The 57,671-nt window shown below is 53.5% G+C and carries 47 protein-coding genes and 1 riboswitch (1 of these 48 running past the window's edge); of the genes, 23 read left to right on the forward strand and 24 right to left on the reverse strand.

Annotated features, from left to right (window positions below):
* Both J2D75_RS07205 and J2D75_RS07210 read right to left on the reverse strand, forming a co-directional pair.
* Positions 1–696 (reverse strand): two-partner secretion domain-containing protein (locus tag J2D75_RS07205; RefSeq protein WP_207854104.1); only part of this gene is annotated, 696 nt, incomplete at its 3' end.
* A 373-nt stretch (positions 697–1,069) separates the two neighbouring features.
* Positions 1,070–1,900, reverse strand: a complete 831-nt coding sequence (locus J2D75_RS07210; protein ID WP_207854105.1) for an AraC family transcriptional regulator — start codon at positions 1,898–1,900, stop codon at positions 1,070–1,072.
* Positions 1,901–1,988: 88 nt separating this feature from the next.
* On the opposite strand from J2D75_RS07210, the gene J2D75_RS07215 reads away from it, so the two are divergent.
* From J2D75_RS07215 to J2D75_RS07230, 4 genes are all read left to right on the forward strand, one after another.
* Positions 1,989–2,765 (forward strand): class I SAM-dependent methyltransferase, encoded by a 777-nt coding sequence (locus J2D75_RS07215; protein ID WP_243428585.1) that lies wholly within the window; start codon positions 1,989–1,991, stop codon positions 2,763–2,765.
* 247 nt (positions 2,766–3,012) lie between these two features.
* Positions 3,013–3,795, forward strand: coding sequence for a class I SAM-dependent methyltransferase (locus J2D75_RS07220; RefSeq protein ID WP_207854106.1), 783 nt, complete (start codon positions 3,013–3,015; stop codon positions 3,793–3,795).
* A 19-nt stretch (positions 3,796–3,814) separates the two neighbouring features.
* Positions 3,815–4,561, forward strand: coding sequence for an SDR family oxidoreductase (locus J2D75_RS07225; protein ID WP_207854107.1), 747 nt, complete (start codon positions 3,815–3,817; stop codon positions 4,559–4,561).
* Between the two features lie 303 nt (positions 4,562–4,864).
* Positions 4,865–5,986, forward strand: coding sequence for an MFS transporter (locus J2D75_RS07230; protein ID WP_207854225.1), 1,122 nt, complete (start codon positions 4,865–4,867; stop codon positions 5,984–5,986).
* A 174-nt stretch (positions 5,987–6,160) separates the two neighbouring features.
* Here the strand turns inward: J2D75_RS07230 and J2D75_RS07235 are convergent, their stop codons facing one another.
* Entirely contained in the window at positions 6,161–7,000 is an 840-nt protein-coding gene (locus J2D75_RS07235; RefSeq protein WP_207854108.1) for a class II aldolase/adducin family protein, read from the reverse strand.
* 310 nt (positions 7,001–7,310) lie between these two features.
* On the opposite strand from J2D75_RS07235, the gene J2D75_RS07240 reads away from it, so the two are divergent.
* The 9 genes from J2D75_RS07240 to J2D75_RS07280 all read left to right on the forward strand — a co-directional run bounded on the left by J2D75_RS07240 (position 7,311) and on the right by J2D75_RS07280 (position 18,904).
* Positions 7,311–8,024, forward strand: a complete 714-nt coding sequence (locus J2D75_RS07240) for a peroxiredoxin-like family protein (protein ID WP_207854109.1) — start codon at positions 7,311–7,313, stop codon at positions 8,022–8,024.
* Positions 8,025–8,047: 23 nt separating this feature from the next.
* Positions 8,048–9,079, forward strand: a complete 1,032-nt coding sequence (locus J2D75_RS07245) for an ABC transporter substrate-binding protein (RefSeq protein WP_265782951.1) — start codon at positions 8,048–8,050, stop codon at positions 9,077–9,079.
* Entirely contained in the window at positions 9,076–10,065 is a 990-nt protein-coding gene (locus J2D75_RS07250; RefSeq protein WP_207854111.1) for an ABC transporter permease, read from the forward strand. The genes J2D75_RS07245 and J2D75_RS07250 overlap by 4 nt, the downstream gene beginning before the upstream one ends.
* On the forward strand, positions 10,059–10,841 hold the full coding sequence (locus J2D75_RS07255) for an ABC transporter ATP-binding protein (protein WP_207854112.1): 783 nt from the start codon (positions 10,059–10,061) through the stop codon (positions 10,839–10,841). The genes J2D75_RS07250 and J2D75_RS07255 overlap by 7 nt, the downstream gene beginning before the upstream one ends.
* Before the next feature lie 44 nt (positions 10,842–10,885).
* Complete coding sequence (locus tag J2D75_RS07260; protein ID WP_207854113.1) at positions 10,886–12,037, forward strand: acyl-CoA dehydrogenase family protein; 1,152 nt, start codon at positions 10,886–10,888, stop codon at positions 12,035–12,037.
* Positions 12,038–12,167: 130 nt separating this feature from the next.
* Positions 12,168–13,523: an NtaA/DmoA family FMN-dependent monooxygenase gene (locus tag J2D75_RS07265; RefSeq protein WP_207854114.1), complete on the forward strand. Its 1,356-nt coding sequence runs from the start codon at positions 12,168–12,170 to the stop codon at positions 13,521–13,523.
* A 152-nt stretch (positions 13,524–13,675) separates the two neighbouring features.
* Positions 13,676–15,919, forward strand: coding sequence for a TonB-dependent receptor family protein (locus J2D75_RS07270; protein WP_265782952.1), 2,244 nt, complete (start codon positions 13,676–13,678; stop codon positions 15,917–15,919).
* A 9-nt stretch (positions 15,920–15,928) separates the two neighbouring features.
* Complete coding sequence (gene dld / locus J2D75_RS07275) at positions 15,929–17,650, forward strand: D-lactate dehydrogenase (RefSeq protein WP_207854116.1); 1,722 nt, start codon at positions 15,929–15,931, stop codon at positions 17,648–17,650.
* A gap of 210 nt (positions 17,651–17,860) precedes the next feature.
* Positions 17,861–18,904 carry an isopenicillin N synthase family dioxygenase gene (locus J2D75_RS07280; RefSeq protein WP_265782953.1) on the forward strand — a complete coding sequence of 348 codons (1,044 nt, stop codon included), beginning with the start codon at positions 17,861–17,863 and terminating at the stop codon, positions 18,902–18,904.
* A 23-nt stretch (positions 18,905–18,927) separates the two neighbouring features.
* On the opposite strand, the gene J2D75_RS07285 is transcribed toward J2D75_RS07280, so the two are convergent.
* Complete coding sequence (locus J2D75_RS07285) at positions 18,928–19,398, reverse strand: YaiI/YqxD family protein (RefSeq protein WP_207854118.1); 471 nt, start codon at positions 19,396–19,398, stop codon at positions 18,928–18,930.
* Between the two features lie 171 nt (positions 19,399–19,569).
* Between J2D75_RS07285 and J2D75_RS07290 the strand changes: the two genes are divergently transcribed.
* A complete protein-coding gene (locus J2D75_RS07290) occupies positions 19,570–20,694 on the forward strand; it encodes a metallophosphoesterase (protein ID WP_207854119.1) in 1,125 nt (374 codons plus the stop codon).
* Positions 20,695–20,783: 89 nt separating this feature from the next.
* Here the strand turns inward: J2D75_RS07290 and J2D75_RS07295 are convergent, their stop codons facing one another.
* The 12 genes from J2D75_RS07295 to J2D75_RS07350 form a co-directional block, all read right to left on the reverse strand.
* Complete coding sequence (locus J2D75_RS07295) at positions 20,784–21,596, reverse strand: mechanosensitive ion channel family protein (protein ID WP_207854120.1); 813 nt, start codon at positions 21,594–21,596, stop codon at positions 20,784–20,786.
* Positions 21,597–21,750: 154 nt separating this feature from the next.
* Positions 21,751–22,293, reverse strand: coding sequence for a superoxide dismutase[Cu-Zn] (gene sodC / locus J2D75_RS07300; RefSeq protein WP_207854121.1), 543 nt, complete (start codon positions 22,291–22,293; stop codon positions 21,751–21,753).
* Between the two features lie 293 nt (positions 22,294–22,586).
* Complete coding sequence (gene aspT, locus J2D75_RS07305) at positions 22,587–24,275, reverse strand: aspartate-alanine antiporter (RefSeq protein ID WP_243428586.1); 1,689 nt, start codon at positions 24,273–24,275, stop codon at positions 22,587–22,589.
* Positions 24,276–24,400: 125 nt separating this feature from the next.
* On the reverse strand, positions 24,401–27,109 hold the full coding sequence (locus J2D75_RS07310; protein ID WP_207854122.1) for an aminotransferase class I/II-fold pyridoxal phosphate-dependent enzyme: 2,709 nt from the start codon (positions 27,107–27,109) through the stop codon (positions 24,401–24,403).
* A gap of 86 nt (positions 27,110–27,195) precedes the next feature.
* Positions 27,196–28,296: a hypothetical protein gene (locus tag J2D75_RS07315; RefSeq protein WP_207854123.1), complete on the reverse strand. Its 1,101-nt coding sequence runs from the start codon at positions 28,294–28,296 to the stop codon at positions 27,196–27,198.
* A gap of 179 nt (positions 28,297–28,475) precedes the next feature.
* Positions 28,476–29,906 carry a PepSY domain-containing protein gene (locus J2D75_RS07320; RefSeq protein WP_341534966.1) on the reverse strand — a complete coding sequence of 477 codons (1,431 nt, stop codon included), beginning with the start codon at positions 29,904–29,906 and terminating at the stop codon, positions 28,476–28,478.
* A 6-nt stretch (positions 29,907–29,912) separates the two neighbouring features.
* Positions 29,913–32,216: a TonB-dependent receptor gene (locus tag J2D75_RS07325; RefSeq protein ID WP_243428587.1), complete on the reverse strand. Its 2,304-nt coding sequence runs from the start codon at positions 32,214–32,216 to the stop codon at positions 29,913–29,915.
* A gap of 38 nt (positions 32,217–32,254) precedes the next feature.
* Positions 32,255–32,462: riboswitch (cobalamin riboswitch) on the reverse strand.
* A gap of 641 nt (positions 32,463–33,103) precedes the next feature.
* The gene (locus J2D75_RS07330) at positions 33,104–33,340 is read right to left on the reverse strand and encodes a type 2 periplasmic-binding domain-containing protein (RefSeq protein ID WP_207854125.1); all 237 of its coding nucleotides are present in this window, start codon (positions 33,338–33,340) and stop codon (positions 33,104–33,106) included.
* A gap of 262 nt (positions 33,341–33,602) precedes the next feature.
* The gene (locus tag J2D75_RS07335) at positions 33,603–33,818 is read right to left on the reverse strand and encodes a hypervirulence associated TUDOR domain-containing protein (protein ID WP_207854126.1); all 216 of its coding nucleotides are present in this window, start codon (positions 33,816–33,818) and stop codon (positions 33,603–33,605) included.
* Positions 33,819–33,875: 57 nt separating this feature from the next.
* The gene (locus tag J2D75_RS07340) at positions 33,876–34,541 is read right to left on the reverse strand and encodes an HPP family protein (RefSeq protein ID WP_207854127.1); all 666 of its coding nucleotides are present in this window, start codon (positions 34,539–34,541) and stop codon (positions 33,876–33,878) included.
* A 135-nt stretch (positions 34,542–34,676) separates the two neighbouring features.
* Positions 34,677–35,657, reverse strand: a complete 981-nt coding sequence (locus tag J2D75_RS07345; RefSeq protein ID WP_341534968.1) for an aldo/keto reductase — start codon at positions 35,655–35,657, stop codon at positions 34,677–34,679.
* 239 nt (positions 35,658–35,896) lie between these two features.
* On the reverse strand, positions 35,897–37,642 hold the full coding sequence (locus J2D75_RS07350; RefSeq protein ID WP_243428588.1) for a GGDEF domain-containing protein: 1,746 nt from the start codon (positions 37,640–37,642) through the stop codon (positions 35,897–35,899).
* 685 nt (positions 37,643–38,327) lie between these two features.
* On the opposite strand from J2D75_RS07350, the gene exbB reads away from it, so the two are divergent.
* The 5 genes from exbB to J2D75_RS07375 all read left to right on the forward strand — a co-directional run bounded on the left by exbB (position 38,328) and on the right by J2D75_RS07375 (position 41,620).
* Entirely contained in the window at positions 38,328–39,062 is a 735-nt protein-coding gene (gene exbB / locus J2D75_RS07355; RefSeq protein ID WP_207854129.1) for a tonB-system energizer ExbB, read from the forward strand.
* 5 nt (positions 39,063–39,067) lie between these two features.
* The gene (exbD, locus tag J2D75_RS07360) at positions 39,068–39,568 is read left to right on the forward strand and encodes a TonB system transport protein ExbD (protein ID WP_243428589.1); all 501 of its coding nucleotides are present in this window, start codon (positions 39,068–39,070) and stop codon (positions 39,566–39,568) included.
* Positions 39,569–39,582: 14 nt separating this feature from the next.
* Positions 39,583–40,431, forward strand: coding sequence for an energy transducer TonB family protein (locus tag J2D75_RS07365; protein WP_207854229.1), 849 nt, complete (start codon positions 39,583–39,585; stop codon positions 40,429–40,431).
* A 34-nt stretch (positions 40,432–40,465) separates the two neighbouring features.
* A complete protein-coding gene (locus tag J2D75_RS07370; protein ID WP_207854130.1) occupies positions 40,466–40,975 on the forward strand; it encodes a transcriptional repressor in 510 nt (169 codons plus the stop codon).
* 99 nt (positions 40,976–41,074) lie between these two features.
* Positions 41,075–41,620 (forward strand): flavin reductase family protein, encoded by a 546-nt coding sequence (locus J2D75_RS07375; RefSeq protein WP_207854131.1) that lies wholly within the window; start codon positions 41,075–41,077, stop codon positions 41,618–41,620.
* On the opposite strand, the gene J2D75_RS07380 is transcribed toward J2D75_RS07375, so the two are convergent.
* Positions 41,621–42,748, reverse strand: coding sequence for an L-dopachrome tautomerase-related protein (locus J2D75_RS07380; RefSeq protein ID WP_207854132.1), 1,128 nt, complete (start codon positions 42,746–42,748; stop codon positions 41,621–41,623).
* Between the two features lie 2 nt (positions 42,749–42,750).
* Positions 42,751–44,091 (reverse strand): amidohydrolase family protein, encoded by a 1,341-nt coding sequence (locus tag J2D75_RS07385; protein WP_207854133.1) that lies wholly within the window; start codon positions 44,089–44,091, stop codon positions 42,751–42,753.
* A gap of 234 nt (positions 44,092–44,325) precedes the next feature.
* On the opposite strand from J2D75_RS07385, the gene J2D75_RS07390 reads away from it, so the two are divergent.
* The gene (locus tag J2D75_RS07390; RefSeq protein WP_207854134.1) at positions 44,326–45,399 is read left to right on the forward strand and encodes an NAD(P)H-dependent flavin oxidoreductase; all 1,074 of its coding nucleotides are present in this window, start codon (positions 44,326–44,328) and stop codon (positions 45,397–45,399) included.
* Positions 45,400–45,440: 41 nt separating this feature from the next.
* Here J2D75_RS07390 and J2D75_RS07395 read toward each other — a convergent pair whose 3' ends face one another.
* From J2D75_RS07395 to J2D75_RS07405, 3 genes are all read right to left on the reverse strand, one after another.
* Positions 45,441–47,861 (reverse strand): membrane-bound PQQ-dependent dehydrogenase, glucose/quinate/shikimate family, encoded by a 2,421-nt coding sequence (locus J2D75_RS07395; RefSeq protein WP_207854135.1) that lies wholly within the window; start codon positions 47,859–47,861, stop codon positions 45,441–45,443.
* A gap of 424 nt (positions 47,862–48,285) precedes the next feature.
* A complete protein-coding gene (locus tag J2D75_RS07400; RefSeq protein WP_207854136.1) occupies positions 48,286–48,936 on the reverse strand; it encodes a response regulator transcription factor in 651 nt (216 codons plus the stop codon).
* The gene (locus J2D75_RS07405; RefSeq protein ID WP_207854137.1) at positions 48,933–49,976 is read right to left on the reverse strand and encodes a sensor histidine kinase; all 1,044 of its coding nucleotides are present in this window, start codon (positions 49,974–49,976) and stop codon (positions 48,933–48,935) included. The genes J2D75_RS07400 and J2D75_RS07405 overlap by 4 nt, the downstream gene beginning before the upstream one ends.
* 228 nt (positions 49,977–50,204) lie before the next feature.
* Here J2D75_RS07405 and J2D75_RS07410 point away from each other — a divergent pair, with 228 nt between their 5' ends.
* Complete coding sequence (locus J2D75_RS07410) at positions 50,205–52,649, forward strand: TonB-dependent receptor (protein WP_207854138.1); 2,445 nt, start codon at positions 50,205–50,207, stop codon at positions 52,647–52,649.
* 67 nt (positions 52,650–52,716) lie between these two features.
* Here the strand turns inward: J2D75_RS07410 and J2D75_RS07415 are convergent, their stop codons facing one another.
* Positions 52,717–52,974 carry a putative hemolysin gene (locus tag J2D75_RS07415; protein WP_207854139.1) on the reverse strand — a complete coding sequence of 86 codons (258 nt, stop codon included), beginning with the start codon at positions 52,972–52,974 and terminating at the stop codon, positions 52,717–52,719.
* Between the two features lie 565 nt (positions 52,975–53,539).
* On the opposite strand from J2D75_RS07415, the gene J2D75_RS07420 reads away from it, so the two are divergent.
* Positions 53,540–53,929 carry a hypothetical protein gene (locus tag J2D75_RS07420; protein ID WP_207854140.1) on the forward strand — a complete coding sequence of 130 codons (390 nt, stop codon included), beginning with the start codon at positions 53,540–53,542 and terminating at the stop codon, positions 53,927–53,929.
* Positions 53,930–54,001: 72 nt separating this feature from the next.
* Positions 54,002–56,314 (forward strand): TonB-dependent receptor family protein, encoded by a 2,313-nt coding sequence (locus tag J2D75_RS07425; protein WP_408736748.1) that lies wholly within the window; start codon positions 54,002–54,004, stop codon positions 56,312–56,314.
* A gap of 26 nt (positions 56,315–56,340) precedes the next feature.
* On the opposite strand, the gene J2D75_RS07430 is transcribed toward J2D75_RS07425, so the two are convergent.
* Both J2D75_RS07430 and J2D75_RS07435 read right to left on the reverse strand, forming a co-directional pair.
* Complete coding sequence (locus J2D75_RS07430; RefSeq protein WP_207854142.1) at positions 56,341–56,976, reverse strand: SCO family protein; 636 nt, start codon at positions 56,974–56,976, stop codon at positions 56,341–56,343.
* Positions 56,977–57,020: 44 nt separating this feature from the next.
* A protein-coding gene (locus tag J2D75_RS07435) for an amidase (protein ID WP_207854143.1) crosses the window boundary here: on the reverse strand, positions 57,021–57,671 show its final stretch. The gene runs 714 nt beyond the window's last position; the window shows 651 of its 1,365 coding nt (coding positions 715–1,365); its start codon lies beyond the right edge, outside the window; its stop codon occupies positions 57,021–57,023.

Raw genomic sequence — 57,671 nt, forward strand, 5'->3', positions numbered from 1 at the left:
CCCCCCGGCCGAGGCCAGCGTGGCGGCGGCGGCCTTGATCCGACCGGTATTGGTGACATTGCCCTTGGCCTTGCTGTCGGCCACCACATAGATGCCCGCCGGGCCATCGGCCTCGCTCAGCACCACCTGATTACCCGCCACCAGTGCCGCCGTGCCGCCAGCGGCACTGATTGTGCCGCTGTTGCTGACAGCGGCACCCACCAGCACCACATTACCGTTGGTGCTGGTGATCTTGCCCGCATTGGCCACCGTACCCGCAGACGTGCCGGACAGGGTGACGTTGCCCCCCTTCATGAAGGCACTGTTGGGCGTATCGCGGGTTGAGGCCACAAAGCTGCCGCCTGTTACCACCGTGCCGCCGGGGCCGACCACCACCCCATTGGGGTTGATGAGGAACACCGTGCCGGTAGCCCCCAGATGCCCCTGCAGGGAGGAGAGCTGATCACCCGTAACGCGGTTGAGGGTAGCCCCGCTGCCATTGTTGAACTGAACCGCACCACCTGCGCCGATGGAGAAGCCCTGCCAGTTGATCACCCCGCGTGCGGAGGACTGGTCGATGGTGGTGGTGGCCCCCGCCGTATTGATGCTGCCCGACCCGGCTACATAGCCTCCTCCCGTGGGCAGGGCTTGCGCCCAGGCAAAACTGGGGGTGAGAGCGGTTACGCCAAGGAGAAGCATGCGGGGGGTCAGGGTCATCGCTCTGCCATCAATCATTAGAGTGGAATATTCTGGATGACGCTAGCGATAACTTATGAATTAAAAGTAACTTGTCGTGGTTTAAGATTTTAATATTAACATTATTAATATCGATTACTATTAATATAATATGTTTATATTTTATTTATATATAGTTTTTATATTTTTAAAATCGGTGTTATTTTTATCGACTAAAAAATATAGCAAAAGAAGGCAGGAAAAACCGACATAGATTTATGCTTAAAACCATCTTCTACCGCTGTGGTGAAAAGGGTGGTTTTTCTTGGGTTTTAATTAGTTTTTTTTGCTTATTCCATGTGGATGCGAGCTGACTTCAGGAGGCTGATCTAGCACTGTTTTCATATGATTTGTTTTATGTGGTCAGAGGGCAGGGCTCTGTCTGTAATTTTTTGTAGTTTGTCGGAGATACGCCCATTTGCTGCGTAAAGGCTTTTGCGAATGCACTCAGTGACGCATACCCGGATTCGTTGGCAACATCGGTTACACGTAGTCCTCCCGCGAGCAGGCTTGCTGCATGAAACAGGCGTGCCTGAGTAATCCATTGTTGCCACGTCATCTGGGTTTCATCATGAAAGTGACGCCGGAAACTGCGCTCGGACATGCCAGCCAGTTCTAATGCCAGCGGCAGACTAGCGCGACCCGGATCAGTCAGCGCAGCATCCATCGCCCGTATGATCGAAGGATGTGTTGCTCTTGGGAGTGTAAAAATCTGTTCTGTTTTTACCTGCATCTGTTCCACGCACAATAATCCAAGAGTATGGAAAAAACTCCTGGCGATGGAAGACTGCTCGGCAGAGCCTGCTGGCCAGTGCAGGGTATGAAACAGCATTTCCCTTATCATGACAGGCACAGGAAATGTTTGAATGTGCGATGTCCATTGTGTGGGGAAATTAGCCGGATCAAAGTAAACCGATACGCTATCCAGATTGCGGATCATAGTGCGGTGGCGCGTTTCCGCTGGAATCCATAAAGCATGGGCTGTTGGTAGTAAATGCCAGCCATCCGGCCCCTCAATCTGTGTTGTTCCACATTTTGCATAAGTAATCTGATGGCAGGGGTGATCGTGCCAATCGTAAAAAACGGGCGCGGATGGGTTGCGAAATGCGAAACCGGGCTTTCCGCGCTCATCAAGCCCGTTTCTAATCAGAATAGTCTGCGTCTCGCTGGCAGTGAGGGTTTTCATTGGCCGTTATCCGCTCATTTATGGCCGGAATGCGTTAGCTGGTCAGTTTTTTCGTCTTTATCCTGACCAGACATGGAAAGGAATAACGATGACACAGCCACACAGCGATCATGACGAACGGATTGTCGCACAATTTACCCGTTGGGCTAAACCGTTTGCGGAGCTACCCATTCATGCGGAGGCGGAAAGTATGGCGCAGATACTTCATGCCTGCTCCGTTACTGCAGGCATGAAGGTGCTCGATATTGCCTGTGGCCCGGGCATTGTTACGTGTGCATTGGCCCAGACTGGGGCTCAGGTCGTAGGTATTGATCTGACACCCGCCATGATTGAGCAGGCCCGGCTGCGTGCTGACAGCATGGAAGTGAGGGCCGAGTATTATATCGGCAATGCAATGCACCTGCCTTTTGCAGCAGCTTCGTTCGATCGGGTTGTCACGCGTTACAGCTTTCACCATATGCTGACGCCGGAAAAAGTGCTGGCTGAAATGGTGCGTGTCTGTCGCCCCGGTGGCCATATCGTTGTTGTGGATGCAACGCCTGCTCCCTCCTGTCAGCAGGCTTATGATCGAGCCGAAACATTGCGCGATCCCTCTCATACCTGTGCGCTGACTGTGCAGCAGCTACTTTTACTGGGGGCAGAAGCAGGACTGCAGCCCACGTTAATACAACATTATCGGCTGGAGGCCCGCCTGCAGGATCAGGTCTCGCCAGAGGACTGGCCTGCTTTAAAGGCAATGTTTGAGGAAGATATTTCGGGTGGACAAGATCATTTGGGAATGGGGGCATGGACAGCCAGTGACGGTATCCGTTTTTATTTTCCTGTTTCTATCGTGGTTTGGGTGAAGCCGGGCGCAACCCTTTAATAAGCTTCTGACAGTCAATGGCTGCGGTCTGGTATTGCGCACAGATGTGTTGCTCGGTTGCCGTAGCGTGATCAGGTTTATTGTTACAGCATAGCATACGGGTCAGAGCCATTTGCCCTGCGCATTTTCATATTCATGAACACAATCGAAGACTGTATGCAACTGAGAGGGGCTAATCGCATGAGCGATGACGCCCTACATAAGAAAACGCCGGCAACTGGGGCGTAGGGACAGACGCAGAGATACCATGAAAACAATTTATCCCATCGTATGTATGTTTGCCATGACCGTGACAGGGCAGGCGCAGGCAGCGCCAACACTGGAGCAGGCTGTCCATTCTCCCACGCGGGAGGCCCGGTTTGTTGCACGCGACCCAATCCGGCATCCTTTAGAGGAATTACAGTTTTTTGGCCTGCGTCCCGATGCCAGTGTTGTCGAAATCTGGCCCGGTGGTGGATACTGGACGCAAATCCTTGGCCCCTATCTGCATGACAGGGGCACTTATACGCTCGCCCTAGGGCCGGAGGATGGTGCAGGGTCGGCTTTCAGCAAAATGCTGCTTACACACCCGGAACTTAAAGAAACATTCAGAACAACGCAGTTTGACGACAAAAATCTTGCCTTTGCTCCGGCTGATAGCGCGGATTTTGTTCTGACATTTCGCAACCTCCATAACTGGATGGAAGCCGGGACGACACAGCAGATGCTCGCGGCCATCCATCGGGTGCTGAAGCCGGGTGGCATATTTGGCGTTGAAGACCATCGTGGTCATACAGATGCCAGGCAAGACCCGCGTGCAGAGGATGGATATGTTCGCCAGTTTTATGCGATCGCCCTGATTGAAAAGGCTGGGTTTAAGCTGGTTGGTTCGTCAGAAATCAATGCTAATCCGCGTGATACAGCCAACTGGCCAAAGGGTGTATGGACACTGCCGCCCACCTTTGCCTTGGGGGACAAGAACCACGCCAAGTATGTCGCGATTGGCGAAGGGGATAATTTTGTCCTTAAATTCGAGAAAATCGGTCACTGAGTAAAGAAGGAGCCAGATTATGACGAACACCATTGGGAACAAGATTATTGTCATCACCGGGGCAAGTAGCGGTCTGGGTGCGGAAGCTGCACGATACCTTGCGGAGTTGGGGGCAACAGTAGTGCTGGGTGCACGACGCACAGAGCGTATCAAAGCTCTTGCAGAAGGTATTGAGGCCAAAGGGGGCAAGGCGCTGGCGGTTGAAACCGATGTGACTGATCGTGCTTCGGTGCAGAACCTTGTTGACACCGCAGTTAAAACCTATGGCCGGATTGACGTTCTGCTCAATAATGCAGGTGTCATGCCATTGTCACCGCTTGAAAAACTGCGCGTTGATGAATGGGATCTTATGATCGACGTCAATATCAAAGGCGTTTTGTACGGTATTGCGGCTGCCCTGCCTCACATGAAAGCACGGAAAAGTGGTCACATTATTAATGTGTCCTCTGTTGCGGGCCATCGTGTGTTGGAAAACAGTGCCGTTTACTCGGCCACAAAATTTGCTGTGCGCGCCCTTTCTGAGGGACTGCGGGCTGAAGTGAAACCCTATAATTTGCGCACAACAGTTATTTCACCGGGCGCCGTCCAGTCAGAACTGCTCGACGGTATTCATGATGAGGCGACCGCAGAACAACTCCGCAGCTTTGTGCCCGGTATTGCAATTAGTGCGGATTCATTCGCCCGATGTGTGGCGTTTGCCATTAACCAGCCTGAAGAGGTGGATATTAACGAAATCCTCTTTCGCCCAACCAAACAGCCGGTCTGAAATGCCTGCGGGCTATGCAGTTAAGCATACACGCATAGCCCACCATACAACAGGCATAGGGGCTGTCCGGCGTGCTGGCAGTCCCTTATGTCCTAGACCCTGCCAGCCTGCGCGTGAGAATTGACCATCCCTTAACACAGTTCAGCGGAGAGGGTGGCTACCTGCGCCTTTGGCGGCCTGCTCCACGCACCTGAGCATGAAATATCGTAAAACCGAGGTGGAATGGATACGCTCTCTCACGCAGTTTCTGAAATGACCCAAAACCCGGATAAAAAAGCGGGATCATGGGGGGCTGTGCTCGCCATGTCTCTGGGCGCCTTTGCGCTCGTTGCATCGGAATTCATGCCCGTTAGCCTGCTGACACCGATTGCTGCTGATCTGCATATCAGCGAAGGACAGGCGGGGCAGGCCATTTCGGTTTCTGGCGCGTTCGCCGTAATGACAAGCCTGTTTATTGCCTCTGTGGCCAAGGGAGTAAATCGCAAATCGCTCCTGTTGGCACTCATTGCAATGATGATTGTGTCAGGCACCGTTGTTTCTCTCGCGCCGAACTATCTTGTTTTTATGGTCGGTCGGGCAATGATTGGTGTTGTGATTGGCGGTTTCTGGTCCATGTCCGCCGCAACCGCAATGCGTCTTGTAGAAGAGCATCATGTGCCGCGGGCGCTAGCTATCTTAAATGGTGGTAATGCTCTGGCAACGGTTATTGCCGCACCTGCGGGCAGTTTTCTTGGTGGTCTGATAGGCTGGCGAGGGGCGTTTTTCTGCGTGGTGCCTGTGGCGGTTGTTGTATTTTTCTGGCAGCTTTTCAGCCTTCCATCTATGGCTAGCGAACGTCACAGACAATCGGCCAGCGTGTTCGCTTTGTTGACACGACCGATTGTGAGGATGGGGATGATCGCCGTCAGCCTCTTCTTTATGGGGCAGTTTACTCTGTTTACCTATGTAAGACCTTTTCTCGAAGCAGTCGCTCACGTTGATGTAGCCACTCTGTCGCTGGTTCTGCTGTCCATGGGGGTTGCAGGCTTTATTGGCACGGCACTGATTGGCGGTGCTTTAAAAAACAGCGTTTACCCAACGCTGATTGTCATTCCGGTTTTAATGGCTTTTCTGGCCGTTGGCCTGTTGATTTGGGGAAAATGGATTATCGTCTCGGCGATGATACTGACCGCATGGGGCTTGTTCGCAACATCCGCACCGGTGGGGTGGTGGACTTGGCTGGCCCGAACCCTACCGCAGGATGCCGAGGCAGGCGGCGGCCTTATGGTTGCAGTCGTGCAGCTTGCGATCACGCTAGGTGCGACGTGTGGTGGCGTTCTTTTTGACAGGATTGGTTATCAGGCTACTTTTTCTGCCAGCGCCGTTGCACTGATTATGGCTGCTTTTCTGGCGTTCAGGACAAGGCAGCTGGTTCGTTCGTTATGATGATCGCCACCATTCGTCGCAGGAAAGGAATCTGGCCAGAGAGGGCGTATTTCGCGCCAACTCAGCTGATACGCATAAAATAAAGCCATGTTCCTCACAATTTTGCCTGGCTTGCTCAAGTAGTGAGGAACGCAACATATGGCCGGGTTATCAGTTAAGAAGCACTGTATTGTGTCAGTCGAGCAGATCTGGCTCTTGCGATACGATCCAGTCCCACAAGGGTTGAAAAGAGAAATAACCACCTTGTTCAGTTCCCACCTGTCTGGCGGTTTTACGCGCTGTTTCAGGAGCAATAGGGCGCACTGTGCCTGCGGCTTGTGCGAGAAGCTGAGCGTGGGCGGCGTTATCCATACTGATAAACCACCATGCTGCGGCTTCAATTGAAGTGCCAACCGTCAGCAAGCCGTGATTTTGCAGGATGAGCGCCTTACGTGGCCCCAGTGTATCGGCCAGCCGGACTCCTTCCTGTTCATCCAGCACGACGCCGGTAAACGGATCAAAAATCGCATGATCTTCATAAAACGCACAGGCATCCTGCGTAATGGGAAGCAGCGGCTCACCTAATGCGGAAAATGCCTTGCCATAAGTCGAATGGGTGTGGGCGGCTGCGATAACATCGGGGCGGGCCTTATGCAGTGCGGAGTGAATGGTGAACCCTGCCATGTTGATGGGACGTTCACCAAACAGGATGGTGCCATCATGGTCGACCAGTTGCAGGTCTGACACCCGGATACGTGAAAAATGTACCCCCAATGGGTTGATCCAATACTGCTCGGGAAACTCCGGGTCTCGCACTGTTACATGGCCCGCCAGTCCTTGGTCGAACCCGTAACGGCCAAATAGCCGAAACGTGGCGGCAAGGCGTTGCTTGCGGTGCAAACGTTCTGCCGCAGCGTTTGCGGAGACAGCATGAGGGGACAGGCTGCGCGTGCGGATATCAGACGATGCTCCTCCCGGTGAATGGCTTTGCGCCGTGTTTTTGGGGGGGAGTGTCTGGTAGGAAGAAACAGTCATGGCGGTCCTGTCTGTAAAACGGGCGGCAGGAATCCACTGCTTTTGTCATGCCACAAAGAGTAAGGGATGCTCTGAATGGGCTGGCAGATTCCATATGCACTATAAATAAACGTTATATGATAAAATTTACCTTAATGAAATCTCCATAAAGAGTGAAATATTGAAATGTAACGCATTTAACGTGCTTATAATGCGTGCCATTGTGGCTCATTGAGCTGCGCTCAAGCGAGGAATGAAAAGAACTTTCTATAAAATACCATAAAAAATACGTAGAATTTAATCTCATCCTTACAGTTTCAGAGAACTCTGCATGACGCTGTCAGTATTGCTCCCGCCGCTTCGCGCCAGATTCCGTGCTTTGGAAGAGGAGCGCGAACGCAAATGGCCCCCTGAAGCTCTGGCTCTGGGTGTTAATCAGCGCGCCACACTGGTGCGTGAACAGGCTCGTGCGGGTGACACCGTGCGCCGTGGCGATGTCCTGCCTCCCGCCGTATTGGTAGATGTGCAGGGCCGCACATATTCCCTTGATACGCTCCTGGCGTCTGGCCCGATCGTATTGATTGTTTTCCGGTTTGGTGAATGCCCCGCCTGTAATATTGCCCTGAATCATTACAGGGATACACTCTGGCCTGCGCTCAAGGCGGCTGGTGTGCCGCTGGTTGCCATTTCCGGGCAACCAGCTCCGGCCCTGCAGGCCTTCAGAGAGCGGCTGGCGCTTGAATTTCCGGTTCTGACAGATAACGGTTTAACGCTGCTGCGTGCACTTGGATTGACCTATACGTACGATGAAGCCTCCCGCAAGGCAGCAATAGCGCGTGGCGATGACAGTGCTCCCCTGAACGGCTTGCCGGATACGTGGGAACTGCCCAAGCCTGCGGTTTTGATTTTAGAACCCGGTCGCATTGTAGATTTTGTCGATATTTCTCCAGACTGGCTGGATCGGACAGAAACCGAGCAGGTTCTGGATGCCCTGGGGTTGGGCAATAACGGCACGGAAAAATATACAAAACGAGGAAGTCTGTAATGCAAAGAGGAATTTTCCCGTCTGTGACTGTTCCCCGGCGTCGATTTTTGACCGGGCTGGGCGGGGGCATTGCGGCGGGTGTGCTGGCTCCCCATCTGGTGCAGGCGCAGTCTGTCGAGTGTGGAGGTTCCTTTACTGCGCCGATCAAGCCGCTACCCAATCCACGCAAACTTACGATTGCATGGAATGAGACCGCCGTATGCGTGGCGGCTGTGCCAGTGGCTAGAGAAAAAGGCTTTTTTGCCAGACATAATCTTGATGTTGATTACGTCAATTTTGGTGGCGCGACTGATCAGCTTCTTGAAGCCATTTCCACAGGCAAAGCCGATGCGGCGCCGGGTATGGTTCTGCGTTGGCTCAAACCCTTGCAGCAGGGTTTTGATGTCAAACTGGTTGCAGGGCTGCACGCAGGGTGCATGTATCTGATGGTGCCTGAACAGAGCCCCATCCGCACGCTGGCTGACTTAAAAGGCAAGACGGTAGGTGTGACTGATATTGGTGGGCCGGACCGGAATTTCTTTTCCATTCGCGTTAAAGAAGCCGGTCTGGATCCTGAAAGTGACGTGTCTTGGCGGGCTTTTCCTGCGGATCTTCTACCGTTGGCCTTACAGCGAGGTGACGTGCAGGCTATTTCAGACAGCGACCCCCTTAGTCTTGGGCAGCGCAAACAGTTTGGTTTGCGCGATATTGATAATAATATGTCGGGAGAGTGGGCGCATACCGCGTGCTGTGTTATTGGCCTGCGGGGCAGTCTTGTGCGGGATGAACCTGACGTCGCACGGGCTGTCACGCGTGCCATTCTGGATGCCGGTGCATGGCTTGCCTGCAACCCTGATGAAGCCGCACGGATTTTCCAGCCGTATGCCCCCCGCGTTTCCGCCAGCGCCCTTGCGGACATGATCCGTATGGAAGGGCATCATCATCAGACGCTGGCCGATCCTCTGCGTACGGAAATAACCCGTTATGCTGAAGCTTTGAAAGACGTGGGAGTTTTTCGCCCATCTTTCGATACCAAGCGCTATGCAGCGCGTGTCACACAGGATCTGTTCGCATGAGTGATACGGGAGCGGAAACTCTCGTGCTGTCAGTCAAAAGCCGCACGAGAGAAATAACAGCACGCCCATCACGCACACTGGCGGCGTGGCTGGCCGGGCCGGTTTGGCTGGCTGGGGCTGCGCTGACATGGCTTTGGGCTGATGCAGACGACTTTCCCGCCACGACCGAGCTGGCTGTTTTTATGGCGGCTATCGGCCTTGTGTTGCTGGTCGCCGCAGCAACCCGCCGTTTGCAGGCTCGTGCTCCGTGGGCGATTGCTCTGGGTGCCGGGCTTGGTGTGTGGGAAATTGTGCAGGCCAAGCTTTTACTACTGCCTCGGCCATTTTTCGGCACACCGCAGGATTTGCTTGATGTTTTTCTGACGGACTGGCCCAAGCTCGGTAATTCCCTTCTGCATTCTCTGTCCGTGCTGGCGGTGGGTTATACGGTTGGCTCCGTACTGGGGATTGCTGTTGGAATAGGTCTTGGTCGTTCAGCCCGTTTTCGCTATTGGGTCCACCCTGTTATGAGAATGCTGGGACCGTTGCCACCGGTAGCGCTTTTGCCGCTAGCATTCGTGCTTATTCCGTCCAGTTGGGTGGCGGGAGAGGCCTTGATGGTTCTGGCTGCCCTGTTTCCCGTGGCCGTGTTGACATGGTCGGGTATCGCCGCCGTTGATCCCGCTTTGCATGACGTCGCGCGCACAATGGGGGCAGGGGAGCGCTTTCTTGTGTTCCGGGTGGCCTTGCCAGCGGCCATGCCGCAGATTTTTGTGGGGCTGTTCATGGGGCTTGTCGGTTCATTCGCCATGCTGGTGGTTGCCGAAATGCTGGGTGTTAAGGCAGGGCTTGGGTTCTATCTCCAATGGGCACAGGGCTGGGCCGCTTATCCTAATATGTACGCCGCTCTGCTTGTGATGTCTGTGATGTGCACAGGCCTCCTTACTCTCCTGTTCCTGCTCCGTGACAAGGTGCTGGTCTGGCAGAAGGATAGGCTCAAATGGTAAGCACACAGAATAATCACGCGGGTGGTGGCCTGACAGTACATCTGGACACCATACATCACGGCTACAGGTTGGATGGTGCTTTTCGTCCCGTTCTTGACGCGTTGGATCTGCGGATTGAAGCGGGTGAATTCGTAGCGCTTCTGGGGCCATCAGGGTGCGGTAAATCCACGCTCCTACGTTTGATTGCAGGGCTGGAAGAGCCCGTATCGGGCTGGATCAGGGCAGATGGGCACCCTGTACGTGGGCCGGGGCCAGATCGTATTCTGATGTTCCAAGACCCGACATTATATCCTTGGCGCACGGTGTTTCAGAATGTCGCTCTGGCACAGGATATTACTGGCAAGCATGATGCGGCGGCAGTTGATGCAGCTATACGGCTGGTTGGGTTGGATGGCTTTCGGGATGCCTGGCCTCACCAGCTTTCGGGGGGTATGGCCCAGCGTGTGGCGCTGGCGCGAGCACTCATTAACCAGCCACGTCTTTTGCTTCTGGATGAACCGCTTGGCAAGCTGGATGCCCTGACACGGCTGACACTTCAAACCGAATTGATGAATCTATGGAAAAAGCGCGGCTTTACGGCCGTCATGGTTACGCATGACGTGGATGAAGCGCTGTTTCTGGCAACCCGTGTCATCACTCTAGGGGGGGCTGGGTCATCCGTTGTATTATCTGACATAGCCATTGATGAAAAACAGCCGAGAGATCGTGATAGTCCACGCATGATTGATCTGCGTCGCCGTATTCTGGAACAACTGGGCTTCCCGCCGCTCACCTGAAGGGAGCAGGTTGGAAAAGCCTTCGATCTAAGGCAGATTTTATCATGGATGGTGCATATTCTCTCCCTCATTATGCAGGGGCGGATCAGGCGGATGCTCTTGCCAGACATTTTGCGCAGCATGCGGCGGAACACGACCGTAATGGCGAGATCAGTTTTAATAATCTGGCATCGTTGCGTGCTGCCGGGCTTTTGGGGCTGGCTATTCCGCAAGAGCAGGGTGGGCTGGGGGCTGATCTACGCCGTGTCGCCGATATCGTCGCACGTATTGCGCGAGGAGATCCCTCAACCGCCCTGATTTTTGCCATGCAGTGCATTCATAGCGTGGGCGTTGCAGGGTCGCCTCTGTGGCCGCAGGATGTGCGTGCGGAAGTCCTGCGCTCGGTTTTGCAGGATGGTGCGCTGATCAATGCCCTGCGCGTAGAGCCCGATCTGGGCACGCCCGCACGGGGGGGTGTACCAGCCACACGGGTGCGCTACAGTCAGGGGCGCTGGCTTCTTTCGGGGAGAAAGATTTTTTCTACCGGTTCCTCTGCCTTGTCATGGGGTATTGTCTGGGGTGCCACTCAGGAAGACACACCACGGATTGGCCAAGTGCTCGTTCCGCTTACAAGCCCCGGTGTGCGGATTGAAAAAAGCTGGCACCAGTTAGGTATGCGCGCCAGTGGGAGCGATACCGTGATTTTTGAGGATGTGGAAATACCCGAACGCTACCTGATCGGTTTTGATGCCCCACCGGGGGTAGAGCGCGAAACATCTGCTCTGGCATTATGGCATGCCATCATTGTCCCGGCACTTTATAACGCTATTGCTGTCTCTGCCCGGGACTGGCTCGTTAGTTTTTTGAAAAACCGCGTGCCGAGTGGATTGGGTAAACCATTATCCAGCCTGCCGCGCTTTCATGCTGTTATGGGCGAAATTGATGGCTGGCTTTTAAGTAATGAAGTACTCCTTGCCCACGGCGTTGAACTAGGCGGGAACGAAAGCGATCTGGCTAAAGGGCGTCAGATCAAAAGACTGGTAACGGAAAACGCGATAGCTGCAGTCGCACGAGCGGTTGAAGTAACGGGCAATCCGGGCTTAAGCCAGAATAACCCCTTGGAACGGCACTACCGTGACGTGCTGTGCGGTCGCATTCATACACCTCAGGCAGATGTCGTGCTTGAGCAAGTAGGGCGGCGCGCCTTTGAGGCGTGACTGGGCATTGGTTTAGGGTAGTGCTTGCCCTTTCATGATTGATCGCAATCAATCACTTTTCCCTTATTTTATTTTCCGTAAAAACAAAGTGTTTTAGAAAAAATACTGTTTTTTATGGGAAATAGAATCAATGACATTCCATGACCGAAAACCGCGCCCGCATCTTGTGCTGGGCGCGTATCTCAGTGGCGCGGCGACTAATGGTGACGCATGGCGACAGCCAGAGGATGATATTGACGCAGACACCGATTTTTCTCGTTACGCTCACTACGTCAAAATTCTCGAAGAAGGAAAATTCGATAGTCTGTTCCTGTATGACAATGTCATTCCTGTAGCTGATACGACAACGCTTGAATACAACACAGGGTTCCCCCGCTGGGATACATTTACGCTTCTTGCCGGTCTTGCCGTAGCATCGCGCCATATTGGTCTGATCGGTACGGCTAGCACAACGTTTAACGAACCTTACAATATTGCCCGTAAGGTCTTGTCGCTTCACCATCTCAGCGGCGGTCGTGCAGGCTGGAATGTGGTGACAGCAACAGGCGGCGGTGAAAATTTTAACCTGCCCAGCCATATGAACCATGCAGAACGCTACAGTCGAGCTCAGGAGTTTTATGATGTTGTTGCAGGGCTGTGGAGAACAGTTTCCCCTGAAGCCCTTGTAAGGGACAAGCAGAGTGGGCAATGGGCTGACCCTTCGCGTATTACGCCACTTAATCACAAAGGTCGTTATTTTTCCGTCAAAGGACCGCTGAACACGCCTCCGCCTACCCGTACGGCAGGTTTTCCGGTTATTGCTCAGGCAGGTTCATCTGAAGATGGACGCGATCTGGCCGCACGGATTGGTGAAGTAATTTTTACGGCTGAATATGATCTGAAAGAGGCTATTGCTTTCCGCCAGGACATTCTGGCCCGTGCTGCGTATTACGAGCGCGGAGCTGATCATATTCGTATTCTTCCCGGGCTTGCTCCTATTGTGGGTCGCACATCAGAGGAAGCACAGGAAAAGCTCGGCCGTTATCTGTCTTATCTTGACCAAGAGGAAACCCTGCGAGCTTTCGCAAATTATGCCAGTCTGGGAATAGATCTGGCATCATGGCCACGCGGGCAAGCCATTATCCTGCCTGATACGTTGGCGCAAACCAATAGTCATAAAAGCCGCCAAAGCCTGATTGCCCGCTGGATAAGGGAGCAGGCTCCGACACCGGATGATGTGCTGCGCTTTTTCAATCGTGGTGGTCACAGACTGCTGGCGGGTACGCCGACAGATATAGCGGATCATGTTCAGGAATGGTTCGAAGCCGGAGCGGTGGACGGATTTAATATCATGTTCACATCGGCTCCAACAGGGATCGAGGATTTCGTTCGCCTTGTCGTTCCTGAGTTACAGAAACGTGGTGTTTTCAAAAAAGATTATCTGGGATCTGGTCTTCGTAAAAATCTTGGACTGCCCAACGCTCTCAACATTCAGAACAATTCCTGACGCGTGCGCTTTGTGTGCAGGATTTAAATAAAGGATAGGTTATGGCACGCTCAGCTTGGCGTTTCTCTGAAAAACCGGCCCCTGTTTACTGGCTACCCCTATTTTTTTCACTTGGTTGCACAACCGCTTTGCATGGTGTGGCATCGGCTGCGGTGTCCGCTGATGAAACCCACGAGCATGCCGAGCATGAACATGTAAGCCACGAGCATATCGGGCATGAACATGTGGCCTCTGAACCGGCGACACACCATCATGCAGCCCATACGGCAGGGCATGGCACGGCGCAACCAGCAGGGCATGGCGCGGAGCACGACAGTTCAGCCCATGCAGGCCATACACCGCCGGGTGATATAAATGCCAGAGAGCAGGAAGATATTCTGGTACATCACCATCGCTCCAGTAAGGTTGAAGCCGCATGGAAGGTGCTGCGTACGATCCCTGGCGCGACCAACATTATTGATTCGAAAGATACTGCAAAACGCAGCAATGCAACCAATGCAGATATTTTCAAATTTCAGCCCGGCCTTTATGCGCAGGCAGCTTGCGGTGGGGATGATCTACGTATTTCATCGCGCGGCTCTGGCGTGCAGGATGGGGTTTCCGCTACCCGTTGGGGGATCATGTTCTTTTTTGATGGCCTGCCGATTACCACGGTTGCAGGTGCGGTCAATGAACTGATGGAGCCGCTGGGCATTCAGTACACGGAAGTTCTGCGTGGCGGCAGCGCTCTCGATATGGGGGGAACACAGCAGGGCGGAGCGATCAATTTCATTACCAAAACCGGGTATGATGCGGATCGCTATCAAGCGCGTGTTGAAGCGGGTAGCTTTGGTTATGTCAAAGAGCAGCTCAGCTCTGGCGGTGTTTATGGTAAGAACGATTATTATATCAGTGTGACCAATTCTTATCGGGGTGGATATCAGAACAATACGCAGGCCGATAGTTTTGGGATTAACGCCAATTACGGCTTTAAATTTAATGATTCTGTTGATACACGCTTCTTCTTTCGGTATCGGCAGACGCGGGAAGGATATCCGGGCTATCTTACCCGCGATCAGATTGCGCAGGATCCGCGTCAATATCAGAAGGGTTACAGCTACTCGCATACTCTTGAGCCCGGTAGCTATTTTATCGGTAACAAGACAACCGTGCGTTTTGATGATGCGTCAAAGCTGACTGTCGGCTTTGATTACCAGAATACGCCCATGGATCACCGTTGGCCTGCATATCAGCTTGTTTACGGTCTGCAGAACGCATCAACCATGATAGATTATACCCGTGAGGATACGTTGTTTTCACGGCATGATACAACGCATGTTGGTGTTTATACGACGAGTATTCTGGATCTGTATGAAGATATCAAGGTCGCGGGAAATGCCGCCGGTGTCGCTGCATATGGCAAATATGGTTTGAGAACTGGTGATAATATTGCCCATTACAACTGGGGTGGAAGCACAACCACATTTCATATCAGTAATGAATATGAGCTCTTCCATAATTTCTTTGTTACGGCAGCTGGCGCGCTAACCTATGCACCACGCGATATATCCATTTCCTATCCTACGACATCTAGCTTGAGCACATCGTCCCTTTATTTTCAGCCGCGTGCGGCATTTCGTTATCTTATAAACAAGGATTTTCAGTTTTATGGCAGCGTAACCAGAGGGGCAGAACCGCAGTCGAACTGGCGTTATCAGTCAGGCTCCGTGTTTACCTCTGGTGCGGCCACTGGACTGGTCTCCGGGTTTACCGACGTCAAACCCACGACGGCCACGACATTTGAGGTTGGTATGGAAGGTAAATGGCTTTCTACTGATTGGAGCCTGACTTACTACCATGCGGCCATACGGAATGAACTCCTGACTGTCATTACGCCTGAATCACAGGCAACCAATACGACGATTACGGCCAACGCAACGCCCACGACACATCAGGGGGTGGAACTTTCGACTCATTCAGTACTGTACAACTGGTCTGGTGGGGTACTATCGTTAAGGCAGGCTTATACGTATCAGGATAATCGGTTTAATAATGATCCCCGTTTTGGTCAGAACAGGCTTCCTGGTATTCCTGAGCATTTTTATCAGGGTCAGGTACATCTGGATCTGAAAAGCGGGCCGTATTTTGCCTTCGATACGCAGGTTTCCTCGGCGGTTGAGGCATCGTATGATAATAATTACAAATCTGCGGCGTATCATATCTTTAATGCTCAGCTTGGTTATCAGTGGCCGGGCAAGCATCGGATGGTCTATTTAGATCTACATAATCTTGCCAATACACACTATGCAACTGCTGTTATTCCGACTTATACGGTTAAGCCGGGTACACAGGCTGCAACTATGCTGCCCGGCGATGGGTTTGGCATATTTGCCGGAATAGACATTGGTTTTAATTGAGAAGTGTAAATGAATAACGTCAGCCTCTCCTCGAATAGTTATCAGATCAAACTTTTACTAACGCAGTTGCGCACTGTGGTTGGAGAGCGGGATGTTCTGAGTGCTGAACGCGATATGGCCTTTTATACTAGGGGCATGCGTTTTGGCCGGGGAGAGGCGCAGGCGGTTGTGCTGCCGCGCACGCTGCTTACCCTGTGGCGGGTATTGCAGAGCTGTGTTGAGCATGATGTCATTGTGCTGATGCAGGCCGCCAAAACTGGCGTGACAGGGGGCTCTACCCCCTATGGGTCTGATTATGACAGGCCGGTTGTGGTTGTCAGTACCCGGCATCTGGCGGGTGTGCAGGTTATTGATGAGGCTCGTCAGGTTATTGCTTTTCCCGGCTCCACACTGACAGAACTGGAAAATGCGCTCAGGCCGCTGGGTAAGGAGCCGCATTCGGTTATTGGCTCGTCCTGTATCGGGGCTTCGGTTGTAGGGGGAATTTGCAATAATTCTGGAGGCTCTTTGGTGCGACGTGGCCCGGCCTTTACGGAAAAATCGCTTTTCGCACAGATCGACGCCGATGGTCAGTTGAAGCTGATTAATAATCTGGGTATTGCTTTGGGCGACTCTCCTGAAGAAATCCTGAGCAATCTTGTTGCCGGTACCTATACAGCAGGCCATGCGCCAGATTGGAACGGGCGGATATGGGCAAGCGATTATGCAGATAAGCTGCGTGATGTTTCAGCCGATAGTCCCGCGCGCTATAATGGCGACCCTGACTATTTATGCGAAAGCGCGGGTTGTGCTGGAAAACTGGCGGTTTTTGCCGTGCGGTTGCCGACATTTGACGCATCACCCAAAACTACCACATTTTATATTGGCTCCAATAGTGAGGCGGATCTGGTTGCTTTGCGCCGATCGCTACTGCAAAAACTGTCACGCCTGCCCATTCAAGCTGAATATATTCATCGTAATGCTTTTGATCTGACATTGCGTTACGCCAAGCATGTTTATAAAGCGATCCGCCGTTTTGGCCCCGAGCGCCTGCCTGATCTGATTATGCGTAAAGCACAGATTGAAAAATATATCAGGGCAACCCGTATCCTTCCCGCCAATACGCTTGATATTGTGATACAACTACGCAACAGGTTGACGCCCCATGGCTTACCCAAGCGGCTAGCTGCCTACCGGACGCGCTTTGAACATCACCTGATGATCAAAACGGATAAGGAAGACGCCACGGAAATACACGCCCTGTTGCAAGAACACCTTAACCAGGACAGCAGTGCTTTTTTTGAATGCACTCAAGATGAGGCGCGTGACGCTTTTCTGCTACGGTTTAGCGTGGGCGCATGTACGCTAAATTACTGCGAAGCTCACGGCATTGATACCGATGAAAGGCTTGTCGCTTTCGATGTGGCTTTGCGTAGAAACGACCCACACTGGCGGTTGACACTGCCAGAGGCTTTGCGTGAACAGGTTTTGCTGGAATCCTGTTGCGGTCATTTTTTCTGCTTCGTCAATCATCAGGATTATATTCTTAAACCCGGTTACGATCCCGCCGAATTTAAATGTCAGGTTATGGTATATCTAAACGAGCGGGGGGCTCGTTACCCGGCAGAACATAATGTGGGGCATCTGTATCAGGCCGCGCCTGACTATGTTCAGCAGATGAAGGCGCTTGATCCAACAAACAGCTTTAACCCTGGAATAGGTAAGACAAGCCGTAAAAAATTCTGGGCTTAATGCCGCTTAAAAACTTGAGCCTTCCTCATCGCTGGTTTTGATCTTTCTGCTTTGACCATTGCTGCATGAGGAAGGAAAATCCCTGATCTGAAACAGCTCAGGACAGAAGCCGTAAAACTGGTAGAAACGGAACATATTCCGTGCGGGAATCATTTTCGGCTTACCCAACCAGTTCCGGTGCATGTTTGTTTGTTGGGGATTACGTCTGCCGTGCCTGATAGTTCGTTTGTTCTGCCGGTTCTTGATCTTGCGCACTTTACGCAAGGGGGCGATCTTAAAAACCGTTTTCTTGATGACCTGCGTAACGCTGCGCATAAGGCTGGTTTTTTCTATCTGATTGGGCATGGTGTGCCTGAAAGCCTGAACAGAGAAATTTTACAGCAATCAGCACGCTTTTTTGCCTTGCCGGAAGAAGCCAAGAATCAGGTCGCCATGATTAGGTCTCCGCATTTTCGTGGTTATAATCGCGAAGGGCTGGAATATACCCGTGGCCAACGAGACTGGCGTGAACAGATGGATATTGGGGCGGAGCGCCCGGCACTCCTACACGACCGGCAGGGGCCAATCTGGCAGCGTTTGCAAGGCCCTAATCAATGGCCTGAAGCCCTGCCGGATTTCCGAGAGATTGTACTACACTGGCAAGAGCGTATTACCACTGTCTTGACCCGTATTCTGCAAGCGCTGGCGCTTGCACTCGGACAGGATGAGCGGGTGTTCAGCCCGGTTTGTGATGAGGTGCCACATCAGCTTCTGAAGCTGATCCGTTATCCGGCCCGCCATCATTCTCAGGGCCAGCAGGGTGTTGGTGCTCACAAGGATAGCGGGTTACTGAGCCTTATTTTGCAGGATGAGCAAAGTGGGCTGGAAGTTGAAACCGCCCCCGGGATATGGACAGCGGCCCCCCCGCGTAAGGGTGCCTTTGTCGTCAATATTGCCGAATTGCTGGAAGTCGCAACGGGCGGTTATCTGCGGGCCAGCGTGCATAGGGTTGTCAGTCCACGACCGGGACTTGAGCGTTTGTCGGTGGCATTTTTTCTTGGGGCCAGACTGGATGCCCAGATGCCAGTCCTAAATTTGCCACCTGCGTTGGTAGCGGAGACGCGGGGCGTTACGGTTGATCCAGATAATCCACTGTTTTCTCAGGTTGGCCTGAACGCCCTTAAGGGGCGGCTGCGCTCACACCCTGATGTTGCCGCACGGTATCATGCTGATCTGGTAGGCAGAGGCTTGTTGGATGTCGTTGCAGAGCAGTAGAGGCCTCTGATGAGATTATTCCTTCAGGCTGGCCGGATTGCAGGGGGAATTTTCTGTAATTTTACCACCAGCGTATCAAGTGCGGACAAAAAGCGCGAACGATCGGCCTTGCCAAAGGCAGAGCCATGCGGAGTTATGATACCAGCCGAGCGCAGGTCGGTCATAAGGTTCCGGGTGGCAAGAGCCATCCCAATTGCATCGGCATCCAACCGGCGTCCTTTGGGTTCGAGTACCACAGCACCCTTTTCTATGCACCGTGCGGCCAGCGGAATATCTGAGGTAATCACGATATCCCGTTCCACGGCTCTTTCAGCTATCCAGTCATCCGCAACATCAGGCCCGGCATCGACAACAACGCGTTCGATTAATGGTGAGTGTGGTACAGCAATCATTCTGTTTGAAACAACATAAGCATGCAGGCTATACCGGCCTGCAACCCGATATACTTCGTCTTTTACCGGGCAGGCATCTGAATCAATAAATATCCGTGTCATGGGATAAGAATGCCGGAATTTTTATTCCAGAGCAAATGTTCCACACGATTGTTGGATTTCGTTCACGGAAGCGAAGGCTATCTGTTTGGCAGGGTTTGCTTGATGGGGGCGATATGACCAGATAGGGGAGTAAGGTGTCTTTCCTATCTTTTATGCAAGGATATTGATCCCGTGCATCGTTTGGTTTTTGGCGTTCCCATACTGGTTGTCATCCTTAACTGGTTATGGCCGCTACCTTTGCCAGTTGCGGTGAAGATATGTGGGGCGCTGCTGGTGATTGTGGCAGGGTTTTATTATGACTGGTGCCGACTGTCTTCGGGTTCCATGTTCGCACCTGAATTCCCTCGCCCCCTTATTATCCTGTTCAACTGGGCGTTTGGCACCATTGCGTTACTCACGATCTTCCAGATCGCACTTGATCTTGGGGCCTTGATAGTGGCGTTAGCAACATGGCAGCCTGTGTCTATCCCTACCAATGCGCGGGTGTTTGCAGGAGGTATGGCGGCTCTGCTTGCCGCTATCGGGGTAGCCAATGCGCTTCGCATACCATCAGTCAGGAATGTGAGTGTAACAATCCGCGGTCTGCCACCGGCATTCGATGGCTATCGGTTGGTGCAATTGACCGACCTGCATATCAGTCGGCTTTTTTCGACCAGATGGGCGCAATCCGTTGTGGAACGGGTTAATGCCGTGGGTGCGGATGTCATTGTCGTTACGGGTGATTTTATTGATGGTTCCGTTGCGATGCGACGGGCTGATGTTGCGCCCTTTGCCCAGTTGCACGCCCCTGATGGTGTGCTGGCCATTCCGGGCAATCATGAATATTTCTTTGATTATGATGCGTGGATGAAACACCTTTCAGCATTGGGGTTCAGGCTGCTGCTGAATAGTCATATCATCATGACGCGCGGGACAGATACTTTGGTTTTTGCTGGTGTTACGGATCGCTCTGCCCCTCGATATGGGCAGGCTGGCCCGGATATGGATGCAGCACTGCGCGATTGTGCCGATGGGGCATGTGTCGTGCTGCTTGATCACCAGCCCGGAGATGCACGAACCGCAGCCGCACGCGGTATTGCATTGCAACTGTCAGGCCATACTCATGGTGGAATGCTCCCCGGCCTCGACAGGCTTGTGGCACGCGGGAATAATGGTTTTGTGTCTGGCCGTTATACCGTTGGTGGTATGGTGCTTTATGTCAGCAATGGAACAGGTCTGTGGCCGGGTTTTGCGCTCCGGTTGGGCATTCCATCAGAGATTACCCTCTTCCATCTGAAAACCGACAGGGCAGGGTAATCTCATGTTGGCCCGAGCGTATGAGAATGCTCAGGCCCGCTTGGAATAGGGGGCTGTTTGGTCAGCCCCACTACCGTGAGCAGATGGGTTTATGCTGCGGCGCGTGTGCTGACACCAAGGCGAAAACCTGCCTGTTTCAGTGTCTTGATCGAGGCTTCAGCGTATTTTCCTGTCAGGGGCGTGACATTGGAAGGTGCGCACCAGAAGCTGAGAGAGACCTGAATATTGGCGGGCTGCGGCAGGAACGAAACGCTGGGTACAGGGCTGTTTAGAACCAGCGGTTCATTTTGCACCAGCTCAAGAAGCAGGGCGCGCGCTTTGTCGGTATCGTCGTTATAATCAATCAGCAGGCTGACAGAAGCCAGGCGTTTGTCTTCCTGCGATGTGTTGACGACGATATTGTTGGAAAGATTGCCGTTTGGCACATAAATAATTTCGTTTGTGGCGCCACGCAGCACCGTGCGGAACATCTCGATGGACTCTACCGTGCCTGTGCTGCCGCCCGAGGTAATGGAATCCCCAACCTTGAAGGGGCGAAAAAGCAGGATGAGAACTCCTCCTGCAAAATTGGCGAGGCTACCTTGCAAGGCCATGCCAACAGCCAGACCAGCAGCACCCAGCACGGCAACAAACGACGTGGTGGCAATACCGACCATGGAGGCAACGCTGATCAGCAGCAGGGCCTTAAGAAAAAGCCCGACGACACTGAGCAGAAAGCCTCGAAGCGTGGGCTCGATATGGCTGGCCGCCATCATCTGCCCTAGACCGCGACTGACCATGTTGATAATGGCCCAGCCCACCAGCAGCACAATAATGGCAAGCACAAGCTGGCTGGCATAGCTCATGATGGCGGGTAGCCAGCCGTTCAGCTGTGTCCAGAGTGAATTAACCTGATGTTCCATGAATATCCCTAAGCGTTAATGAGGCTGTAACCTCATGCACCATATTCAAAAATGTATGGTATTTATCGGGCAGCCGGAATGTCGGATCTAGCCCGTGGCTCTGGCCTCATTCCACAACGGGTATGAGGCCAGGCAAACGGATGGGGACGAAGCGTTATTTACCCACAACCGCACAGGCAACGCGATCTCCCGCACCACCGATTGGCTGCGTCTGGTAGTCATCAGGTTTGGCGTGAATGACGACAGATGAACCATCCGCATCCAGTAGGGCAGGGCGTCCGCCATTGCCGTTAAAGGAAACCAGCGGCGAGAACAGCTCAACCGTAACGCTGCCATCTGTCGCTACGTAGATGTTGGGCAGGTCGCCTGCATCGTTAGCGTCGGCGTTTAGCAGGCCGTGTACAGGTTTGGTTACGCCATGCGGGTGAATATGGCCGCCAGCGCTCTTGAATGCGGGTGGGGTGCAGTCGCCTTTTTCATGAAAATGCACACCGTGCCAGCCGGGGGTGAGGCCAGTTGCGGCAATACGCAGGATAACCCCTTTGGGGGCCTCTGTAATCTCGACCGTGCCGTGAGCTGCACCGTCGCTGCTCTTTATGTCTCCGGTCAGCTTATCCGCGGCAAAAGCGGAGACGGGAAGGGCCAGCAGGCCGATGCTCAGCGCCGCGAGCCGGTTTTTCCACGAATGGATTGGCATATGTCTCTCCTTCAATGCGGAGCAGGATGGCTGAAGCGGCCATGCCCCGCGTTTTTTAAATGCGATCAAGCTGCATGGGGTAACTGCGGGCTTAACATTTTCTCCGCCCGGATGTTCCCAAGGCAAGGAATATTATGAGGAGCAGCTTATGCAGGGCGTCAAGGCCATGCCGCAGTAAGGGGAGCAGGCAAAGGAAGCATGAGACGGATTGTAACTGAAAGGGCCATTCCTATGGCTGGAATGGCCCTTCACTCAGTGCAAATTTTTAAGTGATCTAAGGCCCGCGAGCGCGCTCAGGAGAGCAGGAGAACAATCACCAGCCCCCACATGGTCAGCAGCGTGTTGCTGACGGCATAGGGCACGGTATAGCCCAGCATTGGTACATTGCTTTTTGCCACATCGGCTATCATGGCGACAGAGGCCGTGCTTGTTCGAGCGCCCCCGCAACAGCCGAGGTTAATCGCAGGGTCGAAGCGGAAAATATATTTGCCGATAAAAGGGGCGAGTGTCATGGGAATTGCGCTGGCAAAAATGCCCCAGAAAAAAATGTTAACGCCCGCTTCCTGTAGCCCTTTGATAAAGGTAGGCCCGGCTGAAATACCCACCACGGCAATAAAAATATTTAACCCCACCGTATTCATAAACCAGACGGACGCCGCTGGAATACTACCCAGACGCGGCGTTACTCCCCTAAGCCAGCCAAGGATCAACCCTGCTATCAGTGCGCCACCGGAAGAAGACAGCGTAATGGGGATGCCCGCCACAGGCAGAACAAGGGAGCCAAGCAGGCCACCAACAAAGATACCAGCCCCCACCAGCACCATACTGGTTACATTGGTCGGTCGGTCAGCATAACCAGCGGCGTTGACAACACGTTCGACATTCCGCCGACTTCCCGTAATGCTGATGATGTCTCCACGATTGATGGCGGTTTCGGACAGAACGGGAATTTCAACATTCATTGAACCGCGGCGAATGCTGTTAATGTAAATGCCCTCGGCATAAGGCGCGGTTGAGAGTTCCCGGAGTTTGCGCCCGTCCAGAGCTTTACTGGTAATGACGACATCAACCGTTTCGATGGGAATGTCGATCAGTTCACGATCTGAAATTTCTTCCGCGTGATTCGACCAGTAAACCAGGGCATCATGCGGGCCGGAAACTGCAACAATATCTCCTTCCCGCAATACAGTTGTATTATCGAAAGGTATGATTTTTCCATTGCGGCGTAGATTTTCAAGGAAAATACGGGATTGTGTGGCGCATTCTGCTTCCTCCACGGTTTTCCCGGCAATCAGTCCAGCCGTTTTCAGTTTGTACGCCCGAACAATATATTCATGCCACGCGGTTTCAGCATTTTCATTCACGGGTTTGATGTTCATCTCGCGTTCGTAGCGCTGGCATTCCTGTTCAAGGTTAATGCCAAGCAGCTTGGGGCCGAGAAACGCCAGTATCCAGCCAGTTCCCACCGTGCCGAACAGGTATGTGACAGCATAAGCCACAGGTATTGCATTCAGCTCTGACTGGATACGCTCTGGTGACAGAGAACTGCGGTTGATCGCGTCTGTTGCCAGACCGATTGAGGCGGAAATGGTCTGTGATCCGGCAAGTAGGCCCTCGGCCATGCCGGGGCCATAACCAGAAATACGGGCTGCCGTATAAATACACCCCAGACATAAAAAAGAGATGATCACCGCAAAAAGAGCCTGTGGCAGACCATCATTTGCAATGCCACGGACAAACTGCGGCCCGACACCAAAGCCGACAGCAAAGAGGAACATAATAAAAAAGACGGACTTAACCTGCGGCGAAATCGTAATGCCGACCTGCCCCACAAGTACGCCCACCAGCAGCGTTCCCGTAACGGCACCAAGGCTGAAACTGCCGAATCTTAAGGCGCCAATCCAGAAACCGATCGCCAGTGTCAGAAAAATGGCCAGTTCCGGCGAGGCACGGAGTGTCTCTGCGATCCAATGCAAGATCATCTGTAAGCCCTTTACACATGGGGTGGCCCGAGACCGGGAGCCAGTCCTGCAATACGCCTCCACCGGAATTGCTCCTGTGGAGGCGTCATTAAGTGGGAAATAGAATGAACGGCGGTGCCGCAGGCTTAACGTTTAAGCAGCTTAAGCCCCAGAGCTTTGTTAAAGCCGTGAATTTCCTTCACATCCAGTTTACGCATGAAATCCACAATTTCCTGCGTAATGACCTGTCCCGGCACCATGATGGGAAAGCCCGGAGGGTAGGGAATGACAAAATTGGCAGAGACAAGCGTTGGGCCAGACTGTAGGCGCGTGTCGAGTTCCTGACTGTCCAGCGGCAGATATTCGCATTCTGCTTCGTTGTAGGCATCATAGAAGGCACGCCGGATATCGCCATGCAATGTGTCGCCGGTTGTATCTTCCCGGTAGCGATCATCAAAACAGCTAAAGTTGGGGAGTTTGGGCAGATCATCAACCAGTTCACGCACCTGATGAGCAAAAGCCTTGCGATAACCTTCACCATTTTCAAGAATCTTAGCTTCCAGATCCATTGCAATATCAACTAAAACACGAATCAGCAGGGCAATATCGCTGCGGGTATTATTGATGTTGGACTGCAGCAGGATGCTGTTGCGTGAGGTTTTGTTAAGCTGGATATTGAATTTTTCGGCCAGAATATTCTTGAATGTTGTGCCGTCAAAACCAGCATGACCGCAAGACAATGTCATACGGGTGGGGTCGAGAAGAAACTCGTCATCCTTGATGGACTGGATTGCCTTCCCCCAGCTTATATCCGGGTCATTATAATCATCCAGACCGGACTGGCGGAATGCTTCAGGGATCATTTCAGCATTGCTGAGCACCTTGAAGTATTTTGAGATAATAGGGTGGCTGTTAACCTGTTTACGGATTTCCAGAGAAATCTGCAAAGCGTTGGCGACTAGGCCATACCCTTCAAGCTGCATCTGCCTGCGTGCCACATCCAAAGAAGCAATGATCTGCTGGTTTGGGCTGGTTGAGGCATGTGTAAACACGGCTTCGTGGAACTGGGATTCTACATGCTCAAAGTCCACATCCTTTACCAGAACGATCGACCCCTGACGCAAAGCCGACATGGATTTATGCACTGAATTGGTCTGATAAATGCGCAGCCGAACCGCGCGAGGATCAGGCACAAGACGCGTCGAGAGCAGAGTATCCTCAGACGGATTCTCTCCTAGTGCTTTCTGTTGATCTTCCCACGCAGCAATAGCCTCAGGTTTTGCGAGCTCTTCAGTCATTACGGCTGCGGCACCCATGGCTGTGCGCTGCCGTAGCAGCGGAGACCAATGTGCGAAGCCAAACCATGCCTCATCCCATAGGAAAATAAGATCGGGCTTAATGGCCAGACATTCTTCCATCACGCGGCGGGTATCATATACATGGCCATCGAATGTGCAGTTGGTCAGATCGACCATTTTCACACGATCCAGCTCCCCCTGTGCTTTCAGCTTTAACAAGGCCTGCTTGATCGTTTTTAGCGGTACGCCACCGTACATCGAGTATTCGATAAGCGGGAAAGCTTCGACATAGTAAGGCTGCGCACCCGCCAGAACGCATCCGTAGTGGTGCGATTTGTGGCAGTTGCGGTCAAGGATGACGATGTCGCCGGGGGCGAGCAGCGCCTGCAATACCATTTTGTTACTGGTGGATGTGCCATTCGTGACAAAAAAAGCATGGTCCGCGCCAAAAGCGCGCGCGGCCATGTCCTGCGCCTCCTTAATGGTACCGGTAGGTTCAAGCAGGCTATCCAATCCCCCAGTGGTGGCAGAGCTTTCCGCCAAGAAAAGGTTGGGGCCGTAAAACTCGCCCATATCGCTAATCCAGTTTGACGTAAAAACGGACTTACCGCGGGCGATAGGCAGCGCATGAAAGGTTGCGATCGGGCGTTGGGCGTAGCGTTTGAGATTATCAAAAAAGGGCGTTTTATAGCGTTTGCGTATGCCTTCCAGAATGGACAGATGCAGCTCTAGCGGTTCTTCCATCTGGTAGAAAATTCGGTTGATGATACGGATCTCGGGGCGACCGGCCAGAGTTTCGATATTACGGTCGCTCAAAAGATAAATATCGAGTTCAGGACGGATTTTCCGAATGGCCTGCGCCAGCTGAATAATCTGCACTTCATCATCTCCAGTGGGGGAGATGTCGATGAGACTGCGAAAAACATCCAGCAGCGGATTAGCTTCACCGCCTTCCGATGCAAACCCTTCGTAAAGAACAACTGCGCCAATATCAGGATTGAGCAGGATAGCCGTCAGTGCATCGGGGGCATTACCCACGATCACGGCCTGATAAACGAAATCATCCTCAGGCCTGCGGACACCTGCCACTTCTTCCTGAATCAAACGCCAGCGTGCCGGGCTATGCGGGACAACGCTCAATACTTCAAAATATGGTCGGCTCTTGAGGTGTGTAATGGCCTGGGGCAAGCGGTTGAGGGGCTCATCTTCGAGTTCCTCAACATTCCATGCCGTGACATCACGATGATATTTTTTTGAGATGATCGTGGTGGAAATGCGCTGGGCAAGCCGCAGAAAGGCTTTGGCATCGTCATCCTCCAGCCAGCTATTCAGGCGTTCAAGCAGTAGGGTGCCCGGATAAGCAAAAAAGCGCTCTACAGCTTTGAGGTCTGTCAGAGCCGCCACAAGTGCGGTTTTGGTCGTATCTTTATGGGAATCTGCCCATGCGCGGGCAAGAGAGAGAACGGAAAGCCAGCGATCCGCGCGGAGTGCGGGCGTGGCTAAAGCGGTGCTGATCAGGGAATGCGGCGTCTCTTTGGATGATACGGGGTAAATCATGGCACGTTTCCTCTTTCCAAGGCGAAATCAGGAGCTGGCGCGTAGGCAGTCTTCAGCTCTTGTGTTTTTTGGTGGGGGAGGCTGTTTTACTTGCTGACAGGGATTGTCACGAGCGCACCGGGCGTTTGTGAGGTTTTCGAGAGTTCGAAAAGCATTTGCGTGATGGTGAAAGCCAGCTTGCTTTCAAAATCCCTTTTGTCGATCCAGTAGTAATAGTTGTCATAATAAACCGAGACAAAAGCCTGTTTCGGGTCATCATGACTGGAGTGAACGGTAATCAGAGAGCGGTCTTCATGATGGACGGGAACATCAACATGCGAGGTTGTGCTGCCAGATGTCACCTCGTCATCAGGAACCTGAATTTGGTAGGCAACCTGACCCAAAATACTGAGCATGCTGCGGCTGAGTATTTTTATCTCTCCGGGGCGAGGCTCTCCTACGCCGTAAACAACTTCCATCCGATCATATTTCGGAGAAAAATTCAGAAGTTCTCTAGTTTTTTTGACAACGCCCAGAAGGGTTGGGTCAGTGGTTGACGCAATGCTCAGATAGACATGATTTGTCGGCAATGATTTGCCTGACGGATCAGAGGTTTGCTGCAACTGGATACCAAGAAGGCCAGCAGCCTGCAGTTGGCGAAGGTCATAGATAAGTTCGAAAAAATTATCGATATTGGGGTCAATATGATCGTCTATATCGCCTTTATTGCGCGAAAATGGTCTATTATTACTCATCATATTGATAGATTGGATCGAAAGCCGCAACAGAACATCAATAGGCAACCCACCCATTGCTAATGGCAGCAGCGTGGCGGGGGGTAACGGACGCAGGAAGCTATGAGCATAGGCATCGCCTGTGACAGGCTGAAAAGTAAAGGTGGGGCTTTCCTGCAACTGGGCGGCCAGGCCACCATTAGGCCTGATTGGAAAAGTGTCCGATGCAACACCCACAAAAGCACTACGCTGTAGCTGATAGCCCGAAATTAACTGTGTGGTGTCAAGCAGGCCCGGTGTATCCGCGTATCGTAGGCGGATCAGGTTCATTAAGGTCTGTTTTTTGTTCGATTCAATGATGGATGTTGAATACTGATCCTGATCTTTTCCTAACCGATAGTTTCCCAAGCTGTAGCAGCCGGTTAAAAAAGGTAAGAATGAGAAAGACAATATCCTAAGAGCTAAACGCCTCATTTTTTGCCTTCCACTCAACTCAGAATTTTCATACTTTTTGAATGTAATCGGAAATAGCTAATTTTTCTTAAACAGGATCAGCACTCTCCATTATGGGGAGTGCTGATCACGCAAACATTATGGGAGTGGGTTCAATATCCATTGGTTGGGTGAACCGGGCTGACAGGCTGGAACGCTGATTATGAGTGAGTGCGCGTTTTACGCCAGAGCAGAAAAGCGCGCCGCACCCCTATGATCATGCCAGATAGAAACAGCATAGAAACACCGCATAGCAGCGGGAATATGCCCCACAGGCGAGCGGCAGGCGTTCTCAGCCACGGCAGAAAATTCATATCATGCAGACCATAAACAAACCAACGGGACTGTCTGGCAGCTCTGTCAAAAGCTGCCAGTTCCTCGCCTGTCTGGGCGTCTATATAAAACAGCACGCCGTTGTCATGGCTTAATCGGATTACCGGGAAGTGGCGGAGGTGTGTTGTACGGTTAAAATAATATGAATCAGGTGTTGTTAAAAACCGTGCCGAATGCCCGAGCATGGACGGGTGCAAGGGCAGGGGGGTGAGGTCTTTGTCTAGGCGGTCACGATGTCCGTCCTGTGCCGTCGTGGCTAGAAAAATATGTCCAGACAGGAACGCGCCGCGTACATCAGTCCAATCGTTGGTGTTGCATGCAGTCATGCGTTGAAGAACGGCTAGAATATCCAAGCCACTCACGCTACCTGTTACCTGCACGGGGTTAAGAGCAGCTTTGCTGCTTTCAAACAGGCCAGCAGGTGTCATGGTCAGGAAACCGGTGGTTATCCAGACAAGTGCGAGCATACCAAAAAGCATGCCGAAGAGATGGTGGAATAGGTGCCAGCGTCGATAGGCAGAAAATGGCCAGCGACGGCGCAGGCACAAAAAGCCGACCAATAGGCCGGTTCCGGTCAGGAAAACACCTGTGCCGGAGAGAATAATCACGACTGTTTTCCACACAGGCGGATGTCTGCGCAGAACGGCCGGGTAAAGCCAGTGGGGAATGGCTCCCACCCATGCCCAGCCGCGAGAGGTTCTGTCTGTGGCCTGCACAATGTCTCCTGTAACAGGAGAGACATACACGACAAGCTGTTCCGGGCCAGAAAAGCGAAAGCGCTGGAAGCCCTCAAGCCGAGCCGGGGTATCTAGAACCCATTGATCGTCTGTAGTTATGCCGTCAAAAACCGGGGGGCTATGCACGCCTGTTATGGTGGCATAGGCCTGCGCACGCTTGCTGGTATCCTGCGTGGCAATATTGCCCCTAACGCCTGTGCGCAGATCAACGGCAAATGGCACACCATTGATTGGGAAGAGGGTTAAGGTCGGTTCAGCCCCCACCATGCTAAGCCGAAAGGACTGGAACCGCTCAGGCCCCGTCAGTGCATTAATACCCGGCAGGGTAGAGGGAAGACGGAGCGGCCGATGTCCCGCCTGCGCGGCCTCGGGTGCTGGAGATGGCCATGGCCGCCATAACATGACCATGCCGGACAGGCACCATGAGAGCATCAGCACACCCATGCTCACTCCAAGCCACCGATGGCTCAGATAGAGCGCGCGCAAGCATTTTTTTCGCCAGACCATACCTTGCCGTGGCATTGCGTATTAAAAACCGGCCTGAACGCTGATGGAGAAAGAACGTGGAGCACCGAGCAATACCTGATTGGAGTAGCTCGTATCTGCCCACTGGATGAAGTATTTGTTTCCGATATTATCGATGCGCCCGTAAACGGTAATACCTTTATAGGCATGCCATGCCGCAAAAACATTAACCGTTGCGTATTGCTTGAGCGTGAGTGTGTTCGCGTAATCTCCCTTGCGGGCCGAAACGTATCGAACTCCGGCTCCAAGATCGAGCGGCAAATTCTGAACGCGCGACCAAATGGCCCAGGCATTGGCCGTAATCGCGGGAACATTGGGTACTTGATTACCAGAAGCATCAACCGAAGCGCTTGGACGAAACGCGCCATAGCGAGAATAAGTATAAGCCACGTTGCCCGAAAAGCTCCAGTGCCGGTTGAGTGTGAGATCCCCCTGCCACTCAAGCCCGCGTGAGGTCTGAACGCCGGCCGTTGCCACGGTATCTGGCCCGGTGGCGACCAGCATGCGGGTACGGCGAATATCGTACAAAGCCAGCGTTGTGGTTATGCGCCCACCCCATGCACTGGCCTTGACGCCAATTTCACCTTGCCGGGAATGGCTCAGGCGCGTGAACTGGCCCTTATTAACCAGAAAAATGTTGGAACCGGGCGGGTCTTCGCCTGTCGTGTAAACGCCATACACGCTGATATTTTTGGTTATGTCAAAAACTGGGCCGATCCGAAAATTGCTGGGGTTGTAAGTGCCGCTGAAACTGGTGGCTGCATTGTAACTGCCATTCTGGTTATAGTTCTGGCGGTTAAGTGACAGCCAGTCATAACGAAAACCCCCGACAAGACGCAGGTTGTCCCGAATGTTCAGCACATCTTCCAAAAACAGTCCGGCCTGCACCATTGTGGTGGGTGATTTTCTGTAAGGGTATTCGCCTGCGAACTCTCCCAAAGGCGTAGTGTTGGGGTTGGAGAGAGAAACGCTGTCTGCGTAATCCGCGTCGGGAAAACCACGGTTGCGGATGAAGCGCAGATAATAGGCATCTCCCCCCAGTGTGAAGCGATTTTTCATGCCAAAAATGGTGGAATCGAACCGGGCATACAGGCTATCCCCCACCTGATGCTGGTTCTGGAACACGTAAAACCTGTCACGGGCAATCTGGCCGGGAGCAATGGCGTGGCCATTGGCATCCACACTGCCAGAGTGACTGATGTAGCTCAGGCTTTCAGCATTATTCCACAAGCGTTTGGAGTAAATGAAGTAGCTACTGTTATGGATCAGTAGGGAGGGTGTTACCTGCCATTGCAAGTGCAGCGTGGGTGTTGCGTTGACGGAGCTCGCCTGTGCATTGCCAACGTTATAGTACTGCCACATGGATGATTTGGTGATGCCAAGCCCTTTTGTGGAGCTTAATAGCCCACTGACACCGCCACCGGTTTGGGAAAGATCAACCAGCGGCGTGCCGTAATATGTTGACAATCGGTCGGTTAGATAATCCATGCTCAGGCGTGCGCTGAATTTTTCATTCGGTTTCCACAGAATGGTGGTCGTAAAGTCATTAGAGTGTGGGTCGGCGCCTTTTACATAGCCATCTGACGATGTGCGGCTGAAATCCGTTCGGATAGCGAGTGTTTTCGTAATGGGAATGGAACCGCCTATTCCGGCGTTCCATGTATTGAAACTACCGTAAGAAACCAGCGCATTGGCATGGGCCATATCAAATGCGGGGTCACGCGTGCGCATATCTACTGTGCCGCCTACAGCGCCTTGGCCATACAGCACGGATGAGGGGCCTTTTAAAATCTGTACGCTTTCGAGGTTGAAGGTGTTTTGGGGGCGGTTCACCATCGTGGTTGGGCCAAAGTAAATTCCATCACGCAGTACCAGTATCTGGTTGCCAGTGAAGCCGCGCATCATGAACTGACTTGGACTGCCTGGTGAGCCTCCTGAGGTCACACCGGGGGCGCTGTCTGCCGCATCTTCCACCTGAGCATAGCCACGCTGCATCATCAGGTCATGGGAAATGACATTGATTGTTGCGGGTGAGTGTTGAATGGACAGGCCCAGCTTGCCGCCAATGGCCGGAACGCTCTTGAGTATGGGCGTTTTACCGTAAGTTGTGACTTCCTCAGGGGCACCCAGCCCCAAGGCGGTCGTTTTTTTATGGGTAGATGGTTTGGTTTTTGGCTCTTGTGCGGAAGCCGCACAGGAGGGCGCGGAATAACCGATGCCAATCAGGATCAGGCCAAGAACAGAGGAGAGGGCACGCACTACAGGTTGCTCCGACAGAACGTCACCACGATGGAAACGATGGAGCATCGCCTCGCCCCCGACACACCCCGTTCGGCAGCTTCGTCCGTGACTTTCACGCCATGGCAGGTCTCCTGGCTTGCCGGTCTTCAGCGCACCGGAGCCTTCCCGTGCTCTTTGCAGAGGCAGCAGTGGCGTTTGTTCCGGTGGCCTCGCGGCTTACAGTTGCGGGGGCAGCACCGGCCTGTAACCGGTTTCCCTCTTAGCTTTCTGTATGATTGCCATACAAAAAGAACCATGACTGATAAGTGCTAAACAGGAAAAGATTGCATGCTGTCAATAAAAATGATGTGATCATGCAACTTTTCTCTATGGGCAAGCTAAAAGGCTATCCTGTTTTCTATTATGTTTTGAGCAGGCTGTTACACGCCGCAATGAGATGCTCGATCTTGAAACTGCGGATATTCAGGTGATCCAGAGTGACGGAGCGACCTGATGTGAACTCGGTAAATACACTGTCTGGACTGTCTGGCCGCGTAAGAGGTAGCGAGAGCAATATACAGGATCACGCTCCCTTAAATGTAGTCCAAATAGAGTGTTTGATTTAACTGGGAGATATCGCGTGTCAAAACAGGACAGCACCACGCGGTCTCGGCTGCTGGCATAGCTGGCCCTTCCGCCAAGGGTCTGGTCGCGGAAGGGCCTGTCGATGCACCTAATGACCGCACTATCGTACGAGGCAGAATTTTTCCAAAACTTGAATAAGATCACCATTCTGAATATGGGGCGATGTAACAATTTTGGGAATATAGGCAAGGCCTATGGCATCAAGGTAAGCATCGCGCGTGGTAAAAACTGTATTGCAGATACACTGTCCGGCAGACTGAAACTTGATGTTTTTTCAATTCTGCCTGAAGCGCTAGCTATAAATTTTTCTACGCGTGGGCAGGCGCATATTAATAATTGTGCTTTTCCAGAGCCTCTAGATTTTTAGGGATGAGGTTGGCTGCAAAATAAGCTGGGATATCAATAACCATAAAGTCTATATCAATAAAGATCAGCGCAGAGACAATATTTTTCGTAACCATTTCTCCCAGTCTTACCCCCGCACAAAAAGATTCGTCAACAACGTCGGTTAAGCGGAGATCCGTTGAAACTTCCATCGTGATTTCAGGAGATTTTTTCAGGAACACAGATAGTTTCGGTGGCAGGAGGCACGATCAGTATTCTTAGGGAGCAGTCAGCCGTAATATGCCTCTGGTCATTGACGGAACATATCCCGACTGGATAGACGGTCTTCAATTTTATCAAGCAGAGGGCGAATATTCTGGACAAAATATTCGCCCGTAATGGCGTGCAGCGGCCCATGTAAAACTCTGTTCCTGAGCGATAGCCAGAAAAAACCGTAGTTCGTTGAAATTCTCCTGCGACCTGCAGAAGTTTACCCACTTGTCGTTAAGAAATCAGAGTCAATGCAGCGCCTTTGTGGAATGCAATATGGTCTGTTTTCAGGCTTTTAATTTCGTATTGAGGGTTTTCTGGGGAGGCATGGTGCTGGTAGCCATTCACCAGAAAAGGCTCGGTATGTATTTTTCTGATCTGGCCACTGACATAACCGGCCTCAGAGTTCCATGAAACGGTATCGCCTATTGCGAGAGTTTTCGGTGGCATAGCAATTCCCATTTTTATACATAAAAAATTGGCAACAGGTTGTGTTCGAGCGGAGTGCTACGGGCTGGTAGCCGCTTTGCCCTCAGTGGAGGTGAGCCTGACTGTTGCAGCCTGTTCGGCAAGATTGATGAGTGTTTCAATGTCGGGCTCTTCAACATCGAGCGCATCTGGCATTTGCCTGAGTGCCGCGTGAATATCTGCGCGGGTGAAGTGCCCTTTAGGCACTGCTGGTAAGCCTGTGGGGCCGGGGATATGTGGATAACGGTGGCCTGTTGCCCGATGATAGAAGATTGCCGCCAGCGTTAATACAATCGAATTCAGCGCGACAGGCATAAGAGGGAAAAGGAGGCCTATAGTCAGCCCATGTGCCGCAGGATGCAGCAAGGTTGCTGTCAGTGCCGAAGCGCCACCCGGCGGGTGCAGGGAGCGTGTCATGGACATAACGACAATGGCCAAACAGACAGACAGCCCACAGGCCAGAAAAAGCGGCAAACCGGGCAAGAGAGAGACCCCCACCCCAACCACGGCGGAAAGCGTGTTGCCAAGAATGATGGCCCGTGGTGTGGCCAGCGGACTGGCTGGCACTGCGAAGGCCAGCACGGCAGACGCCCCCATGGGCGCAACAAGGGCAATGCCATCGAAATCTAAAACCGTGGCACCGAGGAGATAGGCCACGGCAATGCCGAATAACGCGCCAATGCCTGCGCGGAAAGACAACGTCATTAGCAGAACCCCCTATTATGGCGATAGCAGGTTTCTGTATCACGAAAAGTCGGGGGTAGGCGATGCCGTTTGCGGCTGGAAAGAGCATTGACCCTTTCCAGCTTATCCGCTGGTATCGCCAAGGGTTATGCGTGGTTAGCGGTTGGGTGGCGCCATAAATTCCGGGCCGACAGGGTCGGGAATGGTATTTTTCAGGATACGGTCGATTTTTGCCCGGTCATTATCAGACAGGTGCCAGCCGAATACGCCCGAAACCCCTTCGATTTGAGCGGGTTTTCTCGCTCCCCACAGAGCGATGAAAGGGCCTTGATCCAGCACCCAGCGGATGGCCAGCACCATAACTGATTTGCCGTGTTTTTCAGCCAGAGTGCGGAGTTGAGCCACAGCGTCGAGGTAATGCTGGAAGCGGGGCGCTTGAAATTTTGGATCAGCGCTCCGTAGATCGGTGGAGGGGAAGGTGGTCTGCGGGGTCATTTTGCCTGCAAGCAGCCCCCGACATAGCGGGCCGTATCCCAGTCCAACCAGATTGTGCTTGACCATATAGGGCAGAATGTCGTGTTCGATACCACGTTCGAACAGATTGTATGGCGGCTGCACAACCGAGAGCGGCGCATGCTGACGGAAGGCTTCCATCTGCGCCACGGAGTAGTTTGATACGCCGAGCGTTCTGACCTTGCCTTCCTTTACCAATTCAGCAAGCGCGACGGCTGTTTCAGCAATGGGGGTTTCATCATCAGGCCAATGCACCTGATAGATGTCGAGATAATCGGTTTTAAGCCGACGAAGGGAGTCTTCAACTTCCTGACGGATACGCGCAGGCCGACTGTCACGGAAAGGCTTTTCACCCTTCCAGTTCAGGCCGACTTTGGTGGCGATCAGCACTTTGTCGCGCCGTCCTTCCAGCGCGCGGCCGATGACCTCTTCTGAATGGCCAAAGCCATATACTGGGGCGGTGTCTATAAGGTTTACGCCCTCGTCCAGAGCGCGATGGATAGTGCGTACCGCGTTGTCGTCATCCGGTCCGCCCCACATCCAGCCGCCGATCGCCCATGTTCCGAGTGCCACGCGTGATGCTGGCAAATCCAGCCCCGGAATGGTGATGGTGTTCTGTGAGATCATGGAAGTCTCCTTACGCAGTTCAGATCGCGTTTTCTTGGTATAAACTGGCGGTTATGCCTTTGTGGGCAACGCCATGTTCTGGCTCTGCATACCCTGCCTCCATCATTGTTATGGAGGGGTGCAACGGAGTAACCGCCGCTGATGGCCAGAACGGATCACGCCATGTGGCGTGCGGGCAGTATAAGACCTGCTCGAGTGTTGGCAACACTCTGTGCGGGTATTGCCCACAGGCCAGATTACGAAAGGGAGGGGGGCTGTCCTCCCGGCATGTCCTGTTGTGCAACGCGCACGCAGTTTCTGCCTGCCTGTTTGGCGTCGTAAAGAGCCACATCAGCTTTTGCCATGAACTGGCGCCATGTCAGATGCTTGTTGGCTGCGACACCGAAGCTGGATGTTACGGATATTTTCTCGCCCTCGGCGGTCTGCATGAAAATATCTTCAACGCCTTTGCGGAGCCGGTGCGCCAGAGCCACCGCTGTTTCCTGATCCTGAGCGCGAATCAGAACGGCAAATTCTTCGCCCCCGATGCGGCCCACCAGATCATCGGAACGGACATGGGCCAGCAGGGCAGTTGCAACCATAACCAGAACCTGATCGCCCGTAGCGTGGCCATAGCGGTCGTTGATGGATTTGAAGTGATCAATATCCAGCAGGATCAGAAAGGCGTTTCGGTCTGATCCTGCGCTCTCCAGCCACGGCTCTCCCAGCATCTGGAAAGCCCTGCGATTGAGCAGGCTGGTGAGTTCATCGGTTTCTGCTTGATGCTTCAGGCGTTGGGTATCAGCATCCCATTCCCGTAGCTTGAGGTCGAGCAGTTCAACTGCCTCGAAAAGAGGGTTTAGTTCTGGGCTGCCGTTGTGGATGAGGGGGAAATGAACCGGCTCTCTGTGGGCAAGGTTCACAACGGCTTCACTGGCGACAAGCAGTGGCCGCAAAACCCGCTGGTGAACCAGCAGAACCCCGCCAGCAATCAGGCTGATGACGCACAGCATGATGGTGCCGACCACCCATGCCAGCCCCCATGCCTGACGTTCCTTCTGCTTGTAGTCGGCCAGAAGGGAGTCCAGATAGGCTGTGCGCCAGACTTCCAGTGGTTTAAGCGCCTCAACATACCGGTTGGAAAAGGCCGCGGCTGTCAGGGAGTAAGGGCCGCCAGACGTGCCTTCAACCACGAAACGAGTGACCAGAGGCTCACCTTCTTTCACAAGCGCATTTTCCGCAGCAGCCCTGAGCGATATGGGCAGGCGACTGCTGTCGCTCAGGTCGGGGCTGAGAAATAACAACTGCCGTTGCATCTTGATCCGCCCGTTCAGTCGTTCACCCGCTGCGATATTGGCGGGCGGCATGGGAACCCCCGCAATCAGGGGGGCGATCACTGTCGAGCCCAGACGTCCAGCGTCATCACGCAAGGCACACAGGATCAGCGCATGCTGAACCGGGCCAGCAAGCTCTGGGTCGGAGTGGATCAGCAGGGCGGCTTTACGCATGACAACGGCCTGATAGGCATCGTAGGTCGCGAAAAGTGCCTCGGCCGCGCGTTGCACGCTCTCGTAGCGCACGGGCGTTTCGGCCGCGGCCAGCTCCACCAGCGCACGCGCCTGCACCAAATGGCGCATGATGTCGTTAAATGGCACCCCATCAACAATAGTGGCGGCCTGATTTAAGGCTCGGTCAGTATTGGAGCGGGCGGCATTGAGTCTGGCTCGGGCTTCGGCGGTTTGGCCCGGCTCGCCTGCCATCAGCACGTTGGACGGGGCGCGTTCCGCCGTTATACGGCTGGCTGTGTCCAGAACCTGACGCAGTTCTTCCAGCCCGGCAACGGCATGGCGGGCCTGAATGAGAAGCTGGCTGACATGAAAAAGAATAATGCCAGCCATTACCGTGGACAGCAAAACAGCCGCCACAGCGCCAATCCATAACTGTCGGCCAACCCCCAAACGGTAAAATGACTGAGGCTTTTCACCCTGAACTGGCGTTATCAATTTTTGTCCTTCAATCCATAAAACCGGCTGGGTCTGGTAAAATCTGTTTTGCTGTTATGCGCCCCTGTATGGGTGGGATTATAGCGGATGCCACCATTTAATCCATTTTTCCCTGCCATGAGGCTGAAACCTGCCACAGAACTATCGTATCCAGTTCATAAGCGGACTGGAAGGGCGCTACCAAGACTCAACGTGTTAAGAGTTTATGCGTTCCGGCATGCTGCGGTTTTCTCTGTGGAGCCCTGTCTTTTTGTCTTTGCGGACAGGCCGTAAGAAGCTGCTGAGCCGCAAAGAGCATAGAATGTAACGGTGGCGAGCCATCTGCCTGATTATGAGGGGGCTGGTGGTTTCAGAATAAAATTTTCAGATTTTTCTGAAAAAACAGAATGCTTAATCGTCTTTACGGGTAAGGGGCATAGCATGCTGCTCCACCTGTGGGGTGGCGGCATGCGGGTTGTCTTATTTTTTCGATGTATTCCGAGGTATGCAGCCCGATGGAACAGGCAGGCTCTGCTCCCGCAAAAAGTTGCGACTCACTCTTATACGCATTGATGGCGTCGCACCCCACCCCGTATGGTGATCGTGCAGCGTTTCCGGGGCAGGGCCGTCAGATCCTCTCCTGTCGTCGCACAGCCCCCTATCTTGTCCGGGTCTGGAACCGACCCTCTTTTAAAGGAGGTCTTTCATGACCGATCTTGCCCCTGTCGCCTTTTCACCGTGGGAGATGTTTCTCGGTGCGGGGCCGGTTGTACGCTGTGTCATGAGTCTGCTGGCTATGGCCAGCCTGCTGACATGGACAGTGTTCATAGCCAAATCAGTGGAACTGCTGCGGGTTAAAGCCCGGCTTGCAAAAGCAGAAACAGCGCTGGAAGACGCCACAAGCCTTGAGGTGGGGGAGGAGTGGACACGCGGTAATACTTCCATCGCCCACACGCTGGTTATGGCCGCAGGGGCAGAGCGCGTGCGTTCGCAGGATATACCCGGCGACAGCGATGGCCTGAAAGAACGTATTGTCCTGCATCTTGAGCGGCTGGAATCCGCCGAGGGACGCAGGCTCATGCGCGGCACGGGTGTGCTGGCCACCATTGGGGCCACATCCCCCTTTATCGGCCTGTTTGGTACAGTCTGGGGGATTATGACGGCTTTTACCGGCATTGCAGCTAGCAAGGCGACCAGTCTGGCTGTGGTGGCTCCGGGTATTGCCGAGGCTTTGCTGGCGACTGCACTTGGTCTGGTTGCCGCCATTCCGGCGGTGGTTATCTATAATCATCTGGCCCGACAGACAGCCGCGTGCCGCGCACAGGTGGCTGACCTGACCTCACTTGTCATGCGGCTGGTCTCCCGCGATCTGGGGCGTGCACAGGCCCATGGGGGCGGTCAGGTCGTGCGGTTGGGCGCGTCCCGTGTTGCCGGGGAGTAAGCCGCATGATCCGCATCCGCCATACTGACGAAAATCCGCATGAAGCGAGTGAGATCAACGTCACTCCCTTCATCGATGTAATGCTGGTGTTGTTGGTGATTTTTATGGTGACCGCACCGCTGACAACGGTAAACGTACCGGTTGATCTGCCCTCATCAACCCAAAAGCCGACACCCCGCCCGGATACACCCGTGTTTCTAACCGTCAAGGCTGACCATAGTCTGGCATTGGGAGAAGACGACATCAGCCCCGATGCCCTGTCTGGTGCATTGGAAACGGCCACAAAAGGTAACAAGGATGAACGCATTTTCCTACGTGCTGACAGGAGCGTAGATTATGGCACGCTGATGGGCGTTATGGATAAACTGCGTGCGGTTGGTTACCTCAAGGTTGCTCTGGTTAATTTGCAGGGGCAGGAGGAGGGAAGCGAGGCCAGTGTTCCCATGCCTGCCAACGCTGTGCCGGCAACAGACGAGCCGGCTGCTACGCCGAGTGTTACGCCGTGAACCGCAGCACTGGTATGGCACCCCATGGCAGCGTGCAGGGTGGCCCTTTCTCTTATGCCTTTGCAGACTGGCAGCGCGCACGGCTGCGTCTTGCCCGACAGGCGGATATTCTGCGCTGGGGGGTGTCCTTTTTTACCGTGCTGGCTGTGAGCGGCGGATGCCTGTGGTGGGTCATGCGGTTGCCAGCCCCGCCAGCCACGGTGCCAGAACCGCCACCAGCGGCCATTGCTATTGACATGGCCCCAGAACCCGTGGCCACGCCGACCCCACCAGCCGATGTCCCGCCGGGGCCACAGCAGACACGTTCCATTCCTGACCCGGCTCCCATGGAGCCGCCTAAAATTACGGCGCCGCCGTCTCCCGCACTTAATCCACCCGTGCCGGTGCCAGCCCCCGACAAGCGGCGCAGGATTGTTAAAAAACATAAGCCGATACCGGTATTAAACCCGCAAAAACCAGACCAGACACCACCAGCAGAAGCGACAACAGTCCCCCCGTCATCAGAAGCGCCGCCAGCCCCTACGCAGGCGGCTCCAGCTTCCGGGGCGTCGTCATCCAAGGTCTCACATGACCCGCTTACATGGCAGGGAACGCTGCTGGCCCAGTTGGAAAAATATAAACGCTACCCGGCTGACGCCATGGCCGACCATCAGGAAGGCGTGCCAACCGTTACGTTCTCCATGGATCGTAAGGGGCATGTTCTGTCGGTTACGTTGGCAGGAAGCTCCGGCCATCCGCTTCTGGATCAGGAGGCCCTGGCCCTTCCACAGCGGGCGCAACCTCTTCCCGTTCCGCCAGAGAGTGTCGCGGGAGACCCCATTACGCTGACTGTCCCAGTTGAGTTCTACATTCACCAGAACTGAGCATTCCTTTTCCCGGTTTTTGATAGGGGTTTGTATGACAGCCTTTTCCGAACACCGCCGTTCTCCTCCGGCTCCCCATCAGATCCGCCCCGGTATGGGAGGTGACTGCCACGCGGCAAATGAACTGGAGCGGCGCTGCCTTGAGGCCGGTATAAAAATGACCGATCTGCGCCGTGTTTTGCTGCATGGTATTCTGGAAGCGGGGCCGGGCGTAAGTGCTGTGGAAATATGGCAGACACTGGGGCGGATGCTCGATAATGGGCATGCCCCCAGTCAGGGGTCTATCCAGCGTAATCTCAATTTGCTGGTAGAGCGCAATATTCTGCGGCGAGATGTTTCATCGGAGCGACAGTGGCACTATCGGGTAGCCCCCGAGCGCAAAGCTGCATTAACCATTACTTTTGTCGAAGCCGGAACAGGCAGGAAGATTGCCTGTGATGCGCCGGAAATAGCCAATCTATTACGGCGCGTTGCGGCCGAGCATGGGCTGGCCGTGCAGGGGGCTTTCATTACGGTTCAGGCCGAGCGGGGGGCTGAGCATTGACGTAAGGCCGCTCACGGCATGAGTGTGGCTGGTTAAAACCCGAGTGGTTCGTATGTGGCAACTGCTGCAGGCATAGGCGGTAGCGGGATGGAGGCTTTCATGCAGCATTTTCCCCTCAATCGGGCGTTTACACTGCTCGAGTCCGGCCCGGTTACACTGGTCACCACACATAACGGACAACGCGACAATGTCATGACAATCACCTGGACGATGGTGATGGATTTCGAAGCCCGCTTTGCCTTGTCTACCGGGCCGTGGAATTACTCATGGCAGGCTCTTGTCGCCACGCGGGAATGTGTGCTGGCTATTCCTCCCGCCGAACTGCTCGATACCGTTATCGGGATTGGTCTGTGCTCAGGGCAGGATACTGACAAGTTCGAGAAATTCGGGCTGGCCCGGCATAAGGCCGACAGAGTAAAAGCCCCATTACTTAGTGGCTGTCTGGCGAATATCGAGTGTCGCGTGGTCGATATTATCGAGCAGTATGGCCTTGTCATTCTCGAAGGCGTTACAGCCCATGCCGACCCGCACCGCAGTGGCCGTTCGCCGCTGCATGCGATCGGCGATGGGACCTTTGTTACAGAAGGCCCCCCGCTTGATCGTCGCGAGATGATGCGGCCCAAACTGCCACCGCGCGTGTGCTGATCAGTTAGCTGTGGGGGGTGAAATCGGCATACGGGCAATCAGGTAGGGCGGACGGCGCAAATCCTGTCCGTTGTGGAACAGAGGCAGACGGCTCCACTGCCCGAGAACAACATAAACATAATGATCGTTGGCAAAAATGCCGTCTGGCCAGACAAAGCGCGGGTCCGTAGCGATCAGGTCGAAGGAGCCATCTGTATTGCGACGAAAGACGGCATCATGATCGGCCGCCGTGGTGTAGATACGATTCCAAGGGTCTGTTGCCAGACCATCAGCCGCACCTTTTTCACCTTCATCGGTTACGAGGCGCGCCAGTTCATCAGTGGACACGGAAAAATCTGCCAGTTTTTCGGTCGGTAGGCTGTACAGTCGCCTGCTGGCTAGCGGGGCATAATATAACCGGGTTGAATCAGCCGAAAGAGTTATGCCGTCCACTCCACTCGCCGGAAACGCAGGTTTGTTCGGATCCATACGCAGCACACGGCCATCCAGAACAGTCTGATACCCATGATCAGGCAGGATGGAGGGCGTATTTTCCAGCACCCGGCGTTGGCGGCCTGTAGCCAGATCGACCACGACAAGCGCTGGGTGCCCATCGAATGAACTGTCCGTCACAAAAGCGGTGCCTTTGGGGCCATGTGTGAGGTCTATCCGCAGGTCATTCATATGGCTGCCGGGGCGCAGGGCATCCCTGAGCGTTACAGAAGCAATCTGTGCGCCCGTGTGCGGGTCAAAGCCAACAACCTTTGCCCCGCCATCGGGGATAGGGTGGCCCTTGATTTTACCATCATCAATAATCCACAGATGGCCGTTACTATCAGCAGTCATGCCGTGTGGTGAAAGAAGGGCTGCCTGTGCAGATGCTGATGGAAACGGCACAAGGCGGTTGTTTTTCCATTCTCCCAGAACTGGCCCTGCGTGATCGCCATCATGTTTAGGGAAAGTCAGAAACAGCCGCCCGTCAATAACCGCTATCCCTGACGGATCAGGTTGCGCAATACGGGCAACGATTTCAACCTGTCCGTGTGCGCCAAATCCGGGATCGCGGTTGTTCTGCACGAGCGGGTTAGCAAAGGCGGCAGGAGAAACGGCGGCCAGACCGAGCAGCAAGGCGACAAAACGTTGTGTCATGGTCAGTTCCCGCTCAGTGGCAGTGGGCCGGGAACGGAGGTGCCGTTTTCCCATGTTTCAATAATCCTGTCTGCATCGCTGATTGTTTCGGCAGGATTGCCAGCTACCACGAGCAGATCTGCCCTCATTCCCGGTGCTACACGCCCGCGATCAGCAAGGCCCAGAAGCGCTGCGGCATTGCTGGTCGCCAGTTGTATTGCCTCAGAAGGAGACAGGCCCGCCTGCACGGACAAAGCCAGCTCACGATGCTCTGCAACGCCCGGCACTCGCAGCGGCATGGCGCCGCTATCAGTGCCGAAGCCAATTTTCACCCCGGCATCATGCAATGTCTTGAGATTTTGCAGATTGATGGCCAGTGAATCACGCGCAAAGGTTGCTGCTTTGCCGTTAGCGTGTTGCTGGCGCCATGCAGGATCAGCAATCTGCTTCTGTAGAGCGCCGGACAGACCCATGCGGATAAAAGGGGTGCGTGTCCAGGGGGCGTCATCGGCCCATGCGGTTGAGGCCTCATCCAGTTCCAGAGTAGGAATGTACCAGATTCCTCTTGTGCGCAGGGTTTCGGCAAAAGCGGCGGGTACGGGTTTGTCCCGTACGCCATGGGCCAGAATATCCACTCCAGCCGCCACAACACGCTGAGCATCGGCCAGATCATGAATATGAGCGGCAACACGAAGCCCCCGTCGGTGTGATTCCTCCACAACGGCGGTAATGATTTCAGGTTTCATTTTCACGGGTAGAGTGTGATCAAAATCATCCACCCAGATTTTGACCAGATCAGTTCCATGCGCTGCCATTTCGCCTACTGCGGCACGGGCTTCTGCTGGTGTACGAGGTCTGATCAACTGATCCGGCGCCACATTGACCGGGGGGGCGCCTCTAGGCACGCCAATACCAGCGTCAACTCCGAACAGGTCTGCGGGCAGACGCGCTGCATGAGCTTCATGCCGCAAGGTATCAAACAGACCGGGGGCATTGTTACCGAGGGCGGTCACAGTGGTTACGCCGTAGCGGCGGAACTGCGCCAGTTCTGCCTCAATGGTGTCATTGGTATAGAATTGCGGCCCCGTGGCCGTGCCCCCGACCTGACCGATATGACTGTGGTCGGAAATAAGACCGGGCATGACCGTATCACCCGTTCTGTCCATAACCTGCGTGCCAGCGGGTAGGGGCAGGTTATGACCTACGGCGCGGATCATGGGGCCGTCTATCAATATGGTCATGTCTTCCACAGGAGGCGCACCCGTTCCATCGATCAGGCGGACATGCGTGAGCGCTACAGGGGCAGCCAGAGCGGGAGAGACACCAAGCAGGGTAAGGAACGCTGCGGCAAAAGCAGGTTTCATGGGAGCCTCCATAAAACGGGGCACCGCATCATCAGGATCCGGCACAAAGGGACGGGGAATATGTGGGCGGTATTATTGCCGAGATGGCATGGAGGGGAAAGCCTCTTTTCCTGAACATAAAGTGAAGTCGTCCATCTGGCCAACAGGCGTAGGAAAGCAGGCCTACCCTGTCGCATATTTGAAAGCGTAAGCTGTCGGCCTTATGGTCGAACGGATACAGCATAAGGAGTGGTCATGGATCTGCTGGCACAACTTGGCATGACAATCCCTCTTGTACAGGCACCGATGGCGGGCGTATCTACCCCGGCATTGGCGGCGGCAGTTTCCAATGCCGGGGGGCTGGGTTCCATCGGGGTGGGGGCTGCCAACGCTACGACCGCACAGGATATGATCCATAGGGTGCGTGAACAGACTGAACGCCCCTTTAACGTCAATCTATTCGTACATACTACGCCAGCCCTCTCAGCCGAGCGGGACGCCGCATGGCTGAACTGGCTTGCACCTCTTTTCGCCGAGTTTGGTGAAGTGCCTCCTGAGCGTCTGAATACTCTTTATACCAGTTTTAATGATGATCCCGACATGCTCGCCATGCTGCTGCATGTCAGGCCGCCTGTTGTCAGTTTCCATTTTGGCTTGCCGTCTGCGCACGCGGTTTCAGCCCTGAAAGCCATCGGCACCGTTCTGCTGGCCTCGGCTACCAGTATAGAGGAAGCCCGTGCGGCTGAGGCTGCGGGTATGGATGTGGTGGTGGCGCAGGGGATCGAAGCCGGAGGGCATAGAGGGATTTTCAATCCTGATGCCGGGGATGATGCCCTGGGTATTATGGCATTAACCCGTCTGCTGGTGCGGCATGTGCGTGTGCCTGTGATAGCGGCTGGCGGGATTATGGATGGAGGCGGAATAGCGGCGGCCTTGGCGTTAGGGGCCTGCGCGGCGCAGATGGGTACGGCATTCATTCTCTGCCCTGAATCAAATGCCGATGCGGGCTACCGGCAAACCCTGACAGGCCCGGCGGCTTTTCATACCAGATTGACACGGCTTGTTTCAGGCCGTCCGGCCCGCTGTCTCGGGAACAGGTTTACCGCGCTCGAAAGCGTTTCTGGGCAACCAGTTCTTCCGGCCTACCCTGTAGCCTATGATGCTGGCAAAGCACTCCACAAGGCCGCCATGAAGCACGGTGAAAACGGTTATGGTGCTTATTGGGCAGGGCAGGGAGCGCCGCTGGCCCGCACAATGCCAGCACCAATATTGGTCAAAACACTGGCAGAAGAATTGAAACAGGCCCTTGCGAAAGGCAAGGGCCTGTAAAAAAGCGGGAGCCATACAGCTCCCGCCCATGTGCTGAGAGTTTACTCTTTCGTCGGCAGGTCAAAGGCAATGACGTCATCAGCAACGTCAGGCGAATGACTGGCCCCGCCCACTGAAATCACGACATATTCCTTGCCGGTTTTGGGCGACTTATAAACCAGCGGCGCTGCAACCGCACCAGCGGGCAGAGGTGCTTTCCACAGTTCCTTGCCGCTCATGCTATCCAGTGCGCGCAGGTAGTAGTCCTGTGTGCCAGCAAAGAACAGCAGTCCGGATGCTGTGGTGGTCGGGCCACCCAGAGTGGGCATTCCCATAGGCATAGGCAGATGGCTTTTGATCCCCATCGGGCCAAGCTGCTCGGCCGTGCCCATAGGTACCTGCCACAACAGCTTTTTGGTACGCAGGTCAATCGCGCTCATGGTGCCAAAAGGCGGAGTGTTACAGGGCACCTGCAACGGAGATTGCAGGATGTCGATCCGCACGCCGGAATAAGGACCAGCGATCTGGGGGCGGAGTGTGCCCATGAAGCCGGGCACTTCGTCGGTCGAGATCTTGTAATGTTTGGCGTCTTCATGGTTCACCAGCATCATACGCAGGGGCATGCGCATGTCGTTGACGAACATGATGTCATTTGCCTCATCAATCGAAATGCCGCCCCAGTTCATACCCCCCAGCAGGCTGGGCCACTCGATGTAGGGCTTCTCGCCGGGAGGCGTATAGGGGCCTTCATAAACCGAGTTTTTGAACATGATACGGCAGTAGAGCTGGTCAAAGGTGCTGACACCCCACATAGCCTGTTCGGAAAGCGGGTCTGCGCCGATGGTGGGCATACCGACAGAGAACGGCTGCGTGGGCGACAGTTGCTCACCCTGTGCGGCTGGGGTGGTCGGGACAGGGCGTTCTTCAACAGCGGTTACAAACTCACCATTACGACGGTCGATAACGAAAATATGCCCGGTTTTGGTGGTCTGGATCAGCGAGGGAACCTTCTCGCCTTTCTCATTGGTCACATCGTACATAACCGGCTGAGAAGGCAGGTCAAAATCCCACACATCATGGTGTGTTAACTGACGCACCCATTTGGTCTTGCCTGTGGTGGCGTCAACCGCAACGAGAGCTGCTCCGAACTTGTTTTTTACCGCATCACGATCCCCACCCCAGTAATCGGGAGGGCCGTTGCCTGTGGGCAGATAGACCTGATTGAGCGCTTTGTCGTAAGTCGGAATGGCCCAGACATTCGGGGTTTCAAGTGTAAACGGCGTATTTGCATCCGGCGGGACAGGATTGTCGGGGTTACCAACATCCCATGCCCATGCCAGATCCCCTGTGCGAACATCATAAGCCCGCACCGCGCCCGAGGGTTCACCATGCACGATGTCACGCACCCAGCCGCCAATAACTGCCAGATGTCCCATGATGACAGGCACCGCAGTCGGATGATAGCGCTTGCCATTTTCCGTTGGGCCCATGTTGGGCTTCAGATCAACATAGCCGTTATTGCCAAAACCCTGGCAAAGGTTGCCCGTATGGGCATCTACAGTAAACAGGCGGGCATCAACGGTTGAAACCACAATGCGTTGTGCGCAGGGCTGGTTGGTTGCGGCCTGCCGGTCTTCAATGCTCAGGCTGTCATCGGCACTGATATCGTAATAACCGACCCCACGGCATGATACATGCTCCTGAGCATGGGCATGGGGGTCAAAGCGCCAGAGTTCCTTGCCGTTATCGGCATCAACTGCGGCAACGACATTTTCCGGGGTGCAGGTATAGAGCGTTGTGCCAACCTGCATGGGGGTGTTTTCGTCAACACCAGCCCCCGGCCCTTTGGTGCGACGGCCGGTATGGTACACCCATGCAACCTTCAGGTCCGTGACATTCTGAGGCGTGATCTGGGTATAGGGAACGTAGCGGGTTCCATTGGCATTGCGGCCGTAAAACTGCCAGTCATCAGGTTGGGTCGGAACAGTAGAGGCTACACGTGCCTTGCCAAAGCCCTCGCCGTACAGACCGCCATGAGGCGAGAACATTGCAACCAGCGTTACAACAACGCCCGCAAGAACCGTAATCCCCCCACCTGCACTGAACCGCCGTGTGGTCACAGACGTGTCAGGCTGTATTGCGGCTGTCAGCAGACTGAGCATGAACAGAACTGCGGGAACCATAAGGCGTGGCAGCAACGGCCAGAAAGCCAGAGCCGGCGTGTCATACAAAGCCCAGAGCACTGTGGCGACAAAGATCGCCACAGAAAGGATCAGCGCCCATGAGGTTTTCTGGCGGAGCAGAAAAAGCCCACCCAACGCCGCATAAGCGATGCCAGCGATCAAGTAATAAAGTGAACCGCCCAGTGTCACCAGCCGGAAGCCGCCATAGAGAAGGGCAATGCCAACGGCCAAACTGATTAAGGCGAAAGCGATCCGGCACCCGCTGGTAATCCAAGATCGCTGTGGTGTTGTGATGTTCATTCCTGTCGTTCCACAATGTAGGAGCGCGTGCTCCGGGCAGTATCAATGCCATCGGTGAAAAGGGGATGATGGCAAGGGGTATTCTGGTGCCGTTATAACAATAGGATTGTCATGATGTATATGCACGATGCCGACAGCACGTGTTGACCAATCATGGCTCGTTCTCAGATTGGGTGCTCTCGTCGGTTGGTGCCTTTGGTGCGTAGGAAAAAGGGCATAGGGTCAGGGAGCTGATAGCGGTTTTGTGCGCGGCAGACAAAAGGTTATCAATTTTCAGCATCATGAAGTCTGTAAGTGTGCGCCCCTGAACGGGCCGCGGGTGCAAAAGTGGCATGAGACCACCATATGAAACAGGCGTGGATACAGGCTGGCGAGCGGGCCGGATCGGTTGGTATGTGTTAGCCCAAGAGAGGGTGAAGGATCGTTAGGCTTTATAGCGCTTGATTGACGGATCTCTGATTCCCAGCAGTTCGCCCAAGCGCACGAGATCGGCAAAAGAGCGTGTTTTCATTTTTTTCATAACACTGGCGCGGTGTATTTTAATGGAGACAATGCTCAGACCGAGATGATCGGCTATCTGTTTGTTCAGCAGGCCAGCAATGGCGAGCCCCATAACCTCGCGCTCTCTGACCGAAAGAGAGGAGAAGTTTCTTTTTGCTTCGCAGGCAACCTGTTCCTGCATTTTGTTATGCTGCCAGAGATTAAGGCCCTCGGTTATGGCGTGTAGTAGAATTTCATCAGAGAAAGGTTTGGCAAGGAAATCTATGGCTCCTGCCTTCATGCCGCGGACCGCCATAGGCATAGTGCCGTGGCCTGTCATCATGATAACCGGGATTCCAAGCTGGGCGTTGTTGATTTCGTCCTGAATGTCCAGCCCATTGACAGTCCCGAGCTTGACGTCGAGCAGTAAGCAGCACGGCCCCTGCGGCACACCGGTTTTAAGAAACTGAAGCGGATCAGAAAAGGCAGAAACTGAAAAGCCTTCAGCCCGCAGCAGACTGTCGAGTGCATTCCTTATCCCGGCATCATCATCAACAATTATGATATGGCCCGGATTGTTTGTAGTCCCTGTCATGGAGTGGGTTCTGCAAGGGGGAGTGTTACTGTAACCATTGCGCCGGAGGGGGGCGTGTTTTCAGCCCGTATAGTGCCTCCATGCGCCTCCACAATAGTTTGGCAAATGGAAAGACCCATGCCCATTCCAGATTTTTTAGTTGTGCGGAACGGCTCGAAATAGCTATCGGTTGGCGCGTTTTGAAAGCCTGAGCCGTTATCCTTGATCTGTATTTGAACAAAAGCGCCTTTTTCAGAAATAACCTGTGCGGACACACTTATTACTGGAGCGGGAATATGGGCCTGCGTGACAGCCTCACTGGCGTTCATCAGTAGATTGATGATTAATTGCTGTATTTCCGTTTTGTTTCCGTGGATGAACGGCAATTTACCACCGGATATTTTGTGTATTTCAATAGTGTTCGACATATCGGTATTTTTCAGAAGAGTAATTGTTTCCTGAATGACTTTTCTTAAATCAAGGATCGTCCTGCGTTCAACCTGTTCCCCGCGTGTCATGTCCTGAACATTGCGGATAATAGCTGCGGCACGTCTGGTATTGGCATCGATCTGATCCAGACAATACAGGGCTTCTTTCAGATCGGGAGCAGGGCGATGCAACCACCGGGTGCCAGATTGGGCAAAGGTTGCAATAGCTGAAAGCGGCTGGTTTACCTCGTGAGCTATGGCAATGCCGATTTGTCCCAGCGTTTTTATACGATCCGCATGGGCCAGTATTCTGGCCTGCCTTTCCAGTGTATCACGCGCCCGTTTATCGCGTTCAGCAATAATGGTGACGATGAGTGTGGCTGTGATACTCAATGCAAGGCGGGCCACCCCGGTGTTAAAAAGAGCGCCGTCATGTACAATAAAAAATGCGATGCATTCAAGAACGAGGCAACCGATCGCTACGATCCGGAGTGTCTTGATACTACACCGACCGGCAATCAGCACGATAACCAGTGTGTAAAGGACGCCGAAGGCATCATGGGCGGGGGTGAGTGTAATCAGGAATACCAGAACGGCTATTCCGGCAGCGGAAAGCCATGTCCAGTAATGCATAAAAAAACTCCCGATCATAAGCTATAGGAAATACTTTATCCGTATAAGAAGAATGTTCTTTGTAACCCTGAGCATATTTAACTGTCGCGAAAAACAATTCTTCTATCATGCTGGTATATTTTTGTGGAACCTATACCAAAGTATATACATAAAAACCATTCTATGCAATTGTGACTAAATCGCATTTGTGTTTTCTGTGATCAAAATTCCGGTCATGAAAGCACTGAAATGTCACGCCTGCTCACCCCACGTAGAGTTTGCTCAACCCCGCTTGTTGCGAGTGTGGCCCTTTTGTATTCGGGGCTCCCGATTGAAAATGTGGAAGCCGCGACAACAGGCGACAAGCCCGCCAAAGCTCCACAGCATGCTGCTCTGTCAGATAAAGTAAACGGATCTACCCCGCCAAAAAATGCTGGAGAAGCCGTTACTGCGCATGACACAGCGGCTCACCCGCTGAATGGGCCCCTTGCGGGAGAGGTGCATGGGGTTCCCCCGGCTGAAGAACATATTACGGTTGTCGGCAGCCGTATGAACATTCTGCATGAGGATATTGGCCTGAGCCGCATGCCAACCGATGTCATGCACACACCGCAGGCAGTCAATGTCGTGCCACGTGCCCTGATGGAGCAGCAGAATGTCAAATCTCTTGATGAAGCGCTACGCAATGTTCCTGGCATTACGGCCTCAGTTGGGGAAGGTGAAGGCGGTATGTCAGGCGATCAGTTTCTGATCCGTGGATTTCAGGCGCAGAATGATATTTATGAAAATGGTCTGAGAGATTTTGGCGTTTATACGCGTGATAGCTTCTATTACGACCATGTGTCCGTCATCAAAGGTCCGTCCTCTGAAGTGTTCGGGAATGGTACAACCGGCGGGGCCATTAATATCGTTACCAAGGCTCCTCATGCCGGTAATTCTTATCAGGGTAGTTTTTCTGGTGGGTCCGGCTCTTATTATCGTGGCACGCTGGATATTAACCAGCAGATTACAGACAGCATTGCGGTACGTCTTTCTGCAATGGGGAATGAAAATAACGTAGTCGGGCGGGATTACGTTTATTCTCACCGATGGGGTATTGCACCCTCCATCACGTTTGGCCTGAACAAGAAAATTTCTTATACCATAGATTATTTTCATCAGAATGATAATCGCATCCCAGATTATGGTGTCTGGGTTGTCCAGAAGCCGGGCACGACTATTTCCAAGCCTATTACCGAGTACGGTATCAACCGTAACAACTGGTATGGCACTTCGTTTGATCAGGATGATATCAGCACGGATATGTTGAGCGGACGCCTGACAGCCAAGGTTGCCCCGTGGCTCAGTCTTTATAACGACACCAAGGGTGGTATTTATCATCGTTACTATTCGGCATCACAACCTAACTGTAATAGCGTAAAAATAGATCCGAGCCACCCTAAGGGTGGGTGCGTTCAACAATATTTCGGAGGCAACCAGAGTGAAGCCTCCATTATCAGAAACGGTAATCTGGGTGGCCCTAACCCCTACAATCAGAGCGACTGGTCTATCCAGAACGTATTTTCCGGGGTTGCACATTTCAACACCGGCAGATTCCGTCACGAGGTTATTGGGGGTTTTGACATCGAACATGTCGAGGATCACAGACAGAATTACCCGTATAACAAAACCCGTCCGGGTACGAACCTGATTAATCCATCCATGGATGTTCCGGGCCTCCAGCGCGTAAACTGCGCGGATAATCCAAGCGGTCTGGCCTCGATCCCTAATGGTGTGGGTAAGAAATGTTATAAGGACGGGAGTGCTACGGATATTGGCGTTTTCCTGTCAGATCAGATCTGGCTTACAAAGTGGTTTGCCATCAAGGGTGGTTTTCGTCTTGATCAGTGGTATAGTTCGTATTCGGCCACAGGTGGCGTCAGCACAACGCCAGATACGCATTTTAACCAGAACGAAACAACGGTTAATCCGACAGTCAATCTTATGTATACACCAAACGATAATCTAATGGTGTATTTTAACTGGTCTGAATCGACAACACCAACAAGTCTTTATGTAACTAACAGCAACGCTCCCTTTACTACCAGTTCGGGCTATGCTCCTGAACGCAGTAGACTGTACGAAGTCGGGGCAAAATATAATGCTTTCAACGGCCGAATGGGTTTTACAGCCGCACTGTTCCGACTGGAAAAAAACAACTCGACCATTACAGATCCGACCACGGGTGATGTTTCTGCTTCATCAGACAGGCAGCGCAATCAGGGGTTGGAGCTGAGTGCTTCTGGCAATATCACATCTGACTGGAGCATTATCGGCACTTATGCGTTTTATGATAGCCGGGTCACAGGCTCTGAAACAGCGGCTGATGTTGGAAAGCGTATTCAGTATGTGCCTAACAACTCCGGCACATTGTGGAGCAGCTATAATATTGCGCCCAAAACATTGTATAATCTGACAGTCGGTGGCGGGATCACATGGCGGCAGGGGGTATGGCTGGATGCTGGCAATACCGCGCGTGTGCCCGCGACGGTTGATTTTGATGCACTGATTTCGCACAATTTTGGCAAGCATTGGCGTGTTGCGATGAACGGTTATAATCTGGCCAACCGGCTCAATTATAGCAACCTGTTCCAGAACCGCGTCACCCCCGCGATTGGCCGCTCGTTCTTGTTCAACCTGTCCGCTAGTTATTAAACTGATACTCGGCGTAAGCGTAACGCCCCCTATTCCCGATAACGCTTGGGGATAGGGGGCTGTGCTTTTACTGCTTGGGATAGTTTTTGCGGAAGAGTACCCATTCTTCTTCCGTGGTACCGTCAGGCAGGGTGCAATAGCCAACCTGTCCTTTGTCTGTGTCCTTGATGGTCAGTGTCCCGCCGTGTTTGACGCAGTATAAGGATGCCGGGTTAGGCATATTCAGCGGCCGGATTTGTCGGATTTGTGGTTCCTCATGGTGTTCACAGCCAGCCATGCCCAAAAGAGCCAGCATCAGACCCGGAACCAGTGCAGTGCGTTTCATGGCATGATCTCCATCATGTTTTGTGCGTCAGCATCCTTTAATGGGCAGAGCATACGCGATGCCGGGTTGTCAGACCATGCTCTTTTGCGGTGCCGAGTATCACGCTACGGCGCGTAGTCTGGCACACAGAGAGCCGATGCTTTCACCCGGAATTTCGCCATATCCGTGGGACAACAGGCAATGCAGTTCAGACAGACCGGAGGCTGAACGGATATCTGTGACAGCATAATTTCCCAAGAAACAGATTTCCGCTCTTTCGGCCCGTGTAATCAAATCCGCAACTGGCTCATGTGTGCTGGCATGCACCCGCTCAGGTAGGGGGCAAATAGCCCTGCATGCAGCGGGTTGCGTCCTTGGGTATCCTGCCTGGAGAGGTTCTGAACTGTGGTTACGGTTCCGCTCAAACCGGGGCTTTTACGCAATAGGGAAGCTTCGGTGCGTTTTTTATACAATCGTTTTTATTGGCCGAGCAACAGGCCCGAAACCACAACCAAAGCCATCCGGGTCTGGTGCTTCGGATAAAACCTGTCTGGTTATCGGTGTGGTTGTGGAGTATGCCCGATTTATGGGTATGCGTCTGAACAGTCCGGTACAGCTTGTGGTCTTCTGGCCACTGGTTCTGCTTGCGCTGATTCTACGCCTTACATTCGGGGGGATGGCGGCGCCATCCTCCATGCTGGTGGATCAGATCGGGGATCTGGCAAAGCTGGCCATTTTTTGTGATGACAGCACAGCCACCCCGGCTCAGGACGGGCATCATCACGGAGCGGCCTCACTGGATGACAGTCTTTTACTGTCTGATGCTCTTGAGCTTTTTCTGCCGGTTATGGGCCATGGCCCCGTTATTGGACGACTGTTGTGCGATATAGCGCAACGGGTCTGGGTTTTTGCTCCCATCCGTGGGCCACCACGGCCTGAGCGTACGGCCCTTTGCCCACAAGGGCCACCTTGTTGAACTGACCTTATGCCGCCTGCCTATGTGTAAAAACGCATGGGTTTTTTGCGTTGTTTGTTCAGGTTCAGCAATATGCCCTATCCTTATGATACCGCCCGTCGCGTTTCTGGCCTGGCGGTTGGCCTGTTTATGGTTTCCATCGCTCTTGTTCGTGAAGCCAGCGCGAAGGAGCCCCAGTCTTTTTCCAAAACAGCTCATGCTGTCATCAAGGCGGACAAAACCGAAGAGATTACGGTCGCAGGCACCAGCCATGCTCCAGCCCCCATGAGGCCCGCAGGGCAAACGACTTTCAGCTCTGGTCGGGATAATTATGCCAATCAGGTTGCCCAGAGCGTGGCCGATATGGTGGTGACTATTCCGGGTGCCAGCTTTACGCAGGGGAATGGCCCGCGCGATACGGTGGTTTCCATCCGTGGGTCGGGTGATCGTCAGTCTTACGGCCTCAAAAACCTACAGGTGCTGGAGGATGGATTTCCCATGACCCAGCCTGATGGCACAGCCAGAGCCGACCTGATTGATCCGCACGCCTATGAAGGTGTTGATGTATTCGAAGGTCCAGCGTCAACTGTATACGGTAATTACGCAATAAATGGAGCGATCAATTTTCGTACCCGCAAGGGAGCAGATATTCACGGTGTAGAACTAGGGTCTGATTTTGGCAGTTTCGGCCTATTCAATACCTATGCAACCGTGGGGTATGGCAACAGACATTACGACCTCATGGTTTTTGGTAGCGATGTATGGAGCAAGGGCTTTATTGCCAATAGCCGCTATAATACAGCGACCGAAAGCATGCGCCTACGTGTGAGCCTGACAGAAACTGACCGCCTTGTGCTGAAGGTAGTGAACAACCAGACGGACGCCTATCTGCCGGTTCGGCTGTCTCTCAACCAATATCAGGCTAACCCTTACCAGCAGAGCTGCTATCAGGCCACCAGTGCCGCTGCTGGCTGCGCCTCGGTTTTATTGCTACAAAATGGCCGTTACGGTACCAAAGAGGCCGTTAGCCCGGAAGCGGCGGGTCTGGGGCGCTTCGACCGTCGCACGATAGTCGGCTTACGCTGGGAGCACGATTTCAGTACCCGCACACTCTGGCGCAACCAGTTTACCTATGATCAGCGCCATGTGAACCAACCGACCTCTCCCACGTCTTTTGTTGGCCCCTATAATTCTTATGCCGTCAGCAGCGATGTCACAAACCATGTTCTGATCGGCCGCACACCGCTTGAGACTTTTGGTGGCATTAGTTTTGACTATCTCGATTACGGATATCAAACTTACAATATCATGCCCTATGGCGGTGCAAGCCGTGGGGCGATGAGTAGCGAATCATATGGGCATCAGTGGAATCTTGGCGCCCGCTTTCAGGAAGACTGGCATTTTGCGCCTAAATGGCATTTCGTAATCGGGCTGGGGGGAACGTATACAGATATAGGAGCCACAGAAACTCTCTATGGTTATTCCGCCACTTCGACGACCCGGCGGTATGTTACCGCCAACCGTTTCTTTTTCAATCTGGCTCCTGAAGGGGCGTTGATTTACACGCCGTCGAAAAACTGGACACTCCATACACGTGTTGGCACGGCGTATGGCACGCCTTCCTCTTCCAATCTGTTCATTACGCCGCAAGGAAATTACGGCAACAATACACAAATACAAAGCCAGAGCAGCGTGGGGGTTGATCTGGGTGCTGACTGGCGGCCGAGTGACACGTTGCGGGTTCAGGCTACCGGGTTTTACGAGTTTTATAACAACGAGCTTGTCAGCCAGTCAGCGGGGGTTAACGCTGTTGGCAGCTACACTTTCAACGCTCCGGCGTCTCAGCACCGTGGGGTGGTTCTGGGGGTGGACTGGCAACCACTCCCCCGCATGATACCGGGCGGCCGGATCAAGCTGAGCTATACCTACGATAATCAGGTGTATACCAATTATACCGAGGTGCTTTCCAACAGCACGCTTTCACGGGCTTTCGACCGTGCAGGCAATGCTATTCCGGGGGTTATTCCGAATTTCCTCAATGCCCGTTTTCTGTACGATCAGCCAGATGGGCCAGCCGAAGGGCTGGGAGGGTATGCCGAAGTTATATGGCGTGATTCCTACTGGCTGGATAATGCCAACCAGTTGAAAGCGCCAGGCTATGCGCTGCTGAATCTGGAGGTGCATTACAACCCACCAGCACGCATGGGTTGGGCGCATCGGCTACACTGGTATTGCGAGGTGCAGAATGTGGCAGATCAGGTGTATGTCGCAGGGGCCACAAATATCAACGATACCCTGTTGGGCAACGGACAACAGGCAGGTGCAGCGGCACTCATGAGCAGCACCGGGTCTATTTATGCAGGGTCTCTACGGGCTTATTTTGGGGGTGTAAGGCTCAGCCTGTAAGCGAGATGGGGATAGTCGGTAAAGGGTCAGTTTTTTCGCAGAACACGCGCCAGATCCACCGCCATTTGTTCAGCACTGTCATCAATCGGAATCATCCCGGCAAGATGGTTCCGGCCATCCATGACATACAGGATGGATGTGTGGTCGATCAGGTAATCAGAATCTTGCCTGTCACGGCGATGTGTTGTGACGTGAAAGGTCTCAAGCACAGGCTTGAGTTGTTCCGCCGAACCACTCAAGCCGATAATGCGCGGAGAGAACCGGGCAAGATAAGTGCGCATGACGGCAGGGGTATCACGTTGCGGATCGACTGAAATAAAAATCGGAACAACCTTGCGCCCTTCTGGCCCAAGGCGCTCCAGAGCGGTTGAAATCGTATCAAGTGTGAGAGGGCATACATCTATGCAATGCGTATAGCCAAAGTAAAGTGCTGTATAATGTCCCTGAAAATCGTCCTGTGTGACCTTATGCCCCTGTGTATCAAACAGCATATAGGCACCACCAATACTCTGTGTGGGCTTGCTCAGCAGCATACGAAAACCAGCCGCACCTGCCAGCAGAAAGACTGTAACCAGGGCAAGAACCGCGAGTGTTTTTCTGTCGCGCCTTATGCCTTCCCGGATAGGAGCGGATTTCTTTCTTTTGTGCGGAAAGGATTTCATGGCGCGATCATACAGGAGATTTTGCGGCCTGTAGAGGCTGAAGCTTAAGCTCCCAAGAACCGCTCAAGCTGTGCGGCTATCTGAAACAGGGCGCTATCCTGCCCGTGATGTCCCATGACCATTAGCCCGACAGGCGCATCACCCGGTTGATGGCAGGGCAGGCTGATGGCGCAGAGATCCAGAAAATTGGCAATGGCTGTATTGCGTAGAAGCAGAAGGTTGGTTGCGACATAATGTGCGTTATCGTCCATATCGCTTATTTTGGGCGCGATAATGGGCACAGTTGGCAGAATGACGGCATCATAATGTTCCATAATATCTGATGCCTGCCGGATCAGCCGAGTGCGGGTCTGATGCAAGGTAATATAGTCTACCGCACTTTGTTCCTGCCCCCGCAGGATACGCTGTAGCACGAACGGATCATACGCCAGACGATGCTCTGCGAGCAAAGGTGTGTGCCATGCGAGTGCCTCCGCCGCAGGAAAGCCTCCTTTGGCGTTGGCGGCAGGAATATCGAGCAAAGGGGGGCAGGAAAAGGTTTCGAGGATAACGCCTCTGGCGGAAAGACGGCTCAGACAATGCTCCCATGTCTGAGCAACGGTTGGCTCCATGCCGTCCATTACCACAGTATTCAGTATGCCTAGGCGCAGTAACCGGCCATTTCGTCCGTCTGGTGCGTCCTGTAGGCGCAGGTT

Origin of the sequence: Acetobacter suratthaniensis (assembly GCF_017377745.1) — a bacterium.
GTDB lineage: Bacteria > Pseudomonadota > Alphaproteobacteria > Acetobacterales > Acetobacteraceae > Acetobacter > Acetobacter suratthaniensis.

What these genes read in the sequence shown, in the direction of transcription:
- J2D75_RS07210 (WP_207854105.1), bottom strand. Translation starts at nt 1,900, where the DNA reads ATGAAAACCCTCACTGCCAGCGAGACGCAGACTATTCTGATTAGAAAC.
- J2D75_RS07215 (WP_243428585.1), top strand. Translation starts at nt 1,989, where the DNA reads ATGACACAGCCACACAGCGATCATGACGAACGGATTGTCGCACAATTT.
- J2D75_RS07220 (WP_207854106.1), top strand. Translation starts at nt 3,013, where the DNA reads ATGAAAACAATTTATCCCATCGTATGTATGTTTGCCATGACCGTGACA.
- J2D75_RS07225 (WP_207854107.1), top strand. Translation starts at nt 3,815, where the DNA reads ATGACGAACACCATTGGGAACAAGATTATTGTCATCACCGGGGCAAGT.
- J2D75_RS07230 (WP_207854225.1), top strand. Translation starts at nt 4,865, where the DNA reads ATGTCTCTGGGCGCCTTTGCGCTCGTTGCATCGGAATTCATGCCCGTT.
- J2D75_RS07235 (WP_207854108.1), bottom strand. Translation starts at nt 7,000, where the DNA reads ATGACTGTTTCTTCCTACCAGACACTCCCCCCCAAAAACACGGCGCAA.
- J2D75_RS07240 (WP_207854109.1), top strand. Translation starts at nt 7,311, where the DNA reads ATGACGCTGTCAGTATTGCTCCCGCCGCTTCGCGCCAGATTCCGTGCT.
- J2D75_RS07250 (WP_207854111.1), top strand. Translation starts at nt 9,076, where the DNA reads ATGAGTGATACGGGAGCGGAAACTCTCGTGCTGTCAGTCAAAAGCCGC.
- J2D75_RS07255 (WP_207854112.1), top strand. Translation starts at nt 10,059, where the DNA reads ATGGTAAGCACACAGAATAATCACGCGGGTGGTGGCCTGACAGTACAT.
- J2D75_RS07260 (WP_207854113.1), top strand. Translation starts at nt 10,886, where the DNA reads ATGGATGGTGCATATTCTCTCCCTCATTATGCAGGGGCGGATCAGGCG.
- J2D75_RS07265 (WP_207854114.1), top strand. Translation starts at nt 12,168, where the DNA reads ATGACATTCCATGACCGAAAACCGCGCCCGCATCTTGTGCTGGGCGCG.
- dld (WP_207854116.1), top strand. Translation starts at nt 15,929, where the DNA reads ATGAATAACGTCAGCCTCTCCTCGAATAGTTATCAGATCAAACTTTTA.
- J2D75_RS07285 (WP_207854118.1), bottom strand. Translation starts at nt 19,398, where the DNA reads ATGACACGGATATTTATTGATTCAGATGCCTGCCCGGTAAAAGACGAA.
- J2D75_RS07295 (WP_207854120.1), bottom strand. Translation starts at nt 21,596, where the DNA reads ATGGAACATCAGGTTAATTCACTCTGGACACAGCTGAACGGCTGGCTA.
- sodC (WP_207854121.1), bottom strand. Translation starts at nt 22,293, where the DNA reads ATGCCAATCCATTCGTGGAAAAACCGGCTCGCGGCGCTGAGCATCGGC.
- aspT (WP_243428586.1), bottom strand. Translation starts at nt 24,275, where the DNA reads ATGATCTTGCATTGGATCGCAGAGACACTCCGTGCCTCGCCGGAACTG.
- J2D75_RS07310 (WP_207854122.1), bottom strand. Translation starts at nt 27,109, where the DNA reads ATGATTTACCCCGTATCATCCAAAGAGACGCCGCATTCCCTGATCAGC.
- J2D75_RS07315 (WP_207854123.1), bottom strand. Translation starts at nt 28,296, where the DNA reads ATGAGGCGTTTAGCTCTTAGGATATTGTCTTTCTCATTCTTACCTTTT.
- J2D75_RS07320 (WP_341534966.1), bottom strand. Translation starts at nt 29,906, where the DNA reads ATGCCACGGCAAGGTATGGTCTGGCGAAAAAAATGCTTGCGCGCGCTC.
- J2D75_RS07325 (WP_243428587.1), bottom strand. Translation starts at nt 32,216, where the DNA reads ATGCTCCATCGTTTCCATCGTGGTGACGTTCTGTCGGAGCAACCTGTA.
- J2D75_RS07335 (WP_207854126.1), bottom strand. Translation starts at nt 33,818, where the DNA reads ATGCCACCGAAAACTCTCGCAATAGGCGATACCGTTTCATGGAACTCT.
- J2D75_RS07340 (WP_207854127.1), bottom strand. Translation starts at nt 34,541, where the DNA reads ATGACGTTGTCTTTCCGCGCAGGCATTGGCGCGTTATTCGGCATTGCC.
- exbB (WP_207854129.1), top strand. Translation starts at nt 38,328, where the DNA reads ATGACCGATCTTGCCCCTGTCGCCTTTTCACCGTGGGAGATGTTTCTC.
- exbD (WP_243428589.1), top strand. Translation starts at nt 39,068, where the DNA reads ATGATCCGCATCCGCCATACTGACGAAAATCCGCATGAAGCGAGTGAG.
- J2D75_RS07365 (WP_207854229.1), top strand. Translation starts at nt 39,583, where the DNA reads ATGGCACCCCATGGCAGCGTGCAGGGTGGCCCTTTCTCTTATGCCTTT.
- J2D75_RS07370 (WP_207854130.1), top strand. Translation starts at nt 40,466, where the DNA reads ATGACAGCCTTTTCCGAACACCGCCGTTCTCCTCCGGCTCCCCATCAG.
- J2D75_RS07375 (WP_207854131.1), top strand. Translation starts at nt 41,075, where the DNA reads ATGCAGCATTTTCCCCTCAATCGGGCGTTTACACTGCTCGAGTCCGGC.
- J2D75_RS07380 (WP_207854132.1), bottom strand. Translation starts at nt 42,748, where the DNA reads ATGACACAACGTTTTGTCGCCTTGCTGCTCGGTCTGGCCGCCGTTTCT.
- J2D75_RS07385 (WP_207854133.1), bottom strand. Translation starts at nt 44,091, where the DNA reads ATGAAACCTGCTTTTGCCGCAGCGTTCCTTACCCTGCTTGGTGTCTCT.
- J2D75_RS07390 (WP_207854134.1), top strand. Translation starts at nt 44,326, where the DNA reads ATGGATCTGCTGGCACAACTTGGCATGACAATCCCTCTTGTACAGGCA.
- J2D75_RS07395 (WP_207854135.1), bottom strand. Translation starts at nt 47,861, where the DNA reads ATGAACATCACAACACCACAGCGATCTTGGATTACCAGCGGGTGCCGG.
- J2D75_RS07400 (WP_207854136.1), bottom strand. Translation starts at nt 48,936, where the DNA reads ATGACAGGGACTACAAACAATCCGGGCCATATCATAATTGTTGATGAT.
- J2D75_RS07405 (WP_207854137.1), bottom strand. Translation starts at nt 49,976, where the DNA reads ATGCATTACTGGACATGGCTTTCCGCTGCCGGAATAGCCGTTCTGGTA.
- J2D75_RS07410 (WP_207854138.1), top strand. Translation starts at nt 50,205, where the DNA reads ATGTCACGCCTGCTCACCCCACGTAGAGTTTGCTCAACCCCGCTTGTT.
- J2D75_RS07415 (WP_207854139.1), bottom strand. Translation starts at nt 52,974, where the DNA reads ATGAAACGCACTGCACTGGTTCCGGGTCTGATGCTGGCTCTTTTGGGC.
- J2D75_RS07420 (WP_207854140.1), top strand. Translation starts at nt 53,540, where the DNA reads ATGGGTATGCGTCTGAACAGTCCGGTACAGCTTGTGGTCTTCTGGCCA.
- J2D75_RS07425 (WP_408736748.1), top strand. Translation starts at nt 54,002, where the DNA reads ATGCCCTATCCTTATGATACCGCCCGTCGCGTTTCTGGCCTGGCGGTT.
- J2D75_RS07430 (WP_207854142.1), bottom strand. Translation starts at nt 56,976, where the DNA reads ATGAAATCCTTTCCGCACAAAAGAAAGAAATCCGCTCCTATCCGGGAA.